Source organism: Actinoplanes rectilineatus (assembly GCF_000962825.1).
Taxonomy (GTDB): domain Bacteria; phylum Actinomycetota; class Actinomycetes; order Mycobacteriales; family Micromonosporaceae; genus Actinoplanes; species Actinoplanes rectilineatus.
The window spans coordinates 1-57,671 of record NZ_JZKF01000059.1 but is presented as its reverse complement, the minus strand read 5'-3'; the positions used below and the strand labels follow the sequence as shown (position 1 = coordinate 57,671).

At 70.8% G+C, this 57,671-nt stretch carries 46 protein-coding genes (1 of these 46 running past the window's edge); 26 read left to right on the top strand and 20 right to left on the bottom strand.

Annotated features, from left to right (window positions below):
* Positions 1-1,449, top strand: the 3' portion of a protein-coding gene (locus WH85_RS32680) for a dolichyl-phosphate-mannose--protein mannosyltransferase (protein ID WP_045745927.1). The gene continues 99 nt to the left of window position 1, outside the view; only the last 1,449 of its 1,548 coding nucleotides appear in the window; the start codon falls outside the window, past its left edge; its stop codon occupies positions 1,447-1,449.
* 10 nt (positions 1,450-1,459) lie between these two features.
* Here the strand turns inward: WH85_RS32680 and WH85_RS32675 are convergent, their stop codons facing one another.
* From WH85_RS32675 to WH85_RS32660, 4 genes are all read right to left on the bottom strand, one after another.
* Complete coding sequence (locus WH85_RS32675) at positions 1,460-3,025, bottom strand: amidase (protein WP_245674191.1); 1,566 nt, start codon at positions 3,023-3,025, stop codon at positions 1,460-1,462.
* Entirely contained in the window at positions 3,022-3,297 is a 276-nt protein-coding gene (locus tag WH85_RS32670) for a hypothetical protein (protein WP_045745925.1), read from the bottom strand. Before WH85_RS32670 ends, WH85_RS32675 begins: the two co-directional genes overlap by 4 nt.
* 93 nt (positions 3,298-3,390) lie before the next feature.
* Positions 3,391-8,247: a diguanylate cyclase gene (locus WH85_RS32665; RefSeq protein ID WP_169792513.1), complete on the bottom strand. Its 4,857-nt coding sequence runs from the start codon at positions 8,245-8,247 to the stop codon at positions 3,391-3,393.
* A 229-nt stretch (positions 8,248-8,476) separates the two neighbouring features.
* A complete protein-coding gene (locus WH85_RS32660; protein ID WP_211275517.1) occupies positions 8,477-9,469 on the bottom strand; it encodes a PLL family lectin in 993 nt (330 codons plus the stop codon).
* A 166-nt stretch (positions 9,470-9,635) separates the two neighbouring features.
* On the opposite strand from WH85_RS32660, the gene WH85_RS32655 reads away from it, so the two are divergent.
* Complete coding sequence (locus WH85_RS32655) at positions 9,636-9,863, top strand: hypothetical protein (protein ID WP_045745924.1); 228 nt, start codon at positions 9,636-9,638, stop codon at positions 9,861-9,863.
* Positions 9,864-10,374: 511 nt separating this feature from the next.
* Here the strand turns inward: WH85_RS32655 and WH85_RS32650 are convergent.
* Entirely contained in the window at positions 10,375-10,866 is a 492-nt protein-coding gene (locus WH85_RS32650; protein WP_045745923.1) for a MarR family winged helix-turn-helix transcriptional regulator, read from the bottom strand.
* A gap of 98 nt (positions 10,867-10,964) precedes the next feature.
* On the opposite strand from WH85_RS32650, the gene WH85_RS32645 reads away from it, so the two are divergent.
* Both WH85_RS32645 and WH85_RS32640 read left to right on the top strand, forming a co-directional pair.
* Positions 10,965-11,870 carry an alcohol dehydrogenase catalytic domain-containing protein gene (locus tag WH85_RS32645; protein ID WP_045745922.1) on the top strand — a complete coding sequence of 302 codons (906 nt, stop codon included), beginning with the start codon at positions 10,965-10,967 and terminating at the stop codon, positions 11,868-11,870.
* Positions 11,871-12,008: 138 nt separating this feature from the next.
* Positions 12,009-12,959: an ABC transporter substrate-binding protein gene (locus WH85_RS32640; RefSeq protein ID WP_045745921.1), complete on the top strand. Its 951-nt coding sequence runs from the start codon at positions 12,009-12,011 to the stop codon at positions 12,957-12,959.
* Here WH85_RS32640 and WH85_RS32635 read toward each other — a convergent pair.
* The 4 genes from WH85_RS32635 to WH85_RS32620 form a co-directional block, all read right to left on the bottom strand.
* The gene (locus WH85_RS32635) at positions 12,916-13,509 is read right to left on the bottom strand and encodes a TetR/AcrR family transcriptional regulator (protein WP_045745920.1); all 594 of its coding nucleotides are present in this window, start codon (positions 13,507-13,509) and stop codon (positions 12,916-12,918) included. The two genes, WH85_RS32640 and WH85_RS32635, sit on opposite strands and share 44 nt — an antisense overlap.
* A gap of 21 nt (positions 13,510-13,530) precedes the next feature.
* Positions 13,531-14,991 (bottom strand): ankyrin repeat domain-containing protein, encoded by a 1,461-nt coding sequence (locus WH85_RS52455; RefSeq protein ID WP_157411357.1) that lies wholly within the window; start codon positions 14,989-14,991, stop codon positions 13,531-13,533.
* Between the two features lie 58 nt (positions 14,992-15,049).
* The gene (locus WH85_RS32625) at positions 15,050-18,580 is read right to left on the bottom strand and encodes a LamG-like jellyroll fold domain-containing protein (protein WP_045745918.1); all 3,531 of its coding nucleotides are present in this window, start codon (positions 18,578-18,580) and stop codon (positions 15,050-15,052) included.
* A 364-nt stretch (positions 18,581-18,944) separates the two neighbouring features.
* Positions 18,945-19,943: a LacI family DNA-binding transcriptional regulator gene (locus tag WH85_RS32620; RefSeq protein WP_245674189.1), complete on the bottom strand. Its 999-nt coding sequence runs from the start codon at positions 19,941-19,943 to the stop codon at positions 18,945-18,947.
* Positions 19,944-20,132: 189 nt separating this feature from the next.
* On the opposite strand from WH85_RS32620, the gene WH85_RS32615 reads away from it, so the two are divergent.
* From WH85_RS32615 to WH85_RS32575, 9 genes are all read left to right on the top strand, one after another.
* Positions 20,133-21,389, top strand: a complete 1,257-nt coding sequence (locus WH85_RS32615; RefSeq protein ID WP_045745917.1) for a sugar ABC transporter substrate-binding protein — start codon at positions 20,133-20,135, stop codon at positions 21,387-21,389.
* A complete protein-coding gene (locus WH85_RS32610) occupies positions 21,386-22,321 on the top strand; it encodes a carbohydrate ABC transporter permease (protein ID WP_045745916.1) in 936 nt (311 codons plus the stop codon). The genes WH85_RS32615 and WH85_RS32610 overlap by 4 nt, the downstream gene beginning before the upstream one ends.
* A gap of 44 nt (positions 22,322-22,365) precedes the next feature.
* A complete protein-coding gene (locus WH85_RS32605; protein ID WP_157411358.1) occupies positions 22,366-23,127 on the top strand; it encodes a carbohydrate ABC transporter permease in 762 nt (253 codons plus the stop codon).
* A gap of 9 nt (positions 23,128-23,136) precedes the next feature.
* Positions 23,137-25,053 carry a glycoside hydrolase family 127 protein gene (locus tag WH85_RS32600; RefSeq protein ID WP_045745914.1) on the top strand — a complete coding sequence of 639 codons (1,917 nt, stop codon included), beginning with the start codon at positions 23,137-23,139 and terminating at the stop codon, positions 25,051-25,053.
* Between the two features lie 34 nt (positions 25,054-25,087).
* The gene (locus WH85_RS32595) at positions 25,088-26,785 is read left to right on the top strand and encodes a CBM35 domain-containing protein (protein WP_045745913.1); all 1,698 of its coding nucleotides are present in this window, start codon (positions 25,088-25,090) and stop codon (positions 26,783-26,785) included.
* A gap of 206 nt (positions 26,786-26,991) precedes the next feature.
* Positions 26,992-27,285: a hypothetical protein gene (locus WH85_RS32590; protein WP_157411356.1), complete on the top strand. Its 294-nt coding sequence runs from the start codon at positions 26,992-26,994 to the stop codon at positions 27,283-27,285.
* Between the two features lie 34 nt (positions 27,286-27,319).
* Positions 27,320-28,081, top strand: coding sequence for a hypothetical protein (locus WH85_RS32585; protein WP_045745911.1), 762 nt, complete (start codon positions 27,320-27,322; stop codon positions 28,079-28,081).
* A gap of 86 nt (positions 28,082-28,167) precedes the next feature.
* Complete coding sequence (locus WH85_RS32580; RefSeq protein ID WP_045745910.1) at positions 28,168-28,833, top strand: CBS domain-containing protein; 666 nt, start codon at positions 28,168-28,170, stop codon at positions 28,831-28,833.
* A 4-nt stretch (positions 28,834-28,837) separates the two neighbouring features.
* A complete protein-coding gene (locus WH85_RS32575) occupies positions 28,838-29,314 on the top strand; it encodes a nitroreductase/quinone reductase family protein (protein WP_245674188.1) in 477 nt (158 codons plus the stop codon).
* A gap of 229 nt (positions 29,315-29,543) precedes the next feature.
* Here the strand turns inward: WH85_RS32575 and WH85_RS32570 are convergent, their stop codons facing one another.
* Positions 29,544-29,942: a Fur family transcriptional regulator gene (locus WH85_RS32570; RefSeq protein ID WP_045745909.1), complete on the bottom strand. Its 399-nt coding sequence runs from the start codon at positions 29,940-29,942 to the stop codon at positions 29,544-29,546.
* Positions 29,943-30,097: 155 nt separating this feature from the next.
* On the opposite strand from WH85_RS32570, the gene WH85_RS50895 reads away from it, so the two are divergent.
* Positions 30,098-30,235 (top strand): hypothetical protein, encoded by a 138-nt coding sequence (locus WH85_RS50895; RefSeq protein ID WP_157411355.1) that lies wholly within the window; start codon positions 30,098-30,100, stop codon positions 30,233-30,235.
* A 28-nt stretch (positions 30,236-30,263) separates the two neighbouring features.
* On the opposite strand, the gene WH85_RS32565 is transcribed toward WH85_RS50895, so the two are convergent.
* Complete coding sequence (locus WH85_RS32565; RefSeq protein WP_045745908.1) at positions 30,264-31,133, bottom strand: LysR family transcriptional regulator; 870 nt, start codon at positions 31,131-31,133, stop codon at positions 30,264-30,266.
* A 73-nt stretch (positions 31,134-31,206) separates the two neighbouring features.
* On the opposite strand from WH85_RS32565, the gene WH85_RS32560 reads away from it, so the two are divergent.
* On the top strand, positions 31,207-32,031 hold the full coding sequence (locus WH85_RS32560) for a TIGR03619 family F420-dependent LLM class oxidoreductase (RefSeq protein WP_211275516.1): 825 nt from the start codon (positions 31,207-31,209) through the stop codon (positions 32,029-32,031).
* Between the two features lie 27 nt (positions 32,032-32,058).
* Here WH85_RS32560 and WH85_RS32555 read toward each other — a convergent pair whose 3' ends face one another.
* Positions 32,059-33,960: a hypothetical protein gene (locus WH85_RS32555; RefSeq protein WP_157411354.1), complete on the bottom strand. Its 1,902-nt coding sequence runs from the start codon at positions 33,958-33,960 to the stop codon at positions 32,059-32,061.
* Between the two features lie 238 nt (positions 33,961-34,198).
* On the opposite strand from WH85_RS32555, the gene WH85_RS32550 reads away from it, so the two are divergent.
* Entirely contained in the window at positions 34,199-34,918 is a 720-nt protein-coding gene (locus WH85_RS32550) for an aspartate/glutamate racemase family protein (RefSeq protein ID WP_045745905.1), read from the top strand.
* A gap of 76 nt (positions 34,919-34,994) precedes the next feature.
* Here WH85_RS32550 and WH85_RS32545 read toward each other — a convergent pair whose 3' ends face one another.
* Positions 34,995-35,651: a response regulator gene (locus WH85_RS32545; protein WP_045745904.1), complete on the bottom strand. Its 657-nt coding sequence runs from the start codon at positions 35,649-35,651 to the stop codon at positions 34,995-34,997.
* A 2-nt stretch (positions 35,652-35,653) separates the two neighbouring features.
* A complete protein-coding gene (locus WH85_RS47625; protein ID WP_157411353.1) occupies positions 35,654-37,354 on the bottom strand; it encodes a histidine kinase in 1,701 nt (566 codons plus the stop codon).
* Positions 37,355-37,464: 110 nt separating this feature from the next.
* On the opposite strand from WH85_RS47625, the gene WH85_RS32535 reads away from it, so the two are divergent.
* From WH85_RS32535 to WH85_RS32520, 3 genes are all read left to right on the top strand, one after another.
* Positions 37,465-39,033 carry a multicopper oxidase family protein gene (locus tag WH85_RS32535; RefSeq protein ID WP_045745903.1) on the top strand — a complete coding sequence of 523 codons (1,569 nt, stop codon included), beginning with the start codon at positions 37,465-37,467 and terminating at the stop codon, positions 39,031-39,033.
* Positions 39,034-39,751: 718 nt separating this feature from the next.
* The gene (locus WH85_RS32525) at positions 39,752-40,147 is read left to right on the top strand and encodes a ribosomal maturation YjgA family protein (protein ID WP_045745901.1); all 396 of its coding nucleotides are present in this window, start codon (positions 39,752-39,754) and stop codon (positions 40,145-40,147) included.
* A 597-nt stretch (positions 40,148-40,744) separates the two neighbouring features.
* Positions 40,745-41,539, top strand: a complete 795-nt coding sequence (locus WH85_RS32520; RefSeq protein WP_045745900.1) for an NPP1 family protein — start codon at positions 40,745-40,747, stop codon at positions 41,537-41,539.
* Positions 41,540-41,777: 238 nt separating this feature from the next.
* Here the strand turns inward: WH85_RS32520 and WH85_RS50890 are convergent, their stop codons facing one another.
* Positions 41,778-42,479 carry an XRE family transcriptional regulator gene (locus tag WH85_RS50890; RefSeq protein WP_157411352.1) on the bottom strand — a complete coding sequence of 234 codons (702 nt, stop codon included), beginning with the start codon at positions 42,477-42,479 and terminating at the stop codon, positions 41,778-41,780.
* Between the two features lie 54 nt (positions 42,480-42,533).
* Positions 42,534-43,544: a LacI family DNA-binding transcriptional regulator gene (locus tag WH85_RS32510; protein ID WP_045745899.1), complete on the bottom strand. Its 1,011-nt coding sequence runs from the start codon at positions 43,542-43,544 to the stop codon at positions 42,534-42,536.
* Positions 43,545-43,648: 104 nt separating this feature from the next.
* Here WH85_RS32510 and WH85_RS32505 point away from each other — a divergent pair, with 104 nt between their 5' ends.
* The gene (locus WH85_RS32505; RefSeq protein WP_157411351.1) at positions 43,649-43,930 is read left to right on the top strand and encodes a hypothetical protein; all 282 of its coding nucleotides are present in this window, start codon (positions 43,649-43,651) and stop codon (positions 43,928-43,930) included.
* Here the strand turns inward: WH85_RS32505 and WH85_RS32500 are convergent.
* Positions 43,909-45,261, bottom strand: a complete 1,353-nt coding sequence (locus WH85_RS32500) for a PQQ-dependent sugar dehydrogenase (RefSeq protein WP_063775565.1) — start codon at positions 45,259-45,261, stop codon at positions 43,909-43,911. The genes WH85_RS32505 and WH85_RS32500 overlap by 22 nt on opposite strands.
* 9 nt (positions 45,262-45,270) lie before the next feature.
* Complete coding sequence (locus WH85_RS32495; RefSeq protein ID WP_045745897.1) at positions 45,271-45,933, bottom strand: GNAT family N-acetyltransferase; 663 nt, start codon at positions 45,931-45,933, stop codon at positions 45,271-45,273.
* A 139-nt stretch (positions 45,934-46,072) separates the two neighbouring features.
* Here WH85_RS32495 and fxsA point away from each other — a divergent pair, with 139 nt between their 5' ends.
* From fxsA to fxsT, 6 genes are all read left to right on the top strand, one after another.
* Positions 46,073-46,246 carry an FxSxx-COOH cyclophane-containing RiPP peptide gene (fxsA, locus tag WH85_RS48255; protein WP_063775564.1) on the top strand — a complete coding sequence of 58 codons (174 nt, stop codon included), beginning with the start codon at positions 46,073-46,075 and terminating at the stop codon, positions 46,244-46,246.
* Between the two features lie 108 nt (positions 46,247-46,354).
* The gene (locus tag WH85_RS32490) at positions 46,355-47,554 is read left to right on the top strand and encodes an FxsB family cyclophane-forming radical SAM/SPASM peptide maturase (RefSeq protein WP_045745896.1); all 1,200 of its coding nucleotides are present in this window, start codon (positions 46,355-46,357) and stop codon (positions 47,552-47,554) included.
* Positions 47,551-49,206, top strand: coding sequence for an aKG-HExxH-type peptide beta-hydroxylase (locus tag WH85_RS32485; protein WP_045745895.1), 1,656 nt, complete (start codon positions 47,551-47,553; stop codon positions 49,204-49,206). Before WH85_RS32490 ends, WH85_RS32485 begins: the two co-directional genes overlap by 4 nt.
* A gap of 84 nt (positions 49,207-49,290) precedes the next feature.
* Positions 49,291-49,950 carry a TIR-like protein FxsC gene (locus WH85_RS32480; protein WP_045745894.1) on the top strand — a complete coding sequence of 220 codons (660 nt, stop codon included), beginning with the start codon at positions 49,291-49,293 and terminating at the stop codon, positions 49,948-49,950.
* Positions 49,950-51,119 (top strand): hypothetical protein, encoded by a 1,170-nt coding sequence (locus WH85_RS32475; protein ID WP_045745893.1) that lies wholly within the window; start codon positions 49,950-49,952, stop codon positions 51,117-51,119. Before WH85_RS32480 ends, WH85_RS32475 begins: the two co-directional genes overlap by 1 nt.
* Positions 51,116-55,042, top strand: a complete 3,927-nt coding sequence (gene fxsT, locus WH85_RS32470) for an FxSxx-COOH system tetratricopeptide repeat protein (protein ID WP_045745892.1) — start codon at positions 51,116-51,118, stop codon at positions 55,040-55,042. Before WH85_RS32475 ends, fxsT begins: the two co-directional genes overlap by 4 nt.
* Here the strand turns inward: fxsT and WH85_RS32465 are convergent.
* Entirely contained in the window at positions 54,993-55,985 is a 993-nt protein-coding gene (locus WH85_RS32465; protein ID WP_245674187.1) for a zinc-binding dehydrogenase, read from the bottom strand. The two genes, fxsT and WH85_RS32465, sit on opposite strands and share 50 nt — an antisense overlap.
* Positions 55,986-56,298: 313 nt before the next feature.
* Positions 56,299-57,234 carry an alpha/beta fold hydrolase gene (locus WH85_RS32460; protein ID WP_045745928.1) on the bottom strand — a complete coding sequence of 312 codons (936 nt, stop codon included), beginning with the start codon at positions 57,232-57,234 and terminating at the stop codon, positions 56,299-56,301.
* Positions 57,235-57,671: the final 437 nt, after the last annotated feature.

Here is a 57,671-nt window from a genome sequence, read left to right as displayed (position 1 = left end):
CTCGCGATCCTCGACGACTGGAAGGACCCGTACTCCTGGCTGGTCACCGTCAGCATCACGCTGACCGCGGCGATCCTGCGTTTCCAGGGACTCGCCAATCCCAAGGGGTACACCTTCGACGAGGTCTACTACCCGACCGACGCGTGGGACATGCTCACGTACGGTGTGGAGTGGGACGCGGAGAAGGATATTCCCGCGTACGTGGTGCACCCGCCACTGGGCAAGTGGCTGATCGCCCTGGGTGAGTATTTCTTCGGCAACGAGGAGTTCGGCTGGCGGGTGTCCGCTGCGGTCGCCGGCACGCTGATGGTGTTCGTCCTCGTCCGCCTCGCCTACCGGATGTTCCGGTCGATCGTGCTGGCCGGGGCGGCCGGTCTGCTGATGACGCTCGACGGGTTCCAGTTGGTGTTGTCCCGGACCGGGCTGCTGGACATCTTCCTCGGGTTGTTCCTACTGATGTCCTTCACGGCTCTGGTGATCGACCGCGACCACTACCGCCGGCGGCTGCTCGCCGTCGTCGAGGACCCGTTCACCGATCATGCCCGGATCGTGCCGTGGTGGCTGCTGACCAGCGGTGTCCTGTTCGGGTTGGCCTGCGGCGTCAAGTGGAACGCGCTGTTCTTCCTGCCGTTCTTCGGCGGGCTGGTGCTGTACTGGCGGTGGCAGGCCCGGATGTCCGCGGGACTGCGGCAGACCCTGGTGCGCGACCTCGGCTGGGGACTGCTGAGCGTGGCGATCAGTGCCGTGGTGTACCTGTCGACGTGGACCGGCTGGTTCGTCACCGACTACGGCTACTTCCGGCATTACCGGCTGGACAGTGGTCTGAGTGAGCCGCCGGTCCTCGGTGCTCTGCTGAACCTGGCGCACTATCACTCGGAGGCGTACAACTTCCACAGTGGGCTGGATTCGGCGCACCCGTATCAGTCGTGGCCGTGGCAGTGGCTGCTGCTCGGGCGCCCGGTCTCCTTCGACTGGGAGCGGCCGCCCGGCTGCGGCGCTGACCCGTGCGCCGCGGAGATCCTGCTTCTCGGCACGCCGGTCCTGTGGTGGTCGTTCCTGCCCGCGCTGGCCGCCCTGATCTGGCTGGGCATCGCCCGCCGCGACTGGCGTGCGTGGGCGATCCTGACCGGCGCGGGCGCGGGCCTGCTCCCCTGGTTCTACTTCGCCGTGGCCGACAGCCGGACGATGTTCTCGTTCTACGCGCTGCCGGCCCTGCCGTTCCTCATCCTCGCTGTGGTGTACGTGCTGGGCGCCGTCATGACCCCGGACAGCGGGATGGCCCGCGGCACCGACCGGACCGACCGCCAGTTGATCGGGGTGGTGGTCGCCGGGGTGTACGTCGCGGCGGTGGCGCTCTGCTTCGCCTTCTTCCATCCCGTGTTCGTGGGCGAGCCCATCCCGTACGAGGCGTGGCTCACCCGTATGTGGCTCGGCGGACGCTGGATCTGATGCGCCGGCGTCACTGCATCTGGGCGACCACCTCGTCCGCGTTCAGACGTCCCCGGTCGTCGGCCGTCCGGGTGCGCTGCGCCGGCGGGTCGGCCGGGCGGCGCCAGTGCCAGTCGGTCACGGCCTGGTAGGCGGCGACGACCGACAGCAGGCGGTCCTCGCCGTAGGGTTCCCCTCCCAGGATCGTGCCGACGGGTACGCCCGCCGCGCTGAACCCGATCGGGAACCCGATCTCCGGCAGGCCGAGGATGTCGAACGGCACCGGTCCGGTCTGCACCACCACGTCGCAGCGGTCGAAGATCTGGTCGAGGACCCGTTCGAGCAGGCGCTGTTTGGCCCGCTGGCCGGTGAGGAACTCGGTCGAGCCGAGCAGGGCGCCTTGCAGCCAGCCGGTCACGGATACGCCGAAGCCGCGCAGGTCGGTCCGCAGGAGCGGCAGGAACGGCTCGCTGCGTTCGGGCAGGCGCACGTTGTTGAACTCCGTGCCGGTCAGCAGCTCCCACTCGTCGGGCAGCGGCACGTCGACCAGCGAGATTCCGTCGACGCCGTCCAGCGTGGACAGGAAAACGCGGCGTTCGGTGCTGGTCGCGTACCCCGGAAGGACCCCGACCCTGGTCTTCCAGCGTGACCGGACGCGGCCTTTGACGGTGACCGGTGTCGCGGCGGTGACCAGGTCGGGCACGGGCGGGAGGCCCTGTGTGCGCGGGTCGGCCGGGTCCTCTCCGGCCATCGCGGTCAGCATGATCGCGGCGTCGCGGGCGTCGCGCGCCAGCGGCCCCGGGTGATCGCGGGTGTAGCTGAGCGGGATGATCCCGGCCAGCGACACCCGGCCCATCGTCGGTTTGAGGCCGGTCAGGTTCTGCGCGTTCGACGGCGCGGTGATCGAGCCGCCGGTCTGTGTGCCGGTGCCGGATGCGGCCATCCGCCCGGCGACTGACGTGGCGGTGCCGGTCGACGAGCCGCCGGGGTCCACCGTCGCGTCGCCGGGCGTCCATGCGTTGACGGTGGTGATCCGCCCGTCCGGGGTGGTCGCCCGGGTCGTGGCGAGCGGCCCCATCTGCGTCTTGCCCAGCACGATCGCGCCGTTCGCGGTGAGCCGCGTGACGGCGGTGGCGTCCCGCGGCGGCATGAAGTCCTGGAACAGGTAGGAGTTCGCGGTGGTCCGTACGCCCGCGGTCCAGTAGTTGTCCTTGATCGCCAGCGGGATCCCGTGCAGCGGCCCGGTGTGCTTCCGCCGGCCGGCGGCCTTCGCGGCGGCCCGCGCCTGCTCGGCGAGCACGGTGTTGAACGCCTGGTAGACGCCGTCGAACCGGCCGATCCGGTCCAGGTAGGCCTCGACCAGCGCGGCCGGTGTCAGCTTCCCGTTCTTGATCATCCAGGCGGCTTCGGCGACCGTCAGCTCGGTCGGATCGGCCATCGCCTCGGGCCGCGGCCGCAGGTAGGCGCCGGCACCGAACCGTGCCGGTCCCGCCGCCAGCGCAGACCCGGGGGTGGTCCAGGCCGTCGCCCCGGTCGCTGCGGCGGCGGACACCGCGAGGGTACGCGCCAGGAAGTCCCGCCGGTCCACTGTGCTCACCGCCGCCACTCCGTCCCGATCGACGGGTACAGCATCGGCGCGGGCTGCTGCCCCAGCGCCGGAACCGGGTCGAACTGATACCCGGCCAGCGTCCCGACGGTCCCCCGCACGAACGACCGCAGCGACGCGAGCACGGTCTCCCGCCCCGGCGACCCGGTCTCCGGATCCGGCGCGCTACCGGCGGGCAGCTGATCGAGGTCGATGCCGAGGGACGCCAGCCGAGCCCGGATCATGACATCCAGCTCCGCGTCCGTAGGTGGTTTCACAGCCATGGCGACCACCCTCGAGCTCCACTGTGTCCCACCGATGTCACCGTGATCACGTCCCGGTAGCCCGTCCGGGGTGGCCGGTCGCGCGGGGGCGGGTCAGGGGCTGAGGAAGACGACGCGGTTGCGGCCGGTGCGTTTCGCCTCGTAGAGGGCCTCGTCGGCGATCTTCGTCAGCTGGTCGGGGCCCGCGACCGCCGGCGGTCCGCCCGTCGTCACGCCGACGCTGATCGTGACGACGCCGCCGTCGGCGAGTTCGTGGGGTTCGGCCAGGGCGGCCACCGCCTCGCAGGCGCGTTCGGCGACGAGCAGCGCGTTCTCCGGGCCGGCGCCGGGCATCACGATGCAGAACTCCTCGCCGCCGTAGCGGGCCACCAGATCGGTCACCCGGACCGCGCCGCGCAGGGTTTCCGCGACCATTCTCAGACAGTCGTCGCCGCCCTGATGACCATAATGGTCGTTGTACTTCTTGAAGTTGTCGATGTCTATCATCGCGACGCCGATCGGTGACTGGGAGCGGCGGGAGCGCAGCCATTCCTCGTCGAGGAACATGGTCAGTTTGCGGCGGTTCGACAGGCCGGTCAGCGGGTCGGTCACCGCCAGCAGTTCGAGGCGCAGGTTCGCCTCGGCCAGTTCCTCGGTCCGTTCGGCGACTTTGCTCTCCAGCGACGCGTACAGGCGGGCGTTCTCCAGCGACACCGTCAGCTGGCCGGCGATCAGGCGCACCGCGTCCAGCCGGCCGATGGAGAAGGCCCGGCGGCTCAGCCGATTCTCCAGCAGCAGCATCGCCCGCGGCTGCCCGTGGCTGAGCACCGGCACCGCCAGCAGCGAGCAGTGTTCCAGGCCTTTCAGGTACGGGTCGCGGCCCACCCGGTCGTCCAGGGCCACATCCTCGACGAGCAGCGGCTCCCGGGTGCGTTCGGCGTAGCGGATCGCGGTCAGTGGCAGCAGGCCCTGGTGGGCGGCCTCCCCCACCGGGATCTCCGGGCGGTCGCCTTCGGCCGGCAGGGTCCAGCCGCCGGACAGATCATCCCAGAGGATCATGTGGACGACGGTGGCGCCGGTCAGCTGGCTCAGCACCTTGCGCACGCTGATCCGCAGCGTGTCCAGCGACGTCGCGGAGCTCAGTGCCCGGGCCGCTTCGAGGACCGCGATCAGGTCGATGTCCGCGCTGGACAGGTTCACGCTGTGGGTGCTGCCCACGCTGGCCCCCGCGGACGGGCCACGGGTGATCGGCACGTCGGCCAGCGCCGGGTACGCCCGCAGCATCGCCCGCACCTTCCCGGTGGCACCCCACGCCGCGTACCCCTGGAGGGCTTCGCCCAGCAGTCGTGTGCCGACCTGGTCCAGTTCGTGGTCGAGGTAGAACCGCCCGGCGCGTTCGAAGATCAGCGGCCGGTGCCAGGACGATCCGGTGGTCACCGCGTCGGACATCGCCGCGTCGTACGCGCTCACCGCCGCCGTGAAGTCGCCGTGCACCGCGGCCCGGGTCGCTTCGGCCAGCCGGTGCAGGTGGCGGAAGTTACCGGGGTGGCCGGCGGCGCGGGCGGCCAGGAAGTCGCGGCTGCGGTCCAGGTCGGCCAGGGCGCTCTCGTGCGGCGGCCCGAACACCGTGCCGGCCCGGACCTGCGCGGCGAGTACCGTCACCACGTTCCCGGTCACGGTGTTGTAGCTGCCCGGAATGGCCGCCAGCATCTCCGCCATCCGGGGGCCGTGCCGGGCCAGGGTCGCGTCGTCCCCGGCTATCGCGGCGACCAGGCAGCGCACGATCAGGTAGATGACGGTGGCCATCCGGTCGCCGGCCAGCCCGGCGAGGTAGGCGGGTTCGTCGGAGTCGTCGAACCCGTCCGCGCCGCGCACCGCCTTGATCATCTTGGCGAAGGCACCGAACGTGGCGGTCTCCCGGGCCGCACCGATCCGGTCGGCGAACGCCAGCGCCGCCTGCACCTCGTGGTCCAGCGCGTCCAGGTCGGCGCAGCCCACCATCTGTGCCACCGACGCGTAGTTGGTGTAGAGCGCGTTGCGCAGGTCACCGACGCGCAGCAGGCCGTCACGGGCCTCGTGGGTGTAGCGCACGGCCTGGTCCAGCGGCTCGAACCAGTGCGCGGTGAACGAACTGTGCAACCATTTCACGTGCGGGATGCCGCTCTCGTACCCGTGTGTCTCGCTGACCCGCAACACGTGCCGGACCGCCGTGTACGCGTCCCGGTAGTCGCCGTCGCCGCGGATGGTCACCGCACCGTGGTAGGCGAGCACCCCGGCGAGGGGTTCGCAGGTGCCGCCGGACGCCCACATCTCCGAGGCCCGGGCCACCAGCCAGCACATGATCTGCTGGTCGGTCAGGTAGGCGACCACGATCAGCCGTTTGATCAGGTGCGCGGAGGCGAGCATCCGGTGGTCGGTCATCTCCGGCAGCGCGGCGGCATCCCCGGCGCTCGCCATCCACGTCCGGAACGTGGTGAGCCCGGCGTCGATGCTCGCCGGCATCCGGTCGTCGGACGGCGGCACCAGCCCGAGCCGGCCGAGCATGCCGATGCCCAGGCGCAGCGCGTCGGCCAGCCGGCGGCGGGCGGTCAGGGTGCTGACCTGCTCGGTCACCGGGCCGGCCAACCACACCGGCGACGCGGCGGCCGCCACGATCTCGTCGAACAGCAGGTCGGCCTGGATGAAACGGCCGAGCGCGCAGAGCGCCGCATGCCAGTCCGCTCGCGCGGCGGCGTACCCCGCATCGGTTTTCGTCAGCAGACGCAGCGCGGTCGCGAGATAGAGCTCGGCCCCCGCATGGTTGGCGAGCCGCCGGGCCGCGTGCGCGGCCCGGCGCAGGAGATCTGCCGCCGCCTGCGTCTCCCCGTCCCGCGCCTCTCCGGGTACGAGCAGAGCACCGGCCCCGGCCAGGTAGTGCGGCGCCGCCGCGATCGTCGACAGCGGCCCGTCCGCGAGCCGCCGCGCGATGGTGAGGCTCAGTTCGGCCCGTTCGGTCACCGCCATCCGCTCGAACGCCGCCTGCTGCACCCGGTCGTGCCGGAACCGCGCCGCGTCCTCGTGCACGACCAGCAGACCGTCGTCGACCGCGGGACGCAGCACCGTCCCGATCACCGCCGGTTCGCAGCCGCTCGCCACCGCCACCAGTTCCGGTCCCGGTTCGGCGCCCAGGCAGGCCATCACCGCGACGAGTTCCCGGGTCCGCGGCGGCAGCGCGTCGATCCGCGCGCCGAGCAGGTCCACCACGTCGCCGCTGCCGACGAACCGCCGCACCTGTTCGGTGTCCCACCGCCAGCCGGCGCCGTCCGGCACCAGATCACCCTCGCGGCGCAGCGCGTTGATCAGTTCGGCGGTGTCGAACGGGTTCCCCCCGGTCCGTTCCCCGAGCACCGCCGCGAGCGGCGCGGCCTGCGGCACCGGCAGCCGCAGCATCTCCGCGACCAGCGTGGCCAGGTCGTCGGCGCCCAGGTTGTCCAGGTGCACCTCGCCGGAGGTCCCCCGGTCGCGGCGCACCCGGGCCCGCACCGCGCTCAACGGGTGCGTCTCGTCGACGTCCTCCTCCCGGTAGGCCCCCAGCACCAGCAGCCCCGGCAGGTCGTCGCGGCCCAGCACGTCGTCGAGGAACCGGTAGGTGCCCGGCGCCGCCCACTGCAGGTCGTCGACGAACAGCACGACCGGATTGTCCGGCCCGGCCACCGTCCGCAACAACGCCAGCGCCACCAGCCGGCTCCGGGCGAACACCTCCTGCGGGTCGGGCACGGCATCCTGCGGTGTCACCTCCTCACCGAACAGCGCCCGGAACGCCGGCATCGTCGCGGCCAGCATCCGGTGATCCGGGCCGAGCGCCTCGCGCAGCTGCCCGCGCATGTCGTCGACCACATCGTCCGGTTCGGCCAGCAGCAGCGTGCCGAGCTGGTTGAACGCCTCCGCCAGCGCGTCCGCCCGATCCTGCTGGAACTGGTCGAACTTGCCGTGCACGAACCGCCCGCCGGCCGCCGCCACCGCCGGGCGCAGCCGCTCCACCAGGGCGGTCTTGCCGACGCCGGGCGGTCCGGTGATGAACGCCAGCACGCTGCGCCCGGCCAGCGCCTCACCGAGCAGTTCGTGCAGCGCGGCCAGCTGGGCACGGCGGCCGATCAGCCGCGACGGCGGGGCCAGGCGGATCGGGAAGTCGCGGACACCCAGCCGGAAACCGTCCGGGTTGCCCCGGGCCCAGCGGTCCCGCAGCAGCGCCAGGTCGTACGCCAGACCCTCCCCGCTCTGGTAACGCCGGTCCGGCTCCTTGTGCAGCAGCCGCATGACGATCTCGGACAGCCCGGTCGGCAGACGCGGGTCCCGTTCGGCCGGGGCCGCCGGCAACCGGGCCAGGTGATCGTGGATCAGGCTCAGCGGATCCCGGTCCCGGCCGAACGGCGGAGCACCGGTGGCCAGCTCGTACAGGGTGGCGCCGAGCGCGTACAGGTCGGCGCGGTGATCGACCGGGCGGCCGGTGCGGCCGGTCTGCTCCGGCGCCAGGTACGGCAGGGTGCCGGCCATCCCCTCCTCCGGCCGCAGCGCACCCCGCTCCTGCGCGGGCAGCACCGCCAACTCGAAGTCGATCAGGGTGGGCCGGTCGTCCGCGCCGATCAGGATGTTCGCCGGGCTGACGTCACGGTGCACCACCCCCCGCCGGTGCACCCCGGCGAGCACCTCGGCCAGGCCGTGCGCCAGGTCGATCAGAGCGCCGGCGGGCCACGGGACGGGCAGCCCGGACAGGACACGGGCGGGCGCATGCCGCAACGTCAGGACACCCCGCGGCGCGTCGTCGCCGATCAGGTGCGGAGTGCCGGGCACGCCCCGGAGCAGCCGCAACGCGGCCAGTTCGTTACGCAGTCGCTCGGCGGCACGGGGGCCCAGCGGGCGTTTGCGGACCACCCACCCGCCGTCCTCGGCACGCACCCGGGCGACGTGGGTACGGTCGCTGTCGTACAGCACCTCTTCCGCACCGTCGGACCCCACTACCTTCGCATCGGCAGGCCCCGCCCCGGCGATGAGGCCTTCCCCTCGACGGACCCGGCTGCGGCGACGAGGCCTGCCCTTTGGCGGGCCCGGCTCCGGCGGCATCGGCGGACCCGGCAGCGTCGGCGGGCCCGGCGGGCCCGGCTCCGGTGGCATCGGCGGACCCGGTCCCGGCGATGAGGCCGGAACCGGGTCCATCGTCGGGTCAGGACCAGGACTTGGTCCAGAGCGCCCGATCAGTTCCGGCCACGAAGACCTCGATCTGGCCGAATCCGGGTGACACGGCGCCCGGGCCCTGGTTGTTCTGGATCCGGCCGTCGAGGGACTCCCATTCGTACCACCGGTCGTCGTCCCAGGCCCGGTGCCACAGGGCGCCGTCGGTGCCCCGGCCGAACAGGTCCAGCCGGCCGCCACCCCAGCTCGCTACGGCCGGCGACGACGTCAGCACGCCGCCCTGGGTGTCCCAGCTGTTCCAGCGGTTGTCGTCGTACGCCCGATGCCAGGCCGCATTGTCGGTGCCCCGCACGAACACGTCGATTCGCCCGTAACCCCACGACACGGCCGCCGGCCCGGAGGTCAGCACCCCGCCCAGCGACTGCCAGTCGGTCCACCCGCCCCGGGTCCAGCGCTTGGTCCACAGCGCGTTGTCGGTGCCGCGGACGAACACGTCCAGCCGGCCCGGACCCCAGCTGGCCGCGGCCGGCTCCGAGGTCAGTACCCCGCCGAGCGACTCCCAGTCGGTCCACTGGTCATTGTCGGACGTCCGGTGCCAGAGCGCGTTGTCGGTGCCCCGCACGAACACGTCGATCCGCCCGTCGTCCCAGGAGACCGCGGCGGGCGCCGAGGTCAGCACCCCGCCCCGGGACTGCCAGCCGGACCAGTTACGTCCCTGCCGGGACTTCTGCCAGAGCGCGTTGTCGGTGCCGCGGACGAACACGTCCACCCGGTTACGTCCCCAGGACGCCGCCGCCGGGCCGGACGTCAGCACGCCGCCCAGGGATCGGTAGTCGGACCAGTCCGCAGGTCTCTCCTGATTCGCTCGCCTTTCCTGACTCGTCGCGGGCGCTCTCGTCACGAGCCCACTTGCCGCCTGCTCTCGTGCCGTCTGCTCTCTTGCCGCCAGCGCGGGCGACGGTACCGCCGCCGTGCCGAGGCCGAGAGCAACCACCGCGAGCATCGCCCCCATCTTGATACGCATCACTTCCTCCTCACGTTTCCGCAGGTCGAACAGCGCCTGCACTAGATCACGCGAGACGCCCACACCGGCGTGGTTCAGCTGCGCGCAGAAGGACGGCGTGTTTCGTCCCTCGTAGTCCGGGAAGGGAACCCATGTACCGTCAGCGACTTTCTGAGGAGAATCCCCCATGACAGGCAACGAGCACGAGGTCAACCGCAGCGCCCGGTCCGGCCAGTTCGTCAAGGAGAGCACCGCCGAACGCGACCCCCGCCACACGACCACCGAGCAGGTGGGCGGTGAGTCGTCCACCGACGACGCGGATCGCGAGATCCACCGGAGCGCAAGCACCGGCCGGTTCGTCACCGAGACGACGACGGAGCTGCACGCGTCCACCACCGAAACCCAACACCGCTGACCCCCACCCGGGTACGCCCGGCTCCTCCGCCCTGGATGATCGAGTCCTGAGTCGTTGCCGGCCGATGGTCGTACGCGATGAGCGATCGCGGGTTGGGCACGTCGATGCCGGTGTCGCGTCCCCGGCGTTCGGCATGTATCCGGACTTCGCACACGACCCCATCTGACCTGCGCTGACTACCTGAAGTGCTGGATCTTGCATGCGGTCTGACCAGCGACTATGCGGCATGTGCGAAAGACGGGGCTAGACACGTTTCGTGGTCAGGGTGCGAAGCCCATCCGCGTGGTGATTACGGGCGCGCAGGACGCCCCAATTCACCACACCCGTGGCGGTGTGGTGATTACGGGCGTGCTGGGCGCCCGAAGTCACCACGCTGTTGTGGGTGTGGTGAATTCGGGCGCGCTGGGCGCCTGAAGTCACCACGCTGTTGTGGGTGTGGTGACTTCAGGCGTGCTGAACGCCCGAAATCACCACAGAGGCAGACCCTGACTGCGAAAAGTGTCTAGAGGTGTTAGGGCTGCGGGGCCGGCGGCGTGAACGAGGCGGGGGCGCACGCCGGGTGCAGGGCCAGCAGCACGCCGCCGGTGATGACCCGCAACTGCTCGACCTGGGGGGCGGTCAGGTGGCGGAACAGGTTCTCGTGGAGGGCCGCGTAGTACCCGGGCAGGCAGGCCTCCACCTTGGCCCGGCCGAGGGGCGTGATCGCGGCCAGGGTGAAGCGGGCGTCGCGCGGGTCGGGGCGGCGCTCCATCAGGCCCTGTTTCTGCAGGCGGGTGGCGATGCGGGACAGGTGGGAGGGCGTGACGCTGGCGGTGCTGGCCAGGTCGCCCATGGTGCAGGTGCCGTCGTCGCTGAGGTGCAGCCACCACAGGGTCTGGAAGTCGCTGTGGCTGAGGCCGGACTCTCGCAGGTGTGCGTCGAGGGCGGCGGGCAGCCAGATCATCACACCGAGCAGGGAGCTCCATGTCTCCAGCTCGACGGGGGTCAGATCGTCCCGGCTCACGGCGGCGACGCTAACACGAGTTCGTTTCCGCGGAAAGTAATCCGGATAACACTTGCCGCGGAAAGTATCTCGACGTTACGTTACTTTCCATGGAAACTATGCGAGCCGCACGCTTTCACGACTACGGATCCACCGACGTCCTCGTCATCGAGGAGGCCCCCCAGCCGCACGCCGGCCCCGGCGAGGTCCGCATCAAGGTGGCCGCGGCCAGCGTGAACCCGGTCGACTGGAAGATCCGGATGGGTGCGGTCCGTGACTACTTCCCGGTCGAGTTCCCGGCGATTCCGGGCCGGGACGCGGCCGGCGTCGTGGACGAGATCGGCGACGGCGTCACCGGCGTCACGGTCGGTGACCGGGTCTTCGGTCTGGGCGGGCTCTTCGGTGGCTCCGCGGAGTACGCGGTCCTGTCCGCCTGGGCCCCGGTGCCGGACGCCTGGACCGACGAGCAGGGCGCGGCGGCCGGCCTCGCGGTGGACACCGCGGGCGCGGCGCTCGACGCGCTCGGCGACGTGTCCGGCCGCACGATCCTGGTGGAGGGCGCGGCCGGCGGCGTGGGCAGTGCGGCGGTCGCCCTCGCGGTGTCCCGCGGCGCGACCGTGATCGGCACGGCCAGCGCGGGCAAGCACGACTACCTGCGCTCACTGGGTGCGGTGCCCACCACGTACGGCGAAGGCCTTGCCGCCCGGGTCAAGGAACTCGCGCCGAACGGGGTGGACGGCGTCGTCGACACGGCCGGCCTCGGTTCGCTGCCGGACCTGGTCGGCATCGCCGGGGACGCGTCCCGTGTGGTGACGGTCGCCGACCACCTGCGCGCCGAGGGTCTGGGCGTACGCCACCTCAGTGCGGGCAACAACCCGGCCCTGCTGGCCGAGGGTTCGGCTCTGGGCGCCCGCGGCGGCTGGGCTCCCAGCATCGCCGCGTCGTTCCCGCTGGAGCGGATCGCCGAGGCGCACGACCTGTCCGCACAGGGCCGGACCCAGGGCAAGATCGTCGTCACCCCCTGAGGCCACTGAGGAACCTGAGGCCCCGGAGGCCACTGAGGAACTCTGAACACCGGGCAGGCCACGGGGGCGCCCTCCCGTGGCCGATCATGGCATCGACGGTCGTTGACCTCCGGCAGCGCCCGGCCCTAGGTTGGCCGGATGAGACGCTTTGCTGCGGCCGCCGCGTTTCTGCTGCTGGCAGGATGTGGCGGCACGGGGGACAGGGACGACGACGCCGGGAAGCGGGACAAGGTCGCCGTCGGGGTCATCGCGATCGTCGACGTGGCGCCGATCTATCTCGGACAGGCGCAGGGATTCTTCGGGCAACAGGACATCGACCTGACACTGACCACGGCGCAGGGCGGCGCGGCGATCGTGCCGGGCGTGCTGAGCGCCGAGTTCCAGTTCGGGTTCAGCAACACGATCTCGCTGCTGCTGGCCCAGGGACGGAACGTGCCGATCAGGGTGGTGGCGAACGGCAACAACTCCACCGGGGACGCCGCGAACGACTTCGGCGGGCTCTACGTCCGGGCGGACAGTCCGATCCGGTCGGCCAAGGACCTCGGCGGGCGGACCGTCGCGGCCAACACGCTGAAGAACATCACCGAGACGACGGTCAAGGCGACCGTCAAGAAGGCCGGCGGGGATGCGAGCGCCGTCCGCTTCACCGAACTGGCGTTCCCCGACCAGGTGCCGGCGTTGCAGGCCGGGCGGGTGGACGCGATCTTCGTGGTCGAGCCGTTCCAGCAGGCGGCCATCGCGGCCGGGGCGCGGCGCATCGCCTCCCCGTACGCGGAGGCCGCACCGAACCTGACCGTCGCGATGTACTTCACCTCGCAGCAGCTGATCGCGGAGGACCCGGAGCTGGTCACACGGTTCACGACCGCGATGCGGCAGTCGCTGGCCTATGCGGACACGCATCCGGACGAGGTCCGGGCGGCGCTCGGCACGTACACGAAGATCAGCCCGGAGACACGGGACGCGCTGGTGCTGCCGCGCTGGCCGGTCGAGGTGAACCGCGGGTCGGTGACCGAACTCGGGCGGCTGGCGAGGGAGGACGGTCTGCTCACCGCAGAGCCGGATCTGACCGCGCTGCTCCCCGGATCCTGACCACGTCGGCGAGGGCGACCAGGCGGGCGGTCAGCCGGTCCGGGTCGAGCGGACCGGGGTCGTCGCCCGCCAGCCACTCGCTGACGATGGTCCCGGCGCCGCCGGTGACGAACGCCCGCAGGTCGTGGATCACCGCCGGGTCGAGGTCGCCGAAGGCGCCCCGCAGCCCGTCGGGGGTGATCAGCGCGCCGAACAGTTCGTGCAGCACCCGGGTCATCGCGAACGCGCACGAGCCGGTCAGCATGGCCCGGTAGAACTCCCGGTACCCGGCGAAGTGCCGGGCCATGGCCAGCATCCGCACCCGCATCGGCTGATCAGGATCGGCCAGGGCCGGGAGCAGCTCGCGTTCCACCAGGTCCGCCGCGGCCGCCACCAGCAGGCCGTCGCGATCACCGAACTGCAGATAGACGAGCTGCCGGCTGACCGTCGCGGCGTCGGTGAACACGCCGACCGGCACGGCGGTGGTGCCGGCTTCGGTGACCAGTCGCACCGCGGCCGCCATCAGCGCGGACCGGTTGCGCAGCGCTCGGCGGTCCTGTCGTTCTTCCATCACCGCAACATTAGACAGTTGTCAAAAGCGGTCGATGCTGTTTTCGAGTTCGGCGTCCCCGAGGGTGGCGAGGTGGTCGCGTGGTGACATCTCCTCGCTGTTGACCGCGTCCGGGTCGGCACCGGCCTCGGCGAGCGCCACCAGCAGGGCGGCCGGTCCCCGGTTGTCGACGGCGTAGTGCAGCGGCGTGTTCCCGTCGCGGTCCCGGGCGTTGACGTCGAGCCCGGCCGCGATCAGCCGCGGCAGCAGCATCGCCGGATCGAAGGCGACGATCCAATGCAGGAGGGTACGCCCGTGCGGGTCCTTCAGCTGCGGGTCGAGGCCCTCGTCCAGCAGGGACAGGACGACACCGGTGCCGCCGTGGATCATCCGCTGCCAGAGGTCGTCGCGGTGCCGCTGGAGTTCGGGTGGCAGCAGGTCGTGGGCGCCGTCGGACCACGCCTGGTCGAGGGCGAAACAGCCGGTGACCTCGCCGCGGAGGGCACGCAGGGTCCGTTCGCGCTGCTGTTCGGCGGGCGTGTGCGCGCAGAGTTCGAGGCAGCCGAGACGCACGCCGACCTCGTGATCACCTTCCTGGCAGGGCACCCGCACCGTGTCCGCCGGGGCGGCCTCGACCACCCGCACCGCCGGTCCGGAGGTCGAGGGGATGTCGCGCGCCAACGGGTGCAGGTCATCGGGTGTCAGGAGACCGCGGGCGATCAGGTCGTGGTCGAGGGAGTAGCGGAACTGGTCCGGTTCCAGGCGGGGCAGCAGGCGTTCGGGCGGGTTGCGGCCCAGCCCGCAGGACTGCCAGGACACGCCGATCCGCGCGTCGGTCACGTCGAGGCGCAGGAACCACCAGGCGTCCACCCACAATGCCCAGGTCGTGGAGTCGCACCGGCTGCTGAGCCACCGCACGTCGCGGGCCAGCCGCACCGGGTCGACGGCCGACATGACCGGGCCGTTCTCGTAGCGGGGCCAGTGTTCCTCCGGGTCGTCGGTGACCACGAGCCCGGCCTCGCCGAAGGCCGCCGCCAGGGTAGGCGCGTTCTGCACCCGAAGACGGTCGTTCCCGGGCACCCCGAGATGGTCACCAGTGGCCGACCATTGGTGGGCGGGGACCGGCAGGCAGCCGTCGCAACTCCGGGACGCCGCGAGGGTGAGGCGTTGCGAGCCGAGCCGGGACCGCGCCGTCTGCACGGTCAGGAACACACCCGACGGTTCGTCGGGGATCAGGGCGTACCGGCGGTCGCGGACCAGGGTGTGGTATCCGTCGAGGATCCGCGGAAGGTGCCATCGGAGCAGGTCGGGCGCGAGGTCGGCGGCGGCCTTCTCGGCCTCGCCGGCCAGGTCGTCGTCGAGGGCGTCGAAGGCGATGTCGTAGCGGGCGGCGGCACAGGCGGCCCGCCAGTCGCCGCGTTCCCGGGCTTCGGCACAGGCCGCGATCATCGATGCGGGCACCGCGTATCGGCGGATTCTCTCCCAGGCCGCGAGATCGCTCATACCTTCCATGTTTACCGGAAAGGTGCGCGGGGCCGGCATCGACCGGCCCCGCGCATCGTCAACGAACGGTCGTGCTGAACGGGGTGACGGTCACCTTGTCGATCAGCGGGGCGTACGCCGACCGCAGCAGCACGTCCGGCCAGTCGTCCGAGGCGTAGGTGGTGCCGTCGAAGTTGGGCAACTCCTGCGAGCGGAACGACAGGGTGTTGCCGCCCTTCTCGAGGGTCACCGGCACGGTCAGCTCCCAGAAGTTGTCGTCGTGGAAGCTGTGCGGGAACAGCACCCGGGTGGCCGTTCCCCCGTTGACCGACAGGTCGGCGTGCCGGGCCAGCGGGTCCGGGTTGTAGTGGGTGGCCACCGCCTGTTCCGGGTTGGAGTACCGGATCCGCAGGGCGTAGGTGCCGGCCCGTGCCGCGGTCACCGGGAACGTCAACGTGTTGCCGTTGCCGGGAAGTCCACCCACACCGGTGACGGCCTTCGTCCCACTGGCGAGTGGCTTCGTCACCACCGACGCGGTGCCGCCCACCGTGGCGTTCTCGGCCTCCAGGACGGTCAGCGGCAGCCTGCCGGCGGACGGCCGCACGTCGAGCCGGTCGATCCGGGTGCCCTTCGCGGTGCCGGTCACCACGACCTTGTTGACGCCGCCGGAGAGCGAGACGGCGGCCTTCGGGGACGTGGTGATCCCGTTGACGGTGACACGCACCGAGCCGCGGTCCACGGCCAGGTCGAGCAGCGCCTCCGCGTCGGCCTTCGCGTAGACCCAGAACGTCGCCGTCCCGCCCCTGCCGAGTTCGGCACCGGCGTGTCGCTGGTAGAACGGTTTCGCGCGGGCCAGGTCGGCCAGTTCGGCCTCGTAGGTGGCGGCCGGGCGGGGCAGGGCGAGGGTGATCCGGTCGAGGATCGCGTCGCCCTCGGTGCCCCGGGTGCCGTCGAGACTGCGGGCCGCCAGCGAGATCGTGTGCCGGCCGGCGGTCAGGTCGACCGTCGTGTCCGCGTGGTCCCAGACCACCCATTTGTAGCCGAGCGGCAGGAACAACTCCTGTTCGGCGGCGCCGTCCACGCGTACGAAGATATTGGTCGGCCCTTGGTCCTTGACGAGGTCGTAGGTGTTCAGCGAGTTGGCGAAGACGCTCAGGTCGTAGGTGCCGGTGGTGGGCACGTCGACGGTGAAGTCGAGCACGCCGTCGCTGCCGGTCCGCAGGCCGCCCACGTCGTATCCGCCCGAGGTGTAGAACTTCGACACGTCCGACGGCGAGCCCTCCGGGCCGTTGCGACTGTAACCGCTGCCGGTGTAGCGGGCGTCCTCCGCCTCGTAGGATCCCTGCCAGGTGGCGGGAGACCCGGCGGTCCGGTCGCTCTTCCCGGCGGGGCTCACCACGATTTCGTACGCGGAAGCCTCCGTCAAGCGGTCGAACTCCATCACGACCGATCCGTCGACGACCGTGAGGTCCTTGTCGGCGAGGAGTCGCGGCTGGGCCGAGTCGCCGATCTGCCCGGTCCACGGGATCTCCCGGATCCAGGCGTGCACCTTCTTGCCGAAGGATGTCGGCACGTCGTCGAAGCGGATGTATCCGGCACTCGACGCCCCGCCGAAGATCAACCGCGCCTGCTTCTTGGCGGTGTCGAGACTGGCCACTCCCTGCAGCGTGTAGTTCTGCCCGGGGAACGGCGGCGACACCTTGACGGTCTGGCCGGTCATGCTGCCGTACGCGTTGAACAGCCACCACTGCCCGTTGCCCCGGTTGGCCTGCACCGCCGAATCAGACAGGTTGCCGTCGATGTTCCAGTACGCGATGTCCGCGTCGACCTTGGACTCCTCGATCGCCGAGATCCACTGGATCATCTGGCCGGGCACGCTCGTGTGGTAGTTGAAGGCGTACTCGTTGATGTTGATCGGCAGGTGCTCGCCGGGCAGCAGCTCGGCCTCCCACGCCCGGTACTTCGCGACCGACTCGCGGACCGCCTCGGGGTGGCTCAGCTCGTGCCAGGTGATCACGTCGGGCAGTGTTCCGGCCGCCAGTGTGTGCGTCAGGAAGCCCTTGACCTGGTCATACAGGATGCTGGTGTTGGGCCCGGCGATCCGCGCGTCCGGGATCCGGCTCTTGATGATCTCGTGGACGTCGTCCCAGGCCTGCAGATAGTCGTCCGGGTCGCTGAGCCAGCTGACCCGGTTGTAACTCCACTCGCCGGTGCCGAACATGTTGCCCTCGGGCTCGTTGAACGGCACGAAGACGATGTTGTCGCGATACTCCGGCTCCAGGGTGAGCACCTGCTCGACCTGCTTGACGATCTTCTGTTTGAAGAGGTCGAGCTTCTCCTGCGGGGTGCTGCCCGGCCACTGGTACGGGAATCCGCGGTGGATGTCGGTCATGTAGATGTAGACGTCGCCGTCGGTGCTGTCGGCGAGCGGCTTCACCACCTCGAGGGCGTCCGCACCGGGGTGCTGCGGTCCGTCCTGCGCCTTGGTCGACACGGTCCGCAGGTGCATGCCCTCGATCAGGTTGTTCGTCGGGACACCGTCGCCGTACAGGCCGTAGAGCGTGCCGGCCGCGCCACCGTGGAAGTCGCCGGTGGTCTCGCCGAGGTCGACGATCAGCTCGCCCTCGCGGACCACGGTCACCGTGGCGGTCACGGTCCGGCCGGCCACGACGCCGTTCACGCTGAAGGTGCCGCGCTGGGCGTACCGCGCAGGGTCGACGGCGTCCCAGGTGATCGGGACGTCCCGGTCGTAGCCGTCGCTGAACGTGCCGCGGACCGCGGCCGGCAGCGTGGGCGCCGTCCCGATGGTGGTCCGCACGTCGAATGCGGTCTGGCTGATCCCGGTGGCGGTGGGCGGTGTCGCACCGTAGTCCTCGGCGACCTGGTCGGCGGTGAGCGCCGTGCCGTAGACGCGGAAGTCGTCGACCGCCCCGTCGAAGAGCGGGTCCTGGTAGAACGAGCGTCCGATGTACCCGGCGTGCGGGGTGCTCGCGTCGACGAGTTGGGCCGGGGTGATCGTGGTGGCCGCCGACGACACCTGCGCGCCGTCCAGGTAGCCGGCGATCCGTCCGCCGCCGAGTGTCACGGTCAGCGTCTTCCAGGAGTTCGCGGGCAGCGCCGCCACCCCGGTGACCTGGGCCTCCGCTCCGCCGCCGCCGGTGGTGACCGAGCTCCGCAGCCGGCCGTCGCCGTTGTACGGCGTACTGAACAGGTAGCGGGTGGTGTCCGTGCCGAGCGCGTAGATCCACTGCCAGGGCGCGGTGGTGCCGTCCCAGCGGATCCGGGTGGAGACGGTCAGCTCGGTGCGTCCCTGGAGTGCGCCGATCGGGATGCGGACGTACGCGCCGTCCGAGGTGGGACCGCCGCCGGGCAGTTGGACGGCGTGCCCGCCGGACGCGCCGTCGACCAGGGCGGCGGTGGAGCCGTTGACCAGGGCGCCGTCGAGTCCGTTGCCGGAGCTGTCGGTGATCACGCCGGTGCTGAGGTCGTCGGCGTCGAAGTCGTAGGCGAGCACCGGGACCGGGAGGTCCGCGGCGTGCGCGGGGAGGGCGGGGATGACGGGCAGCGCCACGATGACGGCCACGGTGAGCAAGCGTCTTCCGGGACTCATGTGTTCTCCATGTCGCGGGACGGTTGCGCGAACGTTACGGAGAGAGAACCACGCCCGTCAATGCCCTTCAGGAAATCGATTGCCGCCCACAACACCCCTCAGGGCGTGTTGAGTTGAGGCGCCACAGACGCCCAAAGTCAACACACTGCTTGGGCTGTGATGACTTCCGGCGCCGTGGACGCCCAAAGTCAACACACCGCTCGGGGTGTGGTGACTTCCGGCGCCGTAGACGCCCAAAATCAACACACCGCTCGGGGTGTGATGACTTCCGGCGCCGTAGACGCCCAAAATCAACACACTGCTTGGGGTGTGGTGACTTCGGGCGCCGTGGACGCCGGAAGTCGACACACTGCTTGGGGTGTGGTCAGACGGCGGTGGAGGCGCGCGGCACCAGACGGCACGGGCGGGCGTGCTGGCCGCGGACCGGATCACCGTTGATGGTCTGCAGCAGCAGCTCGGCCGCCGTCCGGCCGATCCCCTCCAGATCCATGTCCACGCTGGTCAGCGCGGGCCGGCAGCCCTCCACCATGACGTCCCAGTTGTCGAACCCGACAAGCGCCACGTCCCGCGGGATCACCCGGCCGGCATCGCGCAGCGCCTCGGCCAGCCCGCGGGCGATCTGGTCGCTGCCGCAGAAGACCGCGTCCACGTCGGCGCCGGTCGACAGCAGGATCCCGGCCGCCTGCCGCCCCCACGCCTCACTCCATTCCCCGTAGAGTGTCGGCGCCGCCGAGGTCAGCCCCTCGGCGGCCAGCGCGTCGGCCGCCGCGGACGCCCGGATCGTCGCCGAGTGGTGATGTTCCGGCCCGGTGACATGGGCGATCCGGCGCCGGCCGATGGCGAGCAGGTGCCGGATCGCCCGGCGGGCGCCGTCTGCCTCGTCCGGGACGACCGAGCAGTCGTCCGGGTCGGCGGAGCTGATGAACGCGTACACCACCGGGACCGGCAGGCGCACGCCGATCGGGGCCCGCGCCAGGGTCCGCCGGCCGGTCACGATGATCCCGTCCACCTTGCGGCTGAGCAGCGTCTTCAGGTAGTACTGCTCGCGGATCGGATCGTCGCGGGCGTCGCAGAGGAAGACCGACATCTGCCCGGCCCCGAGCGCGTCCTCGGCACCGATCAGCAGCGGGATGCTGAACCGGCCGATGCTGTCCGTGGTGATCATGCCGACCGTGTAGGTGCGGCCGGTCTGCAGGCTGCGGGCGGCCGCGTTGGCGACGAATCCGAGCCGCTCGGCGGCCTGCTGGACACGTAACCGGGTCTCCGGCCGGAGCGCGCCGCGACCGTTGAGCGCTTTGGACGCCGTGCCGGTGGAGACCCCCGCGAGCGCCGCCACCTGGCTGATGGTGACCGCGCGTTCCACGCTGCTCAGAGTTTCCTCCCAGGTTTCCGGACGGGCCGAAGGGCCCTGCGTAATGGGACGGTAACTTGCTCTTGACATGCGAGCAAGCCGCTACTTAGCGTCTAGGCAATCGATTTCCTAGCCTATCCGGCTCGGGTGCACCGCCCCCATCGCACCACGCATTGAACACTCCTTGTTAGGGGATTCGATATGCCTTCCTTCCGAAACTCTCGGCGACGCCTGCGCGCCGCCGTGGCCGTCGCCCTCGCCACCTGCCTGGTCACCACCGGCTGCTCGTCCGAGTCCGGTTCCGGTGGCGCCACACCGACCGGCGACTACACGATCTGGGATCCGTACCCGCAGTTCGACGACAGCTCCGCGTGGGTGCGGCTGCTGACGACGTGCGGCACCGACGCCGGGGTGACCGTCGAGCGCACCGGATACGACACCACCGACCTGACCAACAAGGCGCTGCTCGCCGCCCAGCAGGACAACTCCCCCGACGTCCTGATCGTCGACAACCCGGTGGTGTCCACGCTGGCCGACGCCGGGGTGCTGACCACCACCGACGAGGTGAAGGTGGACGTCGCCGCGGTCTCGCCGAACCTGCTCGCGGCCGGCCGGATCGGCGGCAAGTCCTACGGCATCCCGATCGGCGCCAACACCCTCGCGCTCTACTACAACAAGAAGGTGCTGGACGCGGCCGGCGTCGACCCGGCGACGGTCACCGACTGGACCTCGCTGACCGCGGCGCTGACGAAGGTGAAGACCGCCGGCAAGAAGGGCATCACCTTCTCGGCGATCGGCACCGAGGAGGGCTCGTTCCAGTTCCTGCCCTGGTTCTGGGGCGCAGGCGCGAACCTGACACAGCTCGACTCGGCGCAGGGCGTCGCCGCGCTGACCCTGTGGACCGACTGGCTGAAGAACGGCTACGCGCCGAACTCGGTCCTCAACAACACGCAGACCACCAGCTGGCAGGAGTTCGCCGCCGGGGACTTCGCGTTCGCCGAGAACGGCACGTGGCAGCTGGCCAACGCCAAGAAGACCGGCTTCGAGTACGGGATCATCCCGATCCCGTCGCAGGCCGGTGGCACCGCCCCGGCGCCCACCGGCGGCGAGTTCGTCACCGCCCCGGTCCAGTCCGACACCGCGCGCTACGCCGTCACGGAGAAGCTGGTCGCCTGCCTGACCAGTGCGGACAACGCGCTCGCCACGGACACCACGCTGTCGTACATCGCCGCGACCGACGCCGTCCAGCGCACGCAGGTCGCCGACGACGACGAGCTGACCGTGTGGGTGGAGGCGGTCAAGGCGGCCAAGGGCCGGACCAGCGACGACCTCGGCACCAAGTACCCGAAGATCTCGCAGCCGCTGTGGACCGCGTTCCAGGCGGCACTGAGCGGGTCGGCCTCCCCGGCGGACGCGTTGAAGACCGCCCAGACCACGGCAGCCGCGGCGACCAAGTGACATCGCACGCCTCGACCCTGGCCCGGACCCGGGAGAAGCCCCGGGTCCGGCCCGCAGGCCACGACAGGCTCGCCGCCTGGGCGTTCCTCGCTCCGGTCGTGGTCTACCTGGTCGCCTTCTACGCGTACCCGCTCTACCGCAACCTGGACCTGAGCCTGCGGCACTACACCGTCCGGTCGTTCGTACGGGGGGACGCGCCGTTCAGCGGACTGGACAACTACCGGACCGTGTTCGCCGATCCCACCTTCGGTCCGGCGCTGCTGCACACGCTGGTGTTCACGGTCGCTTCGATCGCGGTGCAGTTCGCGGCCGGACTGGCGCTCGCGGTGTTCTTCGCCCAGCACTTCCGGTTGTCGTCGACGTTGCGGGCGCTGTTCCTCGTACCGTGGCTGCTGCCGTTGATCGTCAGCGCGTCGACGTGGTCCTGGATGTTGAACAGCGACTCCGGGGTCGTCAACCATGCACTCTCGCTGGTCAATGTTGATGCAGTCAACTGGTTGACGTCACCGGACTGGGCGTTGGCCAGCGTCGTCATCGCGAACATCTGGATCGGTATCCCGTTCAACCTGGTGGTGCTCCACAGCGGCCTGCAGGCGATCCCCGCCGAGGTGCACGAGGCGGCCGCGATCGACGGCGCCAACGGGTGGCAGCGCTTCTGGCGGGTCACGTTCCCGCTGCTCCGTCCGGTCTCGGCGATCACCCTGCTGCTCGGGCTGGTCTACACGCTCAAGGTCTTCGACATCATCTGGATCATGACGAAGGGCGGGCCGGCCGACGCGTCGACGACCTTCGCGACCTGGTCCTACCGGCTCTCCTTCGGCAACCTGCTGCCCGAGTTCGGACCGGGCGCCGCGGTCGGCAACCTGCTGATCGTCATGGCGCTGGTGTTCGGACTGCTGTACATCCGGATCCAGAGGAGGCAGAGCCTGTGAGGCAGTACGCCAAGACCGGCCTCGGACTGCTCTTCACCGCGATCATGCTGTTCCCGGTGTACTGGATGGTCAACGTGTCCTTCACGAAGGACACCGACATGCGCGCCGACCCACCGCACCTGTTCCCCTGGGACGGGACCCTCGAGGGTTACCGCGCGGTGCTCGACCAGCAGCTCCCGTACCTCGGAACGAGTTTGATCGTGGGTCTCGGCACCGTCGCGCTGACCCTGGTCCTCGCGGCGCCCGCCGGTTACGCGCTGGCCAAGCTGCGCCCGCAGGGTGGCGGCACGCTCAGCTTCGTGCTGCTGATCGCCCAGATGATCCCGGGGATCATCATGGCGATGGGCTTCTACGCCATCTACCTGCGGCTCGGTGTCCTCAACACGATCCCGGGCCTGATCCTGGCGGACTCCACCATCGCGGTGCCGTTCAGCGTGCTGATCTTCACGGCGTTCATGTCCGGCATCCCCGACGAGCTGATCAACGCGGCGCAGATCGACGGCGCGTCCCGGTGGCGCACCTTCCGATCGGTGATCCTGCCGGTCTCCCGCAACGCGATCGTCACGGTCAGCCTGTTCGCGTTCCTGTGGGCCTGGTCCGACTTCGTCTTCGCCACCACGCTCGACGGCGGCGGCGACCACCAGCCGATCACCCTCGGCATCTACCACTACATCGGCAACAACAACCAACAGTGGAACGCGATCATGGCGACCGCCGTGGTCGCCTCCATCCCGGCAACGCTGCTGCTCATCCTGGCTCAGCGGTACGTGGCCGCCGGTGTGACCGCCGGCGCCGTCAAGGACTGAAGAAGGAACATGAACGACTTCGTGCCGCACGGCCCCGTCCTGCCCACCGCCGACGCGATCTCCGCGCTGCGCCCGCTGCCCGCGAGTGGCGTGCGGCTCAGCACGGAGGGCCTGCTCGGCGGCTGGCAGGAACGCAACGCGACCGCCACCCTGCCGCACTGCGTGACGCAGCTCGACCGTCACGGCAACCTGGCCAACCTGCGCCGGGTCACCGGGGACCGCTCCGACGTGGCGTTCCGCGGGTTCTGGTTCGCCGACACCGATGTGCACAAGACGCTCGAGGCGGCGTTCTGGGAACAGGGCCGCTCCGGCACCGCGTCGCCGTTCACCGTGGACGCCGCCGCGCTGCTGGAGAAGGCGCAGGACCCGGACGGCTACCTGGACTCGTACTACCAGGTGGAGAACCGGGACAAGCAGTGGACCGAGCTGCACTTCAGCCACGAGATGTACACCGCCGGTCACCTGATCCAGGCGGCGGTCGCCGCGGCCCGGACCGCACCGGGTGACGCCGCGGCCCAGCAGGTGCTGACGGTCGCGCGCCGTTTCGCCGATCTCCTCGTCACACGGTACGGGGATTCGCCCGAGGTCGACGGGCATCCGGAGATCGAGACCGCGCTCGTGGAGTTGTACCGGGTCACCGGCCACCGGCCCTACCTGGACCTGGCCGGCCGGTTCGTGGACAACCGTGGCCACGGGGTGCTCGGCGAGGGCCGGTTCGGTCCGCGGTACTTCCAGGACCACGAGCCGCTGCGCAGCGCCGCCGAGGTCACCGGTCACGTGGTCCGGCAGCTCTACCTGCTGGCCGGCGCGGTGGACGTGGCCGTCGAGACCGGCGACCGGGAACTGCTGGACGCCGTGGTGCGACTGTGGGACTCGGCGCAGAACAGCCGCACCTACGTCACCGGCGGCCAAGGCTCCCGGCACCGCGACGAGGCGTTCGGTGACCCCTACGAGCTGCCGCCGGACCGGGCGTACGCGGAGACCTGCGCCGCGATCGGCAGTTTCCAGCTGGCGTGGCGGCTGCTGCTGGCCACCGGCGAGGCCCGGTACGCCGACGAGATGGAACGGGTGCTGCTCAACGGCATCGCGGGCAGCACCTCGGTGGACGGGACGGCGTTCTTCTACTCCAACCCGCTGCACCTGCGGACCGGGCACGACGGGTCACACGAGGACGCGCCGACCCAGCGTCTGAGCTGGTACTCGTGCGCGTGCTGCCCACCGAACCTGGCCCGCCTGATGGCGTCGCTGCACGGATACGTGGCCACCGGCTCGGCCGGCGACGGCCTGCAGCTCCACCTCTACGGTCCGGGAACCGTCGCCGGCGGCGGGCACGAGGTCACCGTCGACACCCGGTACCCGTGGGACGAGCAGATCACCGTGACGGTCTCGTCGGCGTCGGACACACCGTGGACGCTGGCGATGCGGGTGCCCGCCTGGTGCGACGCCCCGCGGCTGATCGTCAACGGGACGCAGGCTCCGGCCCGGGGGCAGATCCAGGACGGCTACCTGCGACTGCACCGCTCGTGGAAGCCGGGCGACACGGTCGTCCTCACGCTGACCATGCCGTCGCGCCTGGTCGCGGCGCATCCGCGGGTGGACGCCAGCCGGGGCGCGGTGGCGCTGGCCCGCGGCCCGCTCGTCTACTGCCTGGAGCAGGCCGACGTCCCGGCCGACCACGATGTGGAGGATCTCGCGCTGGATCCGGCGGCGCCGCTGGCGGTGTCCTATCACTCCGGCGGATTGTCTCCGGTCACTCTGCGCGTACCCATGCGGGTGCGGTCTTCCAATTTTGTTCCTCTTTATTCCGACATCTCATCCTTCAAGACCACGGCGGCCACCGTCACCGCCATCCCCTACTTCCTGTGGGCCAACCGGTCCCCCGGCGCCATGCGCGTCTGGATCCCGCTGGCCACGCGGGAGGAGTAACCGTCCCCTTTTCCCCATCCCCCGAGGTGAAGCAATGCGTTCCCGAAGAAAGGCACTGCTGCTCGCCGCCCTGCTGGTGACCACCGGGCTGGCCGTCCCCAGCCCGGCGGCCGCCGCCGGCAACACCCTCACCGTCAACGTCGGCACCACCGTCCGGCCGGTCACCCACGTCGCGTCCGGCGGCCTGTACGCCGTGGACACCGGCAGTAGACCGCCGCTCGGCCAGATGTACCCGCTGCGGCTCAACCACCTCACCCAGCCGCCGCCCGGCGGCACGCAGCTCGGCAACGGCGCCACCGAGCCGTGCTGCGACGGCCTCGAAGTCGCCGGCAAGGTCACCAGCGCCGGTGCCCAGCAGTTCTACCGGATGCCGGACATCTACCCGAACTTCCCCTACCGGTGGGTGAGCTGGGCGGACTGGGAGGCCAAGGTCCGCACCATGGTGCAGGCCCGGCTGAACGCCACCTCGGCCACCAACGTCGACGGCTGGGAACTGTGGAACGAGCCGGACTGGACGTGGAACACCGCGGCGGCCGGGGCGTTCACCGCCGGCTGGACCCGCACCCACCGGCTGATCCGCACCCTCGACACGGTCACCCCGATCGTCGGGCCCAGCCACTCGATCTACAACCACAACGGGATGGTCGAGTTCCTCACCAACGCCAGGGACACCGCCACCCTGCCCGACGTGATCGTCTGGCACGAGCTGGACAACGACAGCTACCTCAACGTGGCCGCGCACGTCGCCGACTACCGGGCCATCGAGACGTCGCTGGGCATCAGCCCGCGTCCGATCTCGATCAACGAGTACGCGTCGCCGTCGCAGGTCGACATCCCCAGCGTCGCGGTGCACTACATGGCGGTGTTCGAGCGGCACGGGATCCGGTCCGCGGAACGCGCCTACTGGTACGAGGCGGGCACCCTGAACGGACTGCTCAACAACAATCTGCCGACCTCGTCGTACTGGACCTACAAGTGGTACGGCGACATGGCCGGCAACATCGTGCAGACGGTGCCCGGCTCGTGGCTGGAAGGGGTCGCCTCCTACGACAGCACCCGCAAGATCGTGAACGTGGTGCTGGGCGGCGACAGCGGTGACAACACCGTCCGGGTCAACGGGATCAGCGGGCTCGGCTCGCAGGTCCAGGTGACCCTGCTCCGCAGCGGGTACGGCGGCCGGTCCACCAACCAGAGCGCGCCGATCACGGTGTCGTCGTCGGTCCACACCGTGTCCGGCGGCGGCATCAGCGTGCCGGTGACCGGGATGCACGCGTGGGACTCGTACCAGCTGCTGGTCACCCCGACGTCCGGGGTGCCGACCTGGCAACAACGGTACGAGGCGGAGAACGCCACCGTGGTCAACGCCAACCGGTTCACCTCGACGTCCGCGTCCAACGGCGGTTACGTCGGTCAGCTCGACGGCACGGGCAACGCGCGCAACGCCTCGTTCGTCGACTTCCTGGTCAACGTGCCGCAGGCGCGGGCGTACACGATGAACATCCGTTACGCGAACGCCTCGGGCGCGACGGCTACGCACGGGCTCGCGTACAACGGCGGGGCGTGGTCCACGGTGAGCTATCCGGTGACCGGGACGTGGGGCAGCTTCGGCGCCTCGGTCAACGCGACGGTCAACCTGAACGCCGGCTGGAACACGATCCGGCTGGCCAAGGGTTCACCGAACTTCGCCGGCGGCACCGGGTACGCCGAGTTGGACGCGATCACCCTCTCCTGACGGATGCCCCGGTCGTGACCTTCTCCGGACACGACCGGGGCTCCGCGAACAGCCTCACCCCCTGGTGGCGATCTGCCACCCGGACGGGTCTTCACCGAGCGCATCACCCTTTCGGGAGACCAGGCACCGGTGGCCCCTCGGCGACAATGGTGACCGTCCTTCAGCAGCGAGGGATCCAGCGCCCGCTCGAGGACCGGAGCTCCCGCATGCATCCCGAGACCACTTTGGCCGCCGACCAGCTGCACGTCGACACCTTCGGCGACGGCCCGGGCGCCCTGCGTGTCACGGTCACCGGCACGATCGACCGGGCCGGTGCCCGCCGCCTCCACAAGGCCGTCATCAACGCGCTCCGCCGGCACCGCCCGGAACGCATCACGATGGACCTGACCCGGGCCTCGCCGCTCGACCCGGCCGGCGAGCGCTGCCTGCAACTCTGCCAGGCCGACTGCCTGCAGATGGACTGCGGCTTCGTCCAGATCGGACCCGACACGCACCGCTGACGGGCTCTTGGCGGCGGCCCCTATCCTGCAGTCCATGTGGTGGTGGGATGTGCTGCGGGCCGGGAGCCGGGAGAGGTGGGCGGTCCGCCTGTCCGCGGTGGGTGAGGCCCGCACCGCGCTGCTCTACGCCGACCAGGCGGTGGCCGCGCGCCGCAGATCCGCCGACCGGCGGCCGGCCGCCCTGGCCAAGGCACTCGTGGTCCGGGCCGGTTGCCTGCAGGCCCGGGGCCGTCAGGCCGAGGCGGACCGCGACGTCGCCGAGGCGCTCCCGCTCACCGTGGACCCCGGCACCCCGGCCGCGGCACGGACCGTGGCGATCACCGCGTCGCTGCTCAACGACATGGGCCGCACCGACGAGGCGACCGCGCTGGCCGATCGGCTGGCCGCCACCCTGCCGGCGTCCGCGACCCTGCTGCAGAACGGTCCCGTTCCCGGCCGGCGGGCTCCCACCCCCGCTGCCGCCTATCAGGCGGATCTGAAAGCTGTGCGCGTCGCCGAGACGCGGGTCGGCAGCCTGCGCCACTCGGGTGACTCCCGCGAACTCGGCCGGGCCTGGGGCGAGCTGGCCCGGGCCCGGTGGCAGGCCGGCAGCCGGCGCAACGAGGCCCTGCGCGCCGCGCGGGAGGCACTCGCCGAAACCCGCCGCTGGTCGCAGGTGGACCCGGACGCTGCGCGGGAAGATCTGATCGTTCATCTCCGGCTCTTCGCGGAGTACGCCGCCGCGATCGGCCTGGGCAGCGACTCCCGGGAGGCCGCCGCCGAAGCGGACCGGCTGGCGAGGGTCCCGGGGCGGTAGGCCGTTCGGCCCTGAACCGCCGACCGCCCGCCTCCTATCGTCAGAGGTGGATGGCGGGTCGGGACGAGGGAAGGCGGGTGGCCGGGATGAGGGCCTGGACCGTGGACGACGTGATGACCGAGGCGGTCGTGGCGGTGGCGCCGGACGCCACCTACCGGGAGGTCGTCGACCTGTTGGTGGGCAAGCGTTTCAGCGCGGTGCCGGTGGTCGACGCCTTCCAGCGGGTCAGCGGGGTGATCTCCGAGGCGGATCTGCTCCGCAAGATCGAGTACGCCGGGGAGGACGCCCCTCTGCTCGAGGGTCCCCGGCGCCGCGCCGGCCGGGCGAAGGCGCGGGCCGGCACTGCCGCCGACCTGATGACCAGCCCGGCGGTCGTCGCCCTGAAAGGCACCTCCCTGACCGCCGCCGCCCGCCTGATGGACACCGCACACGTCAAGCGGCTGCCGGTCGTCGACGACCTGGGCCGGCTGGTCGGCATCGTGGCCCGCAGCGACCTGCTCAAGACGCACCTGCGGCCGGACGACGAGATCAGCGCCGACGTGACCGCCGACGTCCTGACCGTCCTCGGCGGTGCCGTCTCGGTGACGGTCAGCGGCGGCGTGGTGACGTTGACCGGTGACCTGGACCGCCGGTCCTCCGCCGATCTGGCGGTCCGGCTGGCCGAGCAGGTCGCCGGCGTGGTCCAAGTCGTCGACCGGTTCACGGTGGCCTTCGAGGACACCGTCACCGCCGGCGTGTTCTACGTGGCCTGAGCCGGTGTCCCGGCCGGGCGCGTGGCGCCGCTGGATGTACCGGGCGGGCCGCCCCAACCGGCTGGCCCGCCTGCTGAACCGGATCTCCGCCGCCCAGTTCGGTGCCGGATTCCTGTCCCCGTCACACTGGGTGACGCTGGAGGTGACCGGCCGCCGCAGCGGGCGCACCGTCGCGTTCCCGCTGGTGGTGACCCGGTTCCGGGGTGAGCGCTATCTCGTGTCGATGCTCGGCGCGGACACCAACTGGGTCGCCAACGTCCGTGCGGGTGGCGGCCGTGCGGTCCTTCGCCGGCGGGGACGCGAGCCGGTCGTACTCCATGAGATGCCGCCGGCGGACCGCCCGGAGATCCTGCGGCGGTTTCTGGCCGTGGCGCCCGGCGCCCGGCCGCACATCCCGGTGGACCGGGCCGCCCCGATCGGCGAGTTCGCCGCGATCGCCGACCGCTACCCGGTGTTCCGGATCGACCGGCCCGCCGCCTAGACACGTTTCGTGGTCAGGGTGCGAAGCCCATCCGCGTGGTGATTTCGGGCGCGCTGGGCACCCCAATTCACCACACCCCTGGTGGTGTGGTGATTACGGGCGCGCTGGACGCCCCAAATCACCACGCTGTTGTGGGTGTGGTGAATTGGGGCGTGCTGAGCGCCCGAAATCACCACAGAGGCAGACCCTGACTGACTCATTAGGTGTCTAGCCCGGCGCCGCCCATCGCTCAGCCCGGGGTCTTGCTGCACTCCGCACACCGGCCGAAGATCTCGATGGTGTGGCCCACGTCGGTGAACCCGTGCTCGTGGGCCACCTCGTCGGCCCACTTCTCCACCGCCGGCCCGGCCACCTCGACCGTCTTGCCGCACTGCCGGCAGATCAGGTGATGGTGGTGGGTGCGGCTGCACAGCCGGAACAGCTGCTCGCCGCCCGGCAGCCGGGTGCTGTCGGCCTCGCCGGCGTCCACCAGCAGCTGCAACGTCCGGTAGACCGTGGTCAGCCCCACCTTGGCGCCGCGTTCCTGCAGCATCAGGTAGAGCTGCTGGGCACTGCGGGCACCCTCGACCTCCTGCAGCAACGCGAGGACCTCCCCGCGTTGACGGGTGCTGCGGGTCGCGTTCGGCATCGAGTTCACGGTGAGGCTCCGGAGGTCGGCCGCACAGGAGGCCGCGGCGATCCCGCAATTATGCAACCTTCGGCATGTGATCCCCTTCCGGGCGATCGACCGCGGCGCGTCCGTGCCGCCGACCGCCTCGGTCTCCCCTCTCTCCCCTCTCTCCCGTGGCTGGGGTGTGCCGGCGGCGGTGGTGGTCGGCGATGCCGTCCGGGTCGAAGGCCGTTCCGGACATCGGCCGGGTCGCCCGGATCGCGGCGCGGATGGCGCGGCTGGGCGACGAGCGCGACGCACCGGAGAACTGATCACCACCGTCCGGAGATGGCTGGCGGGTCAGACGCACAGGCAGCTCGCGTCGACGAAGACACGCACCGCTTCGCGGGTGTCGGCCTCGCGCCAGACGACGGCCAGGTGACTGTCGGGGAGGCCGGTGACCGGCCGGCAGAGCACCTCGTCGCGCTGGAACGCGGCCACGTTGCCCTCGGCGAGCAGCAGCACGCCGAGGCCGGACGCGACCGCCTCCCACGCCTCGTCGCTGGTGGTGGCGGTTGCGGTGACCCGGGCTGGTGTCCGCCTCTGATCAGTTGCCAGCCAGTGGTCGCGGAGGGCTCCGGCAGTCGTGGGCAGGGCCACGAACGGCTGGTCCGTCAAGTCCGCGAACGGCACCTCCGGCACGGCGGCGAGCGGATGGTCGGCGCGCAGGGCGACCCAGCGGCGCTCGGCGCGGATCGTCTTGGACGCATAGCCCGGCGGCACCGGCAGCCAGGCGATCGCCACGTCGACGTCGCCGCTGCTCAAGCCGGTGGTCGGGTCGGCCCAGGAGATCTGCCGGAAGCGCAACTGCCAGCCCGGCAGCGTCCGGGCGATCGCGGCGGTGACGGTGGGGATCAAACCCCGGTTGATCCGGGTCTGGAAGCCGACGGTCAGGACCCGCTCGTGCAGGCCGGCGACGGTGCGGTGCGCCTCGTCCCAGTCGGCGAGGATCCGCCGCGCCCGGGGCAGCAGGGCGGCGCCGGCCTCGGTCAGCGCCACCGCGCGATGACCGCGATCGAACAGGGTGGTACGCAGTGATCGCTCCAACTGCCGGATCTGTTTGCTCAGCGACGGCTGGGAGACGAACAGCCGGTCCGCCGCCGCCCGGGTGAAACTCAGCTCCTCGGCCACCGCGACGAAGTACCGAAGATCCCGCAGGTGCGCATCCATAACCAAAAGCTATCCGAACAAGTCTTGGACGTGCCCGCGACGACGGCCCGAGCATGGACGCATGCGAATGGGCGTGACAGGGTTGAATGCCAAAGCGACACTCGGATCGGCGGCGACGGTCCGGCTCGCGACACTGGCCGAGGAGATGGGGTACGCGTCGTGGTGGGCCGGCGAACACGTCGTGGTGCCCAGTCCACGCACGCCGGAGACACCGATGGACCCCACCGATCCGGTCCTGGATCCGCTGGTGCACCTGGCCTACGTGGCGGCGGTGACCACGCGGATCGCCCTGGGCACCGGGATCGTGATCCTGCCGCAGCGCAACCCGCTGGTCCTCGCCAAGCAGGTGGCCAGCCTGGACGTTCTGACCGGTGGACGATTCCGGCTCGGGATCGGTGCCGGCTACCTGGAGCCGGAACTGGCGGCGCTGGGCGTGCCGATGGCCGAACGCGGCTCCCGGACCGACGAGTACCTCGACGCGATGAACACGCTGTGGACGGCGGACCGGCCCGCCTTCGACGGGCGGCACGTGACGTTCGCGGGGATCGACGCGCATCCACGGCCGTCCGGGGTCCGGATCGTGGTGGGCGGGCACAGCCAGGGGGCGCTGCGGCGGGCGGTCAGCCGCGGTCACGCCTGGCTCGGTGTCGGCGACACCCCGGAGGATCTGACCGGGCATCTGGCGCGACTCGCACGCGTGGCCGGTGAGGTGGACCGGCCGGTCCACCTGGGGCGCCTCGAGATCTACTTCCAGTCGATGAGGCCCGTCTCCGCGGGCGACGCCCGCCGTTACGCGGACCTCGGCGTCGACGAGCTGATCGTGTACCCGTTGCCGCTCGACGACGCCGGCGAGGTGGAACGTTTCCTGACGGAACACCGGACGGTGGGCGGGCACTGAGCCCACCCACCGCCAGGAGGTGTCAGGTCAGGACCCGGACGAGGAGGGGATGTACCCGACCACGTCGAGGGTCACATCGGCGGTGCTCGTCGCCGTGTTCAGCACGTTCAGTTTGCCACCGGTGCCCAGGCTCACGTTCAGGGTGGCGCTGCCCGGCTGGTTCGCGGAGTGCGACGCCAGCAGCGTCGACGGGACCGCCGACCCGGTCGGGAAGACCTTCAGGCCGCCCGCCTTCGCCACGTCGTCGACACCGACGTTCACCACGACCGCGTCGACACCGGTCGACGGGATGCCGTTCTTGCCGCCGACGACCACCGGGGTCGAGCTGCCGCCGCCCAGGTTCTGCCCGTTGAGCAGGCGGGTCGGTGTGACCGGCACGAACCCGCCCGTCGGGTAGTAGCCCACCACGTTGGCGGTCAGCTGCGCCGCGCCGGTGGAGGCGTTCTGCAGCAGCACCTTGCCGTCGTTGCCGACCGGCACCGTCAGCCGCTGGGTGACCGACTGACCCGTGTTGTGCAGGTTCGTGACAAGGTTCGGCACGGACCCACCCGATGGGTACGCGATGACACCGCCGTCGCCCTTGGTCTTGTCCGCCGTGACGTCGAGCGTGACCGCGGAGACGCCGGTCGACGGGATGCCGCCCTTGCCGAGGACCGGGACGGTGGCGGTCTTCTTGGCGAGCGTGTCGACCCGGTCGAGCACCTTCGACGCCGTCAACGAGACGAACGGCAGAACGCCCGCGGCCTTCGACAGCAGACGCGTGATGCTGGTGGTGTCGCCGGTACCGGACGCGAACGACACGAGAACCTTGCCGTCCGGCTGCGCGCCGCCGTCGCTGTCGCCGAGCGCCGGCTCGTCCTGGTCGTCGTCGACCTCGACCTCGCCGTTGTCGCCGAACAGCTTGTCGTCGAGGCCCTTGAGCGTGAACCGGTGCACATAGACGTTACTGTCGTCGCCGCAGTCGGCGTTGGAGCCGATCACGTACACGCCGACGCTCGTCGTGAACGACTTCTCACTGGTCGGCGAGCACTTGTGGGCGTCACCGACGGCCAGGCCGGCCAGCCCGAACGAGGTGTCCGGCAGCCCGCTCGGCAGCAGCTTCAGCACGGCCATCCGCTGGGTCAGGCCGGTGAGCAGGCCGTTCACCAGGAAACCGTTGCCCGTCGACTCGACCGAGTCCGGCTTGAACTTGAGCGGCAGGTTCAGGGTGCCGAGCAGCTTGTCCAGCAGGCCGGTGATCCCGTACTTCTTGATGCCGTTCAGGCCGACCGTCAGCACGTTGTCGCCGTTGACGCCGACCGACACCAGGTTCTGGTCCTTGAGGTTGAGCAGGCCGCTCTGCCCCCACGTGTTGTCCAGGGTGCCGCTGGGCGTGACCGCGGTGATCGTGTGCGTCGCCGGGGTGGTGTCCTCGTCGATGCCGTGCACCAGCAGACCGCCGCTCTTGCGGGCCGCCACGTCGAGGATCTTGTCGACCGCCGCGTCCTTGGCGAGCAGCGTCTGCAGCAGGGTCTGCCCGGTCGAGCTCAGCTTGAGCAGGTTGACGCCCTTGTCGTCGTCTCCGCTGCCGACGATCGAGATCGTGCCGTCGACACCGAGCGAGATGTCACCGGCGAACGGCAGCGACACGGTGCCGTTCACGCCGAACGTGGTGTCCTTCGCCCCGTTGGCGGTCAGCCGGGTGAGGCTGGCCTTGCCGTCCTTGGTGGTGGTGAGGATGAGGGCCCGGCCGGTGGAGTCGACCTCGGTGTCTTCCGGGCTGCCCTCGAGCGTCGTGTAACCGCCCGACCCGAAGGTCGAGTCGAGGTTCGGGATGGCCGCGGGCAGACGCGGAGTTTCGGGTACGGCCGCGGCGGGACCAGCAGTCCCGACGATCACCACGGCCGCGGTGGCTGCGGCGGCGCAGAGGCCGCGCATGAGAGGTTCCATGGTCGGAATGATCGAACCGTACGGCCTGCTACCTGCGGATACGTTCGGTCGGTCACTCGTCTGGGTAGAGGTTTGCCGTTGTGTCGGCTTCGGTTGTCGATTCACGTTCGGGATACTTGTCGCCGGGCCTGGCGGACGTCCCTGCTTTCGCCGTCGGCATAACGCGCCGACAGCGGCCGGTTTTCTGCTTGTCAGGGCCGGTTTTCCGTCGGATCTTTCGTCCCGCTGGAGGCAACTCGTGCAACTGATCGGTCTGTTGGGTGGGATGAGCTGGCAGTCGACGGCGGAGTACTACCGCGTCATCAACGAACTGGTCCAAGATCGCGGCGACGGCCTGCACTCGGCCCGGTGCGTGCTCTACTCGGTGGATTTCGCCGCCATCGAGGCGATGCAGTCGGAGGGCCGCTGGGACGACGCGGCGGCCGCGTTGGGCAGCGCGGCGGTCGCGCTGGAGGCGGCGGGGGCCGACTTCATCGTTCTGTGCACGAACACGATGCACAAAGTGGCCGACACCATCCAGGCGGCGACCACGATTCCGTTGCTGCACCTGGCGGACACCACGGCCGCAGCGGTCACATCCCACGGTGTACGCAAAGTGGGCCTGCTCGGCACCCGCTTCACGATGTCGGAGGAGTTCTACCGTGGACGGCTGGCCGCACACGGCTTGGAGGTGATCGTCCCCTCCCCCGACGACCAGCAGGTGGTCAACGACATCATCTACAACGAGCTCTGCCTGGGCGTGACGAAGCCCCAGTCCCGGGCTGATTACCGCACGGTGATCAGCCGTTTGGTGGAGGCCGGAGCCGAGGGCGTCATCTACGGCTGCACCGAGATCGAACTCCTGGTCGACGAGAGCGACAGCCCGGTCCCGGTGTTCCCGACCACCCGCCTCCACTGCGAGGCGGCCGTGAACCGCGCCTTGTCCGCTCCCGCCCTCCGCCGCCCCGAACTCCCCTGACCACGCCCGCAGCCGTCCCCGTCACTGCCCGGCCTCGCCCCTGGCACACTGGCGCCGGGCCCGACGTCATGGGCGTTCAGGGACGGACCAGGCCGCTCTCGTAGGCGACTGCCACCAAATGGGCGCGGTCCCGGACACACAGTTTGCTGACGGCCCGGCCGACGTGAGTGCGGGCGGTAGCCGGACTCATCAGCAGTTGAGCGCCGATCTCCTCGTTGGTCATCCCGGTAGCCACCAGGCAGACCACCTCCCGTTCCCTCGGCGTGAGCACGGAGAGCCGGGCCTCGTCGACCGGGCGGGCCGCAGGCGCGTCCACGAACCCCGCGATGAGCGCCCGCGTAGCCGCCGGCGACAGCAGGGACTCCCCCGCGGCCACCAGGTGTACCGCCTCCCGAAGCCGATCCGGTCGCACATTCTTCGTCAGGAAACCGCAGGCACCGGCCCGCAGCATCCCGAACACGTATGACTCCACCTCGTACGTCGTCAACGCAACGATCCGCACCCCCTTCAATGCCGGATCAGCGGTCACCCGGCGGGTCGCCTCGATGCCGTCCACGAACGGCATCTGAATGTCCATCAGCACCACATCGGGCCGCATCTCACGGATCAGGGCCACCGCTTGCGCACCATCCGGAGCCTCCCCGCACACCGTGATCTCGTCGTCGAGCTCCAGCAGGGTGCGAAAACCGGTACGAATCACCAGGTGGTCGTCCGCCAGCAACACACGGATCACCGTCAGAGTCCCGCCGGAAGATGAGCCGTCACCATGAACCCACCGGCATCCCCGTTGCCCGCAGCGAACCTGCCATGGAGCGCAACAACGCGCTCCCGCATCCCCGCGAGTCCATGACCCGCCGGAGTGCCGCTCGGCAGGTCAGCCCTGCGGCCAGCCGCCGCAGGCCCCGCAAAGCCATCCGTGAGCCCCACCCAGGAACCGCTCGCCGCCCCGCCCTCCGGCCCGCGCCTCGGCCCGTTTCCCGATTCGCCCTCCGATGCGTTCCCCTGCCCGCGCCCGGCCCCGGGATCCGATGCGTTCCCCTGCCCGCGCCCGCGCCCGCGCCCGGTCCCGGTCCCGGTCCCGGGATCCGATCCGTTTCCCGGTTCGCGGTCCGGTTCAGCCGAACGCGAGGTCGCGGATTCGGTTCGAGGATCTGGGGCGTCGGCTCCGGACTCGGTGACGCCCCCGTCGGAAGACCCCCGGCTGTGGTGAGGAACGGAACCGGCCATCGCAACGCCGGTGGCCACCGTGTGACGAGTATCCCGAGAGGCGAAGTCAGTGGCGGAGGAGTAGCCGCCGGAGGTGACCTCGTCGGCAAGAACGGATTGGTCTCGCCGGCCGCCGTGATGCCAGCCGACACCGTTGTCGACGATCCGGATCTCCAGGTCGGAACGCCAGTAGAAGATCTCGACCTGGGCCCTCGATGCCTGGGAATGCCGGATCACGTTGGTGAGCGACTCCTGGATCACCCGGTAGGCGGTGAGCCCCACCGACGGCCGCACATGCCGCTCGTCCCCGCTCACTGTCAGATCCACATCGATCCCCGCCTGCCGTGTCCCCTCCACGAGGATGTGCACGTCGCCGAGCCCGTACACCGGCTCGGTGGTGGAACCGACACGGAGCAGCCTGATCGTGTTGCCCAAGTCCGCGAGGACCTCGTCGCCTGCGGTGCGGATCGCCTCGAGAGCCTCGCGCGCCTTCGGTCGATCGATGTCGAACAGCTCGGCGGCCACGTTGGCCTGGACTCCGACGACCGCGACTCCATGCGCGAGCAGGTCGTGCAGGTCCCTCGCCAAACCGAGTCGTTCCTGCATGGCGCGACGCTCCGACTCGCGTTCGGCCTCACGGACCGCCCGGCGGACGCCCTCGGCCAGCTCGCGGCGCAACTCGAGACGGGCACGCACCGCGTCACCGAGTAGGAGCGATCCGACGAGCAGCGCCGTGTCGGTCAACGAGCCGGGCAACGCGCGCATCATCGACTCCATCTCGACAGCACGGGCCAGGACGCCGGAGAGGGCGACGATCCCGGCGACCACGGAACCGGTCCGCAGGTGGCCGGTGACGGCGGCGGTGAACAACGGAACCGCCAGGGCCAGGAATGGGGAGAAGCCCGGGAAGCCGAAGGAGTAGTAGGTCATGAGCGCCGTCGCCGCGACCAGAAGCACAAGACGCGGGGCTCGGCGACGGACCAGGTTGGGAAGCGCGATGACGAGAGCCAGCAGGAAACCCCAGGGAACAGGGTCGCGCTCTGCGGGGTTACGCACCGCCGCCATAGCCATCAACGTGACCGTCAACGTCATCGCGGTCAGGGTCGTGTCGCCCAGCAGAGGATGGCGCCAGGCGTTGTGCTGCAGGACGCGGTCGGCGAACTCCCGGGCCACCATCAATACGTGCCGGGGAGCCGGACGCCGCGTCGACGGGGCATCGGTTCGTTCCACATCGGGCAGTCTAGGTCGGCTCGGAGGACCCTGCGTACGTTCAGATGCGTACGTGGACTGCGCATCTGAACGGATGTGGAAGGCACGGAACCGCCGATAGTTTTCCCGCCGTGACCGACAAACTCTCCCGGCGTTCCCTTCTCCGGATGGGGCTCGGCGGCGTCACCGGCCTGGCGCTTCCGGCCACCGTGGCGACCGCCGTCGCGGCCCGTCTCGCTCTCGAGGCCGCCCACACCAGCCCGTCCGTGGACCGGTTCGCGGTACCGCTGACCATTCCTCCTGTCCTTACTCCCTACGACGCCGCCGAGCCCACCGACATCTACGAGATCCGGCAGGTCACCGCCGAGGCGGAGATCCTTCCGGGATTGCGGACCCCGGTCTGGACCTACGGCGGCGTCTATCCAGGGCCGACCATCGAGGCTCGGCGCGGCCGGCCGGTGTCCGTTCGCCACCGCAACGAGCTGCCGGTGCCCACAGTCGTCCACCTGCACGGTGGCGTCACACCACCGGACTCCGACGGATACCCGCTCGACCTGGTGCTGCCGCGTGGCGTACACGATTGGCAAGGTCATCACCTCGGTGCCGGCCCGCCTCCCGGAGGCACTGCGGGGGTCGCGCACGGCGAGCGCACCTATCACTACCCGAACGACCAGGCGGCCGCCACGCTCTGGTACCACGATCACCGCTTCGACTTCACCGGGCCGTCCGTCTACCGCGGTCTCGCCGGGTTCTACCTGCTGCGGGACGAGGCCGAGGAGTCGCTGCCGCTGCCACGGGGGCGACGGGAGATCCCGTTGATGATCCAGGACCGCTTCTTCAACGAGGACGGCACCTTCTTCTACCCGTCGCTCGACCCCACCCTGGTCGAGCGGCCGGGGGTGCAGGCGCTCTTCGCCGACGGGGTCCGTGGCGACACGATCCTGGTCAACGGAAAGCCGTGGCCGTTCCTCACCGTCGACGGGGCGCGCTATCGGTTCCGGGTGCTGAACGGTTCCAACGCCAGGGCGTACCGGCTGAGGCTTGATCCCCCACCACCAGGCGGCGGCGGTCTCGTCCAGATCGGCAGTGACGCCGGCCTTCTGCCCCGGCCGATCCCGCTCGACGAGGTCTACATCGGCCCCGGCGAGCGCTATGACGTGATCGTCGACTTCTCGCGGTACTCGGCCGGCAGCCGTGTCGTGCTGGCCAACGGCGATGGTGACGAGCCGACGGCACAGGTCATGCGCTTCGACGTCGGTTCGCGGGCGACCGACGACTCGGTCATTCCGGAAACCCTCGTCGCCGATCTCGAGCCGATGCCGCCGATCGACGCGCCGACCACGCGCTCCTTCGTCTTCACCGGTGGTCAGGGAGGCATCCCGGCGACCATCAACTACCGCACCTTCCAGGCCGATCGCCTGGATGCCTCAGTGCCTCTCGGCGAGACCGAGATCTGGTCGATCAAGGTGGATCCCGAGCATCCGTTCCACCCGCACCTCGGCCACTTCCGGATCCTCGATCGCAACGGGGAGCCGCCCGAGCCTCAGGACTCGGGGTGGAAGGACACGGTACAGATCCGGGCGGGCGTCGTCCGGGTCGCAATCCGCTTCAGCACCTACACCGGCCGCTACGTCCTGCACTGCCACAACCTCGAACACGGAGACATGATGATGATGGCGAACTACGAGGTGATCCCGTGACCGGCATGCGCCGCCTCACTCTCTGGCTCACCTTTGCCGCCGAGATCGGCCATCTCGTCGCCGCGTGGGTCGATGCCCGCGGCTGGCCGCTGATCAGTGGTTTCCACGTGGTGATCGCCTGTTGCTGGGGTCTGCTCTTCGCCGGGCTCCACGAACCCGTTCCCCGAGCCCGGACGATCGGTCGCGCCAGGTTTCTGGCAACGGCTCTCCCGGTGCTCTACCTGCTGAGTCACACCGTCGGCCTGCCGACGTTACTGACGTTCACCCGGCTCCCGGTCGACAAGACCGGCATCGTCGTCACGGCCATCGAGGTGGTCCTGCTGATCGTCCTTCTCCGGCTGCGGCAAGGTTCCCCCGCCGAACCTCGGAAGCCCCGGCAGCCCTACGGTTCCCCGCGATGGGGTCGACCGGATGCTCTGACCGCCGTGTTCGGCGCCGGCTCCGACGACCCGGCTGGAAGGCGCGGTGTCACCGACCTCACTGCCGGCCTCGTGGTTGACCGCGAGGGACGGGAGTCCGACTGTGAACCGCGGGACCTTCAGAAGCGTCCGCCGCGGTCGTCTGCCAAACCGGCAGGTGCAGGACGCAACGGCGTGGGCAGCGGCGTCCCGTTCCCGACATCCCGACAGACCGGGAATGAAGGCACGGCACAGGTTGCTCGGGGACGGTCCTGGGTGTGGGGCGGTGGCGGGTGCGGTGGGCCGCTACGTTCCGAGCCATGATCATGGAAACACGGTGGGTCCGGCTGAGTGCGGTGGCGACCGTTGCGCTGTGTCTGGTGGCGGCATTCGGGATCCGATCGTTCACCGGGACCGGCTCTGGGGTGCTGGCTCAGTCCTCCGGGACATTGCTCTACGCCTCCGTCATCTATGCCGGGCTGGCCTTTCTCTGGCCACGGGCGCGGCCTCTGATCCTCGCCGCCGGCGCGATCGGCTTTTGCTGGGCGGTCGAGCTGTCCCAGTTGACGGGTATCCCCGCCTACCTGTCCGCACGGAGCCTGGCGGCACGGCTGATTCTCGGGAGCCAGTTCGATCTGGTCGACATGGCTTGGTATCCGGTGGGTGTGCTCCCCCTGGCAGTCCTGCACTACTGGCTGATCCGCGCCAAGCGCTGACGGGCCGGCGAGCGGAACAGATGTGACGAGGGCGGGTGAGGGCCGAGGCCAGGACTACGGCTCAGGCGGTGGTCAGTGCTCCGCGGACGAATACGGCTGTGAGACGGCGGAGGGAAGTGATGGCGAATGTGGGGCCGGTGGGGACTATCAGGCGGTCGGCGTCCAGGCCGGTTACGTCGCCGCCCAGGAACCAGCAGTGTCCGCCCGACGTGGTCAGCGGTGCCCCGATGCCACGACCGCGGGCAGCTCCGCCCCGGAGCGTCGTCTCCGATGTGGACCGGATGACATTACGCCGTCGGGGTGGCTACCGGTGTCTCAATTCTGGCTGGCGAGCGGATCGAAGCGGTGGTGTTCGCGTGGCTGCCGGATGGGTCGACTCGGGTGGCTGGACGGGTGGCCGCTGGGCCATGAAGTGGGCTTGAGGTGCGGTTCTGCGGGACGGCCGGTTTCGCGTACCCGGAGGGGAAGTGCGAGTAAGACCTGGCTGGAGCATCGCATGGCATTCAAGGTTCCCTATTGCCCTGGCGGGCCACAGCAGCGAAGCTGTTCGCGGTTACCGGCGAGTAAGCCGGTCCGTCCCCTGAAGGAGTCTGGCTCATGGTTTCCCCGAACCAAACCCCCGAGCCCACCGGAAAGCGCGGGCGTCGCGCGGCGATCATTGCGGGCGGCGCGCTCGCGATGGTGGTCGCGGCGGCCACGCCGGCACTCGCCGCTCCCCCGGCGAAACTGCCCGGCAACGCCGAGGCGATCGAGAGCAAGTGGCAGCCAGCCTACGATTACGACACCGACGGCTGCTATCCCACCCCGGCGATCGGGCCGACCGGCACGGTGAACGGCGGGCTGAACCCGACCGGGTCGCTGAGCGGCGACTGCCACGACACGTCCGACCTGGACAACACCAACGGGTATTCGCGGTACAAGTGCAACAACGGCTGGTGTGCGGTCGCCTATGGTCTCTACTTCGAGAAGGACCAGGCGCTGGCGAACAGTTCGATCGGCGGGCACCGGCACGACTGGGAACACGTGGTCGTGTGGGTCCAGAACGACGTGGCGAAATACGTGGCGACGTCGGCGCACGGCGATTTCTCCGTGTACGCCTCCAGCAGCGTCATCTGGACCGGGAACCACCCGAAGATCGTCTACCACAAGGACGGTGCCAGCACGCACACGTTCCGGCTGGCGAACAGCAACGACGAGCCGCCGGAGAACGGTTACGGCACCTGGCAGTACCCGACCCTGGTCGGCTGGAACGGATATCCCAGCACCGCGATCCGGGACACGCTGAGCAACTACAACTTCGGGAGTGCGAACTTCGGGCTGAAGGACGCCAACTTCGTCAACCTCATCACCGAGGCGATGCCGTCGGGAATCAGTTTCAACCCGTCGGCCTGACCTTCTGGCCGTGCCGGGCCAAATCAGCAAGCGGCCGACGACCACAACCCGCAAAGGGCGGTTTCCAGCTTGATCCGGGCACGATCGACTTCTTTGCGTTGCGATCGATCAGCTACGCGGACGACCACCTGACGAAGTCGGCGGCGCGTTCCTGCCCGGTCTCTTCTGGTGGTCGTGGGCCTCGACGTTGAGCTGCGAGATCACATGATCGTCTGACCACCGGACGGCGTCCCGCGGGCTATACCGCGGGACGCCGCTCGGCACGAAGCTTTCCGGCCAGCGCCTTGACCTGTTCGAACTGGCCGGCCGTCAGGAGGCGCGCGTCCCAGAGCAGGGCTGCGGCCGGGCCGGGTGGCTCGTCGGCACAGTCGATGCCGGTGATCGCCGTGAGATCACGAGATCCGATGTCCAGGAACGCGGCGAAGTGGGTCAGCAGAGCCGGCGTGAGCTGCTTGCCGCCACGCCCGATCACGCCGATAGTCGCCGCGGACAGCATCGGCCCGCCGCCGAGACCGACAAGGCAGTAGGCCGCGGTGAGCCAGGTGAGATTACGGTTGTGGAGCAGGCGCACGAGCAGCCCGCCCGGGCCGGCCGGATAGATCAGGTGGGGTGGCAGCGGTCGCGGCGGGGCAGTCCGGGGCAGTCGCGGCAGAGCGCCGATGAACCGGTGCAGGTCGTCGACGGCGCCGGGCACATGGATGAGTTCCCAGATCACGCCGCGCACAAGACCGAACGCGTCCGGGTCCGCCGGGGCGAGGTCGTCGGGGACCGGCTGGTCGGCGATCAGGAACAGATCGCTGCGGTGCAGTCCGAGTGCAGGCGCGAGCCGGCGCAGCAGGGCGGGTGCAGTCCGTCCGTCACGTTCCGCGGCGATGATCTCGCGTTCCGCGACAAGAGCGAGATCAGCGAGGGTACGGGTGGTGAGTCCTCGAACCGCCATGAGGCGCACAAGACGCTCGCCGAATGAGGTAAGCATCGAAGGCAGGCCCAGCGGTCAGGTGGAGGCGCGGATCAGCAGCTCGGGGCGGACCAGCGCCGGCGGCGGGACCGTCCCGGCCAGCAGGTGCTCGACCTGCGCCACGGCCAGCTCGCCCATCTGGCGCTTGTCGATGTCGATCGTGGTCAGTGGGGGCTCCAGGAATTCGCCCATGGTCAGGCCGTCGAAGCCGACCAGCGCCAGGTCCCCCGGAATCGCCAGGCCCTGACGGCGGGCCGCCCGGTGGGCCCCCATCGCCACCAGGTCGTTGAAGGACAGCACCGCGGTCAGATCGGGACGGTCCCGCCGCAACTGTTCCAGCCCCGCCTCGCCGCCGGCCACGGACTGGTGGACGGACGCCACCGCGTCGGCCGCGACCGGGATGCCGTGTTCCGCCGCCACCGCCAGGAACTGCTCCTTGCGGGCGGGGTCCCGCGCGTCCGGGCAGTCGATCATGCCGATGTGGCGGTGGCCGCGGGCGAGCAGGTGGCTGACGGCGGCCTGCATGCCGGTGCGGATGTCGATGTCGACGGCGGCGAAGGCCGGGTCCTGCGGGCGGCGGCTCATCAGGACCAGGGGCACGCCCTCGATGGCGGCGGCCACCACGTCGTCAGGCTGGTAGAGGTAGCAGATCAGTGCGTCGACCTGGTCGGACAGGGACCGTAGCAGGGCCGGTTCGCGGTCGGCGCTGTACTGGGTGGTGCTGATCAGGGTCTTCCAGCCGCGGCTCTCGGCGGCGTCGATCACCCCGGCGATGATCTCCGGGTAGAACGGGTTGACCACGTTCGCCACGACCAGGCCGACGGTGGTGGTCGCCGGGCGAACCAGGCCGCGACCGAACCGTGACGGACGGTAGCGCAACTGGCGGGCCGCGTCGAGCACCCGGCGACGGGTCTCGGGGTCGATCTCGCCCTTGTCGTTGATGGCGCGGGACACGGTCTGGTGGGAGACGCCGGCGACCCGGGCGACGTCACGGAGCGTCACGCGACGGGCGGCGGTCGGGGCGGTGTCCTGCTCTTCGTTTTCCACGGCCCCTGCATCGTAATCCGTTATCCGGTTGACGAGACGCGGCCCACGATGCACGATGCCGTTAACGGTCACGTTAACGGTAACGGACAGCGCGAGGAGGCGTTATGGACATGTATGCGGCGATCATTGCGGCGCGGATGGCCCGGCGGGAGATGGAGTCGGCGCTCCCGCACGCGGAGGTGGTGCCGCCCCGGCAGAGGTGGACACGGCTGCGGCGGCTGCTACGGGGAGGGGCGGCATCCCCTCCCAACAGCCCGCAGAACGAGCCGGACGACCAGCTGGAAAGCAAGCCGGACGACCAGCCGGACAACCAGCCGGAAGACCGACCGGACGACCAGCCGCCGGAGCAGAAGAACCCGGAACGTCAGGCGGCGGCCACGCGATAGACAGCCCCGGCCTGATCGTCGCTCACGTACAGCGCGCCGTCCGGCCCCTGGACCGCCATCACCGGCCGGCCCCACCGGGACCCGTCCGGAAGCTGGAACCCGGTGAGCAGCGTCTGCTGCGGACCGAGCCCACCGTCGCGCCAGGCGAAGAACGACACCTCCGGCGCGCGCGGCGGCTTGCGGTTCCACGAGCCGTGGATGCCGACCAGCGCCCCGGGGCCGTATCCGCCGCTCAGGCCGGGCGACACGGCGAAGCTCAGGCCGAGCGGCGCCGAGTGCGCGCCCATCCCCTGCTCCACCGGCACGAGTGAACCGCAGTCGAGCTTGGAACCGTCCGGGTTGAGTTGCACGTCGGCGACGTAGGGCCGCTGGGTGTAGCTCAACGGCGAGTCCTTCTCCCCCGGCTGCAGGTCGGGGTCCGGATTGCAGTACGGCCAGCCGAGCTCCCGCCCCGGCGTGAGGCGGGCCAACTGCTCGAACGGGTGGTCGTTGACGTATTCCTGGACGACGTCGCCCCGGTTCCAGGCTCCGTCCTCGTGGGGGTACCCGATGTTGTCGCGGTGGTTGACGGCCGTCCACACCGAGCCCGCCGGGTCGACGGCGAGGCCGGTCCCGTTGCGGACACCGCGGGCGTACGTCGTGGGTTGCCCGCCGCCCGGGGGCACCCGCAGGATCGACGCGCGTTCCGGGGTGGCGTCCCGGTCCTCGACGGACACGTTGCCGGTCGAGCCGACCGACACGTACAACGCGCCGTCGTCGCCGACGGCCACACTCTTCAGGGCGTGCGAGTACGCCCCGCGCAGTTCGGGACTCTTGTCGTCGGGCAGGCCGCCGACGACGACCCGCTTGTCGGTGACCGTGCCGCGCGCGTACCGGAAGGAATCGACCTTGTCGCTCTCGGCGACGAACAGGGTGTCGCCCCGGAAGGCCAGGCCGTGCGGCTGGTTGAGACCGGACACCAGGGTCTGCTGGGTGGCCGCGCCCGCGCCCGGTGTCAGCGCGAGAACGTCACCGTGCTTGGGGCGGGACACCAGCAGTCTGCCGTCCGGGGTCCAGGCCAGCAGCCGGGCGGCGGGCACCCGGGCCCAGACGTCGACCGTCCACCCGGGCGGGGCCTGCAGTGTCCGGGGCTGATCGAAAGGCGTCGTGCCGGTGCCGTCCAGCGGCTGGACCCGGACCGCGGTCAGGGCCGGCACGTCCGCCGCGGAGGGCGCGGTCGAGGGCGGCGGCGCGGTGCCCCGCGGCGCCGAGCCGGCCGGGTCCTCGGAGGAGCAGGCCACCAGGAGACTGATCACACCGGCGGCCGCCGCCGCACGAGAGCCGATTCGCACAGTTCAGCTTTACCCGACAAATCCGTTCTCGGCAAAACTGGCGATGACGACCTCGGCGACCGGGCGCCAGCCGAGGCGGGTGTACAGCAGCTGACCCTCCTCACTGGCGATCAGCAGGCCGTGCACCGAGCCTCGGGCGACCGCCGCGCTGCTCAGCGCCCCCATCACCGCGCTGCCCAGGCCGCGCCGGCGGTGGCCGGGCATGGTCTCGATCCGGTCGGCGACCGCGTCGGCGCCGCTGCACCCGACGGTTCCCCGCGCGCCGAGTAACCCGTCCGTGTCCCGGGCCAGCACCGTGATCACGTCGCCGGCGGCCTCCACCGTGAGGGTGTAGCCGTCGACCGTCGCCGGTGGCCGGGGCAGGGCGAGCAGGTCGGCCGCCATCAGCATCTCGGTGCGTTTGAGGATGGTCAGGCCGGCCGCCTCCAGGTCCACCACGGTCCGATCCGGATCGTGCGAGGCCACCGAGAGCCAGATGACGCCGTTCTCGGTGCGGGCCAGCGAGACCAGCGGGCCGATGCGATCGCTGTCGGTGATCACGTACTCGATGTCGCGGGCGACGTGCAGGCCCGCGACCCGCAACGCGCCACCCACGTCACGGGCCGGGTCCAGGCCACGGGCGACGCCCCAGCCTCGCTGCCAGCGAACCACCAGCTCCGTCAACGCACTCATCGGCACAGTAGATCATCAAGCCCGGACGGGAGGGCACGGAATCCGCGCGGACGTCGATGACGGTCGCTGCGATACGGTCACCGCGTGTATGCTCAGCCTCACCCGATCGAGGAAGGCGGGGCACATGAAAGCGGGGAACATGACCAGTCGCGACACCCCCGTGGTGGGCGGCAGTGTTCTGCTCGACATCACCGACATTCCGCTGGAACGCCTCGCGGAGCTCGAGTCCCCATCCCTGAGCCGGCTCATGGACGAGCTGGTGGCGCAGTCCGAGCAGCCGGAGACGTCGTTCGGCTTCAGCTCCTCGATCTGACCGATGACCGCCGTCCCTGACCGCGAATCGAACCGACCGATGGCCGTCGTCTCTGACCGCGAATCGAGCCGACCGATGGCCGCCCCTTACCGCGAATCGATCTGACCGATGACGGTCGCACCGGCCCGCGAGCTGGTCGTCAAATTCCACGAGCGGTGCAACATCGCCTGCGACCACTGCTACATGTACGAGGCCGCCGACCAGGGCTGGCGTGCCCGTCCGATCCGGATGGCCGCACCGACCGTGGACCGTGCCGCGCAACGGCTCGGCGAACACGCCCGGGCCCACGGGCTCGGCGAGGTCCGGGTGGTCCTGCACGGTGGTGAGCCGCTGCTGGCCGGCGTCGCGGCGATGGAGTCCGCGTTGCGCTCGTTCCGGGACGCCCTGCCGCCGGGGGTCCGCCTCGAGGTGGCCGTGCAGACCAACGGGATCCTGCTGACCGAGTCGTTCCTCGCGCTGTTCCGGGAGCACGGGGTGCGGGTCGGGGTGAGCCTGGACGGCGACCGGGTGGCCAACGACCGGCACCGCCGGTACGCGAACGGCCGCAGCTCGTTCGACGAGGCGCTGGCCGGTGTCGAGCGTCTGCGCCGCCCGGAGAACGCGGCGATCTACGGCGGTCTGCTCTGCACGATCGACCTCGCCAACGACCCGGTCGGCACCTACGAGTCGCTGATCGCGCTCGGGCCGCCGCGGATCGACTTCCTGGTGCCGCACGGCAACTGGGCCCACCCGCCGCCGGGGCTGGCGGATCGTGCCGCTCCACCCGGCGCGGAGCGGCGCACCGGAACGCCCGGCGCGGAGCGGCGCACCGGCACGCCCTACGCGGACTGGCTGATCGCCGTCTTCGACCGCTGGTACGCGGCACCCCGGCTGGAGACCGAGGTCCGGATCCTCGACTCGATCATGGCGTTGCTCTGCGGCGGGGTCAGCCGTACCGAAATGCTCGGGCTGCGGCCGCCGTCCGCGGTCGTGGTGGAGAGCGACGGCACCTACGAGGGCGACGACGCGCTGAAGACCACCGACAGCGGGCCCGCCACCGGCCTGTCGGTGCACACGCACTCCCTCGACGACCTTCTCGCGCACCCGGCGATCGCCGCCGGTCGACGGGGCCTGGAGAGCCTCGGCCCGCAGTGCCGCGCCTGCCCGGTCGTCACCGTCTGTGGCGGCGGCCTGCAGGCGCACCGCTACTCCCCCGGCGCGCCCGGTGGTGACTTCAGCCGGCCCTCGGTGTACTGCGAGGACCTGTTCGCCCTGATCGGACACGTCCGGCAGCGGCTCGCCGCCGATCTGCTCGGTCTCCGCCGATGACCGATCCGGCACTGCGGGTCTCACGGGCGCAGCTCGACGAGATCGCCTCCGGGACGCCCGGACCGGAGACCCTGGACCTGCTGCTCACCGGGCAGGCCGCCCTGCGCCGGCTGCTGCTGCTCGCGGTGCGGCGACGGCTGGGCGCGGCGGCCGATCCGGCGTTCACACTGCTCGGCACGGCTGCGGTGGCGGCTCGTACCCCGGTGGAGGAGATCGTCACCCGGCCGTTCGCGCACGCGTGGGCGACCCGCGTGCTCGCCGCCGATCCGGAGCGGGCGCGGGCCGCTCTGGACGCGCTGGCGACCGCCGCCGCGATCCGGGCCGGACTGGAAGTGGACACCGCGCTCACGGCCGCCGGCGGCGAACTGTTCCTGCCCGGGGTGGGCCGGCTCGACGCACTGCACTGCACCACGGTCACGGTCCGGCAGAACGGTGCCGGCACGGACTTCGGCTGCCCGCACCCGGGCGCGTCACCACCGCGGCGGCACCCCGCACGCACGGTCACCGTCGAGGACGGATGGACGATCGGCGTGGAGGACCTGGAGCCGGGGCGGGACAGCCTGGGAGCGCCGCGAACCCTGTCGCCCGGTGCGCTGCGCGACGCCGAGGACCTGCTCCGCGAGGCCTGGGCGATCATCCGCCGGCATCATCGGGGGTACGCCCCGGCGGTGCGCGCGCTGTTCCGGTCGGTCGCGCCGTTGACCGCCGCGGGCACCGGCGCCACGAGTTCGTCGTCGCCGCTCGCGGCCGGCTGCGTCGCGATGGATCTCGCGGTGCCCGCGCCGACCGCGGCCATGCTGATCATCCACGAGGTGCAGCACTCCCTGCTCGCGGCGGCCGAGGACCTGGTCCCGTTCTGCACCGGGCCGGCCGTCGAGCGGTACCGCGCACCGTGGAAGCCGGTGCCCCGGCCGGCGCCGGCCATGCTCCAGGGTGTGTACGCGCACGCCTCGGTGATCGACTACTGGGCGGCGCGGGCGGGTGCGGCGCCGGACGACCGTGAGGCGTGGTGGCAGTTCGCGTACCTGCGGGAGGTGACCACGCCGGCGATCCGGGCGCTGCGGTCGTCCACCGAGCTCACCGGCGCGGGGCGGCGGCTGCTCGACGGCCTGCTCGCGCGGGCGGACGGCTGGGCCGATGTCGCGGTGCCGGCGGCGGTGGCGGGACTCGCGCGGCGGACCGGGCGGGTCGAGGCGGTTCGCTGGCGACTCGGCAACCTGCGCGCGGTGGACGGGGAGGCGGCGCGCGTCGCGGCCGCGTACACCAGCAGTGAGAAAAGACCCGCCCTGGCCGGACCGGTGCTCGCGGCCCGGCCACCCACCCGGCCGGATCCGCCCGGCGGGATCGTCGCGCGGCTGCACGCCGCGGGCTCGGGCCGCACATCCACCGCGCCCGGCGGCACCGCGGAGGCCGAACTCGCCCGCGCCCGGCAGGCGGTGCTCGACCGGCCGGACGACGACGAGGCGTGGCTGGCTCTCGCCGCCGCGCACCCGGCGGTCGCGCTGACCGAACGCCCCGACCTGGTACGGGCGGTCTTCGCGCTCCTGGCCGGCGGAGGAACCGACGGAGGAACCGACGGGAGAACCTCGCCGGACGATCTGGCCACCTGGCTGTCGGCCAGATGGCACCAGGAGCATGCCGCAGCGTGGTGACACGCACCGTGACGGTCACTACTATCGGCGTAGATCGATCGCGACGACGGCGGGAGATGGTCGCGTGGGATGGACCGCAGGCCCATGACCCCACGGAAACGGGGCGACGACACGGCCGAACCGGTGTTCTTCTTCAGCTACGCCCGGCCGGCGCGGCTGCCGGCGAGCACCGGGCTCGAGGCCGACCCGGCCAAGGAGGTCAACCGGTTCTTCGCGGATCTGACCAACAAGGTCAACCAGTTGGTGCCGGTGCCGGCCGGCGGTGACGTCGGGTTCATGGACCGCCGGCTCGAGTCCGGTGTGGACTGGCACGACGAACTGTTCCGCAACCTCAGCGGCTGCCGGGTCTTCGTCGCCCTGCTCTCCGCGCAGTACGTCGGTGTCAGCAGATGGTGTGTGATGGAGTGGGACTACTTCTCCCGCCGGGAGGTCCGGTCCCGCCCCGGTTCGCCGTCCCGGCCGCACGCCACCGCGATCATCCCGGTGCTGTGGGCCCCGGTGATGTCGCGGATGCCCTCTACCGTGCGAAGGGTGCAGCAGTTCAGCCCGTCGGTGGAACGCCTCAGGCCGATGTACGAGTCCGAGGGAGTGCTGGGGATGCAGAGTCTCGACGAGAGTGCCTACGCCGCGCTCGTCTGGATCCTGGCCCGCGAGATCCAGAACCGCTGGGCCCATCTGGAGGTGGCCCCCTCCGCCCGCCGGACCACCCGGGGGCTGCTCCGCTCCTTCCAGGACGGTGCCTGATGACCCTGCCCGGCAGCTTCTACTTCTTCATGAGTTACGCCGAGGTGCCCCCGGTGCCGATGCTGCCCGCCGGGGAGCCGGCCACCCGCGACCCGCTCGTCGACACGTTCTTCGCCGACCTGATGGGCGTGGTGCAGCGGCTGGCCCGGGCCGGGGCGCGGCACGTCGGCCTCTACGACCGGACGCTGTCCTCCGGCACCGGCTGGCGTGACACCCTGCGTGCCCTGGGCCAGGCCGAGGTGCTGGTCCCGCTCTACTCCCCGCGATACGTGGCCAGCGCCTGGGCCACCGAGGAGCACTACTCGTTCCAGAAACGCCTCGAGGCCGCGCACGCCGATCCGGCCCGGCACATCCAGCCGGTGCTGTGGATGCCGTTCCCGGACGGCGTCGACCCGGCCCAGTATGGCCTGAGCCTCGAGGAGGACGTGCCGCAGTACAAGACGCTCGGTCTGGGCGCGCTCTGCGACGCGGGACGGCTGGACCGGACGCCGGACCCGGAGTACCGGCAGGCGTACGAGAAGATCGTCGAACGGATCGCCCGGCGCATCGTGGACGCCGCCGAACAGTCCCCGATCGGGCCGTCGGCGCCGCCGCCCGAGCCGCCCGGCTCCGGGATCGCCCCGTCCGCCGCCGACCTGCTCATCGTGGTGCACACGGCACCCGGATCGACGGCCCGGACCTGGACGCCGTACGCCGACGCCGGCCGGACCCCGGTCGCCGGGCAGGCCCTCGCGGTGGCCCAGCGGCTGGACGTGGTCGCCGCGATCAGCACCCTGCGCGAGGCGGTCCGGCTGTGGCGGCACCGGCCCGCGGTGCTGCTGGTGGACGTCTGGCTGCTCGACGACGACGAGCGGGCCGCCGGCCTGGCGGAGATCCTGCACGGGCTGCCCCGCTGGGTGACGCCGCTGCTGATCGCCGACGCCGGCGACCGGGTACACGCCACGCGCGTCGCGGAGTTGCGCGACCGGGCGCTCGCTATGCTCGGCGGCGCCGCCGACCCGGCGACCTCCGTGGCCGGCAGCGCCGACGACTTCGTGAAGATCATGCCGGTCCTGGTCAGTCAGGCCCGGAGCCGCTACCTGCATGAGCTGCCCCGCACCTTCCCGAGCCGGCCCCGGCTGGGAGTGGCCGAGCCCCGGCACATGCCCGCACAAGGCGAGGACCGATGACCGCAGAGCCAACTGGCAAGATCGTCACGTTCTACTCGTTCAAGGGCGGGACCGGCCGCACCATGGCACTGGCCAACGTGGCCTGGATCCTGGCCGCCAACGGCCGCCGGGTGCTCGCCGTCGACTGGGACCTGGAGTCGCCCGGACTGCACCGCTACTTCTCGCCGTTCCTGAGCCGTGAGGAGATCGAACACAGCCGCGGCATCATCGGCATGATCCAGAACTTCCAGAACGCGATGGCCCGGCACGACTCGCGCACGCCCGACGTGGACGTCGCGGCGTACGCCCGGCTGGAGGGCCAGGTCCTCCCGCTCACCTGGGACTCGTTCGGTGCGGGCGGGCGTCTCGACCTGCTCTCGGCCGGCAAGATCAGCAAGGATTACGCCACCGTCCTCGCCGGTCTCAACTGGGACGACTTCTACGAGAAGCACGCCGGCGGCCTGTTCCTCGACGCGCTGCGCGCCGAGATGAAACAGCAGTACGACTACGTCCTGATCGACAGCCGCACCGGGTACAGCGACGTCGCCGACGTGTGCACCATCCACCTGCCGGACGTCCTCGTCGACTGCTTCACCCTCAACGAGCAGGGCATCGAGGGCGCCGCCACGGTCGCCCGCCAGGTCGAGGACCACCGCCGCAACATCCGGATCCTGCCGGTGCCGATGCGGCTCGACGCGGCCGAGCGTACCAAGATGGACGCCGGGCGGGCCTTCGCCAAACAGCGGTTCGAGGGGCTGCCCGCCGCGCCGGACCAGGAGACCCGGGACCGCTACTGGGAACGCGTCTTCGTCCCGTACCAGGCGTATTACAACTTCGAGGAGCGCCTGGCCACCTTCGGCGACCAGCCCGGTTCGCAGAACACCATGCTGGCGGCGTACGAGACGCTGACCGCCGAACTCACCGACCACGCCGTCACCACCTTCCCCCGGCTCGACCCGGAACTCCGGGTGCAGATCAACGACCAGTTCGAGCGGCGCCTGACGGTCGCCGAGACGAGCGTCGCGCTGCGCTACGCCGCCGGTGACCGGGTCTGGGCCGAATGGATCACCCACGTCCTCGAGCAGGCCGGTGTCCAGGTCAGCGACCCGGTCGCCGACCCGGCCACCGACACCACCGGCATCCGGGACCTGCTGATCGTGTCGAACCGCTCGGAGGCCGACCCGGACCTGCGGCTCACCGCGGCCAACCAGATCCGGCCCACCGCGCTGGCGGTCTGCCTCACCGAGGCGATCCGGGCGCCGCAACTGACCGGCCGGCGGGCGATCTTCCTCGCGGGCCTCGGCGAGGAGACCGCGGTCCGGGCGGTGCTGCGGCTGGTCGGACGGCCCGACTCGCTCTCCGCCGAGCCGTACACCGGCAGCCGCTACCCCGCCGACGAGCCGTACGTGTCCAACCTGGAAGCCCGCAACCAGCGGTTCACCGGCCGCGAGGACGACCTGGTCAACCTGCGGCGGCAACTGCGGGTCAACCGTTCGGCGGTGCTGGCCGGCACGGCGACCGTCGCGCTGCAGGGCATGGGCGGCATCGGCAAGACCCAGATCGCCCTCGAGTACGCGCACCGCTACCGCACCGCGTACGACGTGGTCTGGTGGGTGACCGCGGAGCCGGTCACCTTCGTCGACAGCCAGCTCGCCGACCTGGCACCCCGGCTGCGGCTGCCGACGGTCACCACCAGCCCGGCGATGGAGAACGCCCGGACCGTGCTGGACGCCCTGGTCCGCGGCACGCCCTACAAGCGGTGGCTGCTCGTCTACGACAACGCCGAGGACCCGGACCGGCTCACCCAGTTCCTGCCGCAGGGCGGCTCCGGCCACGTGCTGATCACCTCGCGGACCCCGGCCTGGGGCGGCCAGGCCACCACCGTCCCGGTCGACGTGTTCGCCCGCGAGGAGAGCATCGAACACTTCCGCAACCGGGTCGCCACGATCAGCCGGGCCGAGGCGAACCAGCTCGCCGACCTGCTCGGCGACCTGCCGATCGCGGTCGCCGCGGCCGCCGCGCTGCTCGCCGACGCCGAGTACACCGTGCCCTACCTCGTGGACGCGATCGAACGCAGCGGACCGCACAGTATCCCGCTACCCGGCCAGCAGGCGCCCGAGGAGGTCCGCGCCCAGTCGGTCCAGGCGGTCTGGGAGGCCTCCCTGACCCGGCTGCAGGACCGGTCGCCGGCCGCGTACCGGCTGCTGCAGCTCTGCGCGATGATGGACACCTCGATCGCGCTCGACTTCATCTACAGCGACGAGCTCACCGAGGCGCTCATCCCGGTCGACTCCACGCTGCGCGAACGGATGGTCCGCGGCCGCCTGGTCCAGGAACTCAACCGGCTCGCCCTGGTCCGCACCGACCGGCAGCCCGGCGAGCGCGGCGGCCGCATCACCGTGCACCGGGTGGTGCAGACCGTGGTCCAGTCCAAGATGACCGCCGAGGAACTCAAGGAGACCCGGCACCACGTCCACCTGGCGCTGGCCCGGTTCCGGCCCGGCGGCGAGGTCGACGACCCGGGCACCTGGTCCACCTTCCGGATGCTCTGGCCGCACCTGGAACTCTCCCAGGCCGTCGAGTGCCGCGACGAGTCGGTCCGTCAGCTGCTCATCGACCGGGTCCGCTACCTGTGGCAGGTGGGCGACCTGAACCGCGGGCGGGAACGCGCACGGCGTACCGAACAGGTGTGGCAGACCCGGCTCAAGGAACTGGAGGCGGTCACCCCGGTCGACGAGCAGGAGATCGCATCCCGCCGCCGGCAGCTGCTGCACCTGCAGTTCAACAAGGCCAACCTGGTCCGCAGCCTCGGCGACTTCAGGGAGTCCCGGTCGATCGACGAGGCCGTGCTCGCCGAGCAGGAGGCCCTGCTCGGCCGGGACCACCCGCTGACCCTGGCCACCGCGAGCAGCCTCGGCGGTGACCTGCGCAGCCTCGGGCAGTACCAAGAGGCGCTGGAACGGGACAAGGAGACGTACGCCGCCTGGCAGGACGTGTTCGGCGAGGACCACCCGCGGACCCTGGCCAGCCTGAACAACCTGGCCACGTCGTACCGGCTGATCGGCGACTACACCGAGGCGCTGAAACTCGACGAACGTGCCGCCCGCGGCCGGCGGACCGTGCTCGGCGACCGGCACCCGTCCACGTTGCAGTCGATGGGCCACATCGGCCGCGACCGGCGCGAGGGCGGCGACTACCACGGCTCGGTGATCATCCTGCGGGACGTGGCCCGGATGTTCGCCGAGGAGCTCGGCGAGGAGTCCCGGGAGGCACTGAACGCCAACGCCAACCTGGCCATCTCACTGCGCAGCGTCGGCCGGGAGAGCGAGGCGAAAGATCTCCTCGACAACGCGTACGGGCTCCTCAGCGAAAGTTTCCCGACGGCGCCGGACACCCTGGCCTGCCGGCTGAGCCGTGCCGTGACGCTGCTCGGCACCGCCGACGAGCAGGCCCACGAGGAACTCGTCCAGGTGCACGAGGCGTTCAAGACCGACCTCGGCCCGAAGCACCCGCACACCGTCGTCTGCGTGAACGACCTGGCGATGGCGTTGCTGGCGACCGGGTCGGTGGAGGTGGCCCGGGCGCTGGCCGAGGACGCCGTCCGGGACTTCGCCACGGTGACCGGTCAGGACCATCCGTACGTGGTGGCCGCCGAGACCAACCTGGCGGTCTGCGTCGCCGAGTCCGGGCAGCCGGCCAGGGCGGTCGAGATCCTGCTGCGGGCCTCGCGGCGGGCGGCCCGGGTGCTCGGCGAATCGCACCCGGACACGCTGAGCATCTACGCCAACCTGGCACTGCTGGAGGACGAACCGCCGGGGCGGAACGGGCGGCTGACGTCGCTGCTCGAAAGACTGTCCGCTCTGCTCGGCGAGAGCCACCCGACGCTGACCGTCCTCAAACAGGGTCGCCTGCTGCGCCGGGTGATCGACCCTCTGCCGTTCTGACCAGCAGCAGGGTTTTGCCCAGCGCGGTCCGGTCCTCCACCGCGCGGTGCGCGTCGGCGGCACGCTCCAGCGGGAAGGTCTGTCCGATCACCGGCCGGACCGTCCCGGCCGCCGCGTGCGCCAGGATCTCGGTCGCCCACCGCCGCATGTGGGCGCGAAAGTCGAAGAGCTGTTCGATCCCGATCACCTGGATGCCCCGCTCCCGGGCCTGGGCGGCGTCGATGGCGGTGACGTCGCCGCTGGAGGCGCCGTGGACGGAGAACCGGCCGCCGCGGGCCGTCACCTCGAACGCGGCCCGCCCGATCCGGCCGCCGACACCGTCGAACACGACACTCGGGCCCTTCGCCTCGAACACCCGCTCGGCCCAGCCGGGCTCCGCGTAGTCGACGACGGCGTCGGCACCGAGCCCCCGCACCACCTCCAGCTTCCTCGGCCCGCGGGCCGCGCCGGCCACCTGGGCGCCCGCCGCGAGACAGAGCTGCACCAGCAGCGTGCCCAGACCACCGGCCGCGGCCTCCACCAGCACCCGGTCGCCGGCCACGATCCCGGCACGCTCGACGAGGCCCTGCGCGGTGCTGCCGTCGCTGTACAGCGCGGCCGCCTCCGCCAGGCTCACCCCGTCCGGCACCGGGAACAGGTCCTCTTCGGCCGCCACGGCACGCTCGGCGAAGCCGCCGGTGTCCCCGGTCATGGTGACCACCCGCCGGCCGCGCCAGGCCGGGTCGACCCGTTCCCCCACCGTGGTCACCACGCCGGCGACCAGGCCGCCGGGCACGTACGGCAGTGGGGGGCGTTCGTGCCACCTGTCCACGCCCCGCCGGATCTGCGTCTCGACGAACGTCATGCCCGCGACCGCCACGTCGACCACCACCTGGCCGGGGCCCGCATCCGGTTCCGGGGCGTCGCCCGGAACCATCGACTCGGGTCCCCCGAATTCCGTCACGCGTACTACTCGCACTCGCTCACTCCATCCGTTCGCCGGCACCACGAAGGATCGTGAAACATCAAGCGGGGTTGAGGTCAACCGCGCCGTGATCGAGTTCCCCGCCGTGATCGAGTTCCCCGCCGTAATCGAGTCCCCGCCGCGGTCCCTTCCGGCCACGAACGACACGGCCGACGGGGATCGGCGCAGACCGCCCGGCGCAGACCGCCCGGCCCGGCCACCGGCCCGGACCTCCTCGCCGGAAACGCCGCCCGTCAGTGCGAACCGGGCACCATCGGGACCGCGGCAAGACGGCCCGGGCGTGCTGGGCGGGTCACACCGCTGCGGAGAGTTCCTCGCCGGGGATCTCCTGGTGGGGACGGTCGTCGACGCCGGCCAGCCACGTCAGCACGCTCGGCAGGACACCCATCGCCGCGAAGTGGCCGCGGCCGCTCTGCAGCTCGAGCACGGCGCCGGGGATGTTGCGGGCCAGCCAGCGGGCGTGGGCCGGCGGGGCGAAGTTGTCCTGCTCGCCGTGCCAGATGTAGACCGGGACGCGGATATCACCGACGGCGAATCCCCAGTCGCGGCGCATGGCGAGCACGTCGTCGATCCAGCCGTGCGGGCCCTGGCTGACCGCCTCGTCGTAGGAGTCGACGAGCAGCCGCTGGATGGCCGCCTCCTGGACGACCCGCCGGTCGGCCGGTGCCATCTCGGTCAGCAGCTGGTCGAGCAGGCTGTTCGGGTCGGCGGCGGTGCGGTTGGCCCGCCACCGGAGGCGTTCGCTGATGCCGGAGTTGTCGGGGTCGGCTGCCGGAATGAAGGCGGCCACGTTGTCGTCGGTCATGCCGGCGCCGAAGTCCAGGTCGGGGGCGTGCGGGGCCATGCCGACCAGGGTCGCGGCGCGGTGCACCATGTCCGGCAGCAGCGCCGCGCAGGCCAGGGCGTGCGGGCCGCCACCGGAGCGGCCGACCACCGAGAAGCGGTCCAGTCCCAGGTCCTGGGCGATGTCGGCGACGTCGGCGGCAGCGTCCGCGACGCGGCGGCCCGGCTGGGGTGTCGACCGGCCGTAACCCGGGCGGTCGTAGGAGATCAGCAGGATGCCACGCCGGTAGAGGACACTGGCGCGGGGCAGCGGCCCGGTGCGGCTGCCCGGGGTGCCGTGGAACAGGAAGACGGGCCAGCCGTTCTCGGCGCCCGTGGCGTTGACGGCGAGGATCCGGTCGTCCCGGGTCTTCACGTCACGACCGCCCACCCGACGTCGGGACACCGGCACCTCCTGACGCGGTCGCTCCATCGGCGATCCCTCGTACCCTACTCGTCGCAAGGCTCCGAGCAAGAAATCTTGACGGTATTACCCCGTATTGTCCATAGGACAGCACTCTCGTGTCCGGACGATGATCGTCCGCCGCATCCTATCCAGACACCTTTCGCAGTCAGGGTCTGCCTCTGTGGTGATTTCGGGCGCCCAGCACGCCCGAAATCAACACACCACCACGGGCGTGGTGACTTGGGGCGCCTAACGCGCCCGTAATCAACACACCACCACGGGCGTGATGACTTCGGGCGCCCAGCACACCCGTAATCAACACACCACCACGGGCGTGGTGACTTCAGGCGCCCAGCACACCCGTAATCAACACACCACCACGGGCGTGATGACTTCAGGCGCCCAGCACACCCGTAATCAACACACCACCACGGGCG

Coding starts and splice junctions, on each gene's coding strand:
- WH85_RS32670 (WP_045745925.1), bottom strand. CDS start 3,297: ATGGCTGTGAAACCACCTACGGACGCGGAGCTGGATGTCATGATCCGG.
- WH85_RS32660 (WP_211275517.1), bottom strand. CDS start 9,469: ATGCGTATCAAGATGGGGGCGATGCTCGCGGTGGTTGCTCTCGGCCTC.
- WH85_RS32655 (WP_045745924.1), top strand. CDS start 9,636: ATGACAGGCAACGAGCACGAGGTCAACCGCAGCGCCCGGTCCGGCCAG.
- WH85_RS32645 (WP_045745922.1), top strand. CDS start 10,965: ATGCGAGCCGCACGCTTTCACGACTACGGATCCACCGACGTCCTCGTC.
- WH85_RS32640 (WP_045745921.1), top strand. CDS start 12,009: ATGAGACGCTTTGCTGCGGCCGCCGCGTTTCTGCTGCTGGCAGGATGT.
- WH85_RS32635 (WP_045745920.1), bottom strand. CDS start 13,509: ATGGAAGAACGACAGGACCGCCGAGCGCTGCGCAACCGGTCCGCGCTG.
- WH85_RS52455 (WP_157411357.1), bottom strand. CDS start 14,991: ATGAGCGATCTCGCGGCCTGGGAGAGAATCCGCCGATACGCGGTGCCC.
- WH85_RS32625 (WP_045745918.1), bottom strand. CDS start 18,580: ATGAGTCCCGGAAGACGCTTGCTCACCGTGGCCGTCATCGTGGCGCTG.
- WH85_RS32615 (WP_045745917.1), top strand. CDS start 20,133: ATGCCTTCCTTCCGAAACTCTCGGCGACGCCTGCGCGCCGCCGTGGCC.
- WH85_RS32605 (WP_157411358.1), top strand. CDS start 22,366: ATGCTGTTCCCGGTGTACTGGATGGTCAACGTGTCCTTCACGAAGGAC.
- WH85_RS32600 (WP_045745914.1), top strand. CDS start 23,137: ATGAACGACTTCGTGCCGCACGGCCCCGTCCTGCCCACCGCCGACGCG.
- WH85_RS32595 (WP_045745913.1), top strand. CDS start 25,088: ATGCGTTCCCGAAGAAAGGCACTGCTGCTCGCCGCCCTGCTGGTGACC.
- WH85_RS32590 (WP_157411356.1), top strand. CDS start 26,992: ATGCATCCCGAGACCACTTTGGCCGCCGACCAGCTGCACGTCGACACC.
- WH85_RS32585 (WP_045745911.1), top strand. CDS start 27,320: ATGTGGTGGTGGGATGTGCTGCGGGCCGGGAGCCGGGAGAGGTGGGCG.
- WH85_RS32580 (WP_045745910.1), top strand. CDS start 28,168: ATGAGGGCCTGGACCGTGGACGACGTGATGACCGAGGCGGTCGTGGCG.
- WH85_RS32570 (WP_045745909.1), bottom strand. CDS start 29,942: ATGCCGAACGCGACCCGCAGCACCCGTCAACGCGGGGAGGTCCTCGCG.
- WH85_RS32565 (WP_045745908.1), bottom strand. CDS start 31,133: ATGGATGCGCACCTGCGGGATCTTCGGTACTTCGTCGCGGTGGCCGAG.
- WH85_RS32555 (WP_157411354.1), bottom strand. CDS start 33,960: ATGGAACCTCTCATGCGCGGCCTCTGCGCCGCCGCAGCCACCGCGGCC.
- WH85_RS32525 (WP_045745901.1), top strand. CDS start 39,752: ATGATCATGGAAACACGGTGGGTCCGGCTGAGTGCGGTGGCGACCGTT.
- WH85_RS32520 (WP_045745900.1), top strand. CDS start 40,745: ATGGTTTCCCCGAACCAAACCCCCGAGCCCACCGGAAAGCGCGGGCGT.
- WH85_RS50890 (WP_157411352.1), bottom strand. CDS start 42,479: ATGGCGGTTCGAGGACTCACCACCCGTACCCTCGCTGATCTCGCTCTT.
- WH85_RS32505 (WP_157411351.1), top strand. CDS start 43,649: ATGGACATGTATGCGGCGATCATTGCGGCGCGGATGGCCCGGCGGGAG.
- WH85_RS32495 (WP_045745897.1), bottom strand. CDS start 45,933: ATGAGTGCGTTGACGGAGCTGGTGGTTCGCTGGCAGCGAGGCTGGGGC.
- fxsA (WP_063775564.1), top strand. CDS start 46,073: ATGACCAGTCGCGACACCCCCGTGGTGGGCGGCAGTGTTCTGCTCGAC.
- WH85_RS32490 (WP_045745896.1), top strand. CDS start 46,355: ATGACGGTCGCACCGGCCCGCGAGCTGGTCGTCAAATTCCACGAGCGG.
- WH85_RS32485 (WP_045745895.1), top strand. CDS start 47,551: ATGACCGATCCGGCACTGCGGGTCTCACGGGCGCAGCTCGACGAGATC.
- WH85_RS32480 (WP_045745894.1), top strand. CDS start 49,291: ATGACCCCACGGAAACGGGGCGACGACACGGCCGAACCGGTGTTCTTC.
- WH85_RS32475 (WP_045745893.1), top strand. CDS start 49,950: ATGACCCTGCCCGGCAGCTTCTACTTCTTCATGAGTTACGCCGAGGTG.
- fxsT (WP_045745892.1), top strand. CDS start 51,116: ATGACCGCAGAGCCAACTGGCAAGATCGTCACGTTCTACTCGTTCAAG.